Genomic DNA, 57,671 nt, shown 5'->3' on the forward strand with positions numbered 1-57,671 from the left:
AATGCGAACCTTCAAACACACTTCTATATATCTCACAGGCTGCCCCGTACCGACGCCCTTTTGTCCGTTCAACTTCCTTTCCTTTGGTCGTGCGGGGAAGGCCTGTCCTTTAATGCTACCTCCCCCCAACTCTCCGAAGGGGGAAATAGATTCCAGTCTGTTTTACAAGTCAATTAATAATGCTGCTCTCCTAAGCCTCCCCCACGGGGAGGTTTGGTGGGGCTCAAACAAACACCATTTATTCACCTTGCCTTACGGGGCATCAAAACGAAATCAAAAAAAAATGAGAACGATGAGAAGAACTAAAACAAAGAGCAAAAACCTCAACCATTTCAAGACGGCTATACTAATTATAGCCTTGACATTTGCAGGCAACATGTGCGTAGTGAATGCGCAAGCGACTATCGGCAGCGGCGAACGCCCCAACAAGGGGGCGCTGCTCGACCTGAAAGAGACAAATGCCGACGATTCATCGACCAAAGGGTTTATCCTGCCAAGGGTAAAGCTCACCGACCTGAACAACCTCTTTCCGATGTTCGAATCCGATGGCAATGAAGGATACATAGATGCCGTAAAAGCGGATGAAGACAAGCTGCATACCGGGCTGATAGTCTTCAATACGAACAGTGACTTCCCTTTCTTTGTGGACGTATACGTCTGGATGGGGGATAAATGGTATCGACTACCGCGGCTTATGCAAGTGCCTGCCGGAGAATGGTACCGGCCGATCAACGAATTATATTTTACTAACACTGCTTTTGCTGCACTTTCTGATGGACGAAAGAGCGGAAAAGCTTAAATAAAACCAAACCGACATGAAAAGAATCTTATTTACACACATGCTATTGCTGATGCTGCTGTCGGCAACGATGACAGGCCATGCGCAGGTAACTATCGGCAGCGGCGAGAAGCCCAACAAAGGCGCACTGCTCGACCTGAAACAGACGAATAACGAAATATCCTCTACCAAAGGGGTTATCCTGCCAAGGGTACAGCTGACAGACCTGAACAACCTGTTTCCGATGTTTGAGAGTGATGACAACGGAGGCTATAAAAATGCCGTGAAGGCTGACGAAGACAAGCTGCATACCGGCATGATCGTCTTTAACACGGCTTCGAGTGTATTGCTCCCCGAAGGCGTGTATATCTGGGATGGCAGCAAATGGACAAAAGGAGCAGAAGAAGCCCTCGCCAAGCTGCACCTCAGCGAGAGCCGCTTCGACCTGCCGAGTGGTAAGGATGCACGCACACTTACAGCACAGGAATTGGTTATCAACTGGATGGATGGAGCATCGCCGACCTATAACGCAGCGGCAGCCAGTGGCTTCACAGCTGTACCTTTTACGGGCAATCCGCTGACGCCTGCGACACTGACGACCTCCCCGACAACGATAAGCTTGTTGCCCGATGCGATGACCGATACGGATGTTACAGCAGCTAACCCGTGGAAGACGAAAGAAACAGAACTCTCGTTCCTCTACACCGATACAGATGAAGATGGCAACTCCAAGGAAAAGATAAAAACGGTGACCATCAACCAGACTAACTTTGCCCTGAAAGCAAAAGACAGGCTACGCAATGCTCAAATAACCTATACAGCTGCTACCAGTGGTAACTTCAATGTACAGGGGAATGCCTCTTGGAAGGCAGAGATTACGGGTATGGAGAGCGCTGCTACTTTTACCGTTGCAGCCGAAGGAGGCAAAACGCTGACAGACGGTACTACCAATACTACGAATGTGCCTTACACTACCAATGCAGGCAACCGCTACGACTATGCGAATGTCACTTTCAAAGATGCTGAAACACCGAAACGCTTTGAGGATGTAACGGTTTCGATGGTCAATTGTGTCACAGGAAACGACCCGAGTATCGAGGAATGGGCGAGGCGGGCAGGCTTCACCGACGACGAGATAGCAGCCGTGACGAATGCGGATGCGGGCTCGTCAGCTATCAAGCCCATCAACCTCATCCAGCTACACCGCGACCAGGACGATAACCTTTTTCTCTCGGGGGACTTTGGCAATGCCGGGCGGTGGATGTTGCATAATGTGAGAGCATTGAACTATTCGTCAAAGGCGCCGCATAGTCAGGGTAGGACGCTTACATATTCGTATGCAACTACATACAATGTAGCTCAGTGGGGATATCCAAATGCAAGCCAAACTCTTTTCGATAATAATCCGCGGGTGGGGCTGGTATATAACTGGGATGCGGCCACAGGTGGAAAGGGAGGTGCAAATGGACAAGCTACCATTAACGATGGAGAGAATATCACTACAACTCCTACGCCTGTACAAGGTATCTGCCCCGATGGATGGCATTTACCGAGTGAGTATGAATGGACGCAGTTAGATCAGGAGATTACTACTAACACCAATTTATATAGTGGCACGGCCGATATTGGCGGTACAATTACCATAGGCAGTAATACCCGTGGAACACATGCGAAAGGGATGAAAGCTCCATGTTCGGCACCAACCTCTGCAACTGTCCCTAATGGCTACAGTAATACCATCTCCATTTCGTCTCGTCCGGGTATGAATCTTTTGCTTACAGGTTATTATACAAATAATAGTACCTATGAGTATGGTAGCTGGACGATGTTTTGGACGCCTAATAGTGGCGGCGATACTACTACTTCGTACTATCGGCAATTCAAATATACTAACGAACATGTTGAACGTGTCTTATATTTTCGTCATTTGTTACTCCCTCTCCGCTGCAAGAAGAACGAATAGCAACGCGTAGCGTTGCAGTTACTTCGCCCTTCGGGCAGTTACAAGTTACGAGTTACAAGAAACTTTATCTATACAGGTAGCCTCCCCCAACTGGGGGAGGTTGGAGGGGGTGGGTGACAAAAAAATGATGGCATGGCAAAATATTGTTGGGAAGATTAATATTATAATTCCGAAAAAGTATGTATATTTGCACGCAATAAAATTTGAAAAGGAGTTACCCTATGTCATTTATTGCAGATAAAATCAGCATGGATGGATTAACCTTCGACGATGTATTGTTAATCCCCGCTTATTCGGAAGTTCTTCCACGTAACGTCGACCTCACGACAAGTTTCTCACGCAACATCAAACTGAATATCCCTTTTGTTTCGGCAGCTATGGACACTGTCACCGAAGCTAAATTGGCTATTGCTATTGCCCGCGAAGGTGGTATCGGTGTTATCCATAAGAATATGTCTATCGAAGAGCAGGCGCAACAGGTAAAATATGTGAAGCGTGCCCAGAACGGTATGATATCCAACCCTGTAAGCATCCTTCGGGACAAAACAGTAGGCGAAGCTTTGGCGATGATGGCCGAGTTCAAAATCGGCGGTATTCCCGTAGTAGATGCCGAAAACCGCTTGGTAGGTATCGTGACTAACCGCGACCTCCGCTTCCAGCGCGAGATGGACAAGTTGATTAACGATGTCATGACAAAAGACGGTCTCATCACGACACAACAGTCGACCGACCTCGAATCGGCAGCCGATATCCTGCAACAGCATAAGATTGAGAAACTTCCGGTGGTAGATGCCGATAACCGTCTGGTAGGATTGGTGACATACAAAGATATAACCAAGGCAAAAGACAAGCCGCTTGCCTGCAAGGACGAACAGGGACGCTTGCGTGTAGCCGCCGGAGTAGGCGTTACGCACGACACACTGAAGCGCGTGGAAGCATTGGTAAACGCCGGCGTAGATGCCATCGTTATCGATACGGCTCACGGACACTCGAAGGGTGTAGTAGGCGTATTGAAGGAAGTGAAGAAAGCCTATCCGCACCTCGATGTGGTGGTAGGAAACATTGCTACAGGCGATGCAGCCAAATATTTGGCAGATGCCGGAGCGGATGCCGTAAAAGTGGGAATCGGTCCGGGTTCTATTTGTACTACACGCGTTGTTGCCGGAGTGGGAGTTCCTCAACTTTCGGCGATATATGATGTATATAAAGCGCTCGAAGGTTCGGGTGTACCATTGATTGCCGACGGCGGACTGCGCTATTCGGGCGATATAGTGAAAGCCCTTGCTGCGGGAGGCGCATCTGTGATGATGGGTTCGTTGCTGGCAGGAGTAGAAGAGTCTCCGGGCGAAACAATCATCTTCAACGGACGTAAGTTCAAGTCGTATCGTGGAATGGGTTCGTTGGAAGCGATGGAGAAAGGCTCGAAAGACCGCTACTTCCAGGATATGGAAGCGGACATCAAAAAACTCGTTCCCGAAGGTATCGCTGCCCGCGTACCATACAAAGGTTCGCTCTACGAAGTTGTTTATCAGATGCTCGGCGGATTGCGTGCCGGAATGGGTTATTGCGGAGCGAAAGACATCAAAGCGTTGCACCATGCCAAGTTCACCCGCATCACCAATGCCGGTGTTGCCGAGAGCCATCCGCATGATGTGACTATCACCAGCGAAGCACCTAACTATAGCCGGGGAAACTAATCGCTAAAAAAGACTATATATGTTAAAGGCAGCTTTCTGAGAGAGCTGCCTTTTATCATTAGGATGTCGGACGATAGAATTACTTGCCCACCGTGAAGTTGACAGGGATATATATCGGCGACACGACTTGTTGAGATCCAATCATAAAAGATGGCTTTATCTGAATCGAAACATTTGACTTCTCTGTGCCGATTCCTGCAATATTCTTAATGATATTAACCATTGTATCTTTGGAATCGCCTTTCAGATACTGGGCAATATCCAGTTGCAGATTGATAGGCATAGTTTTGGTTTCGCCAGCAGAAACACTCAGGCGTTCATTGATAGAGCCCGACGTCAGTTGCAGATTGTCTATGGTAACGATATATTGCAAACCGTTTAGAAACGCTTCGGATGCATTGGGATTGTTCACATCCAAGTTGACCGTCATATCCACAGGGATAGACGTTGCCGTTCCGGTGAGGATTGAAGTTAGCTTCGGTATGCTCGACAAAGACAATCCATTGGAGAGGTTCATCCCCGAAACCGATACATTCGACAAAGAGTTGTACGAATATTTACAATTGACCATATTGTAAGCGCCCGAAAGGCTTTGAGCTGCATCGCAGCTGACTAATAATGTTGCAACAAACAGGAATGCTGCGATTCTTCTTAATACTTTCATATTGATTGTTTTATAGTTTTGTAATTCAATTATTTGATAGTTACCATCGTTGCCCCGTATCCGTATTCGCGGAAAGAAGCATCCTGATAATAGGCTGATTTGTATTTCTTCTTCAATTCGTCTATGACAGCGTTCTTTAATACACCGTCTCCTTTGCCGTGGATGAAGACGATTTTCTGCCCCTTGTTTTTGAGATTCTCGTCCATTACCTCCCTGAATTTGGAAAGCTGGTAATCGAGGATATCAGCATTGGACAATCCGGCTGTGGTATCTAACAGAGCATCGATATGTAAATCTATCTCGACGATAGCGCTCTTTTCTTTCTTGTGCAAAGGTTGTATACGCGGACGTCTGTCGGCTTGTTTCTTTTCCTGCATGGCAAGGGCAAGATCTTCGGCTGATACCTTCAATTCGCGTTCGGGCAAATCTCTGCGAACCAGCGTATAGAGCAACGCATCCTCGTCGAAGTAGTCGTTGTCTTTGAAACTGTGTAGCTTATAGAATTTGACCGTGTCGATGCGCAAATCTATCGAATAGGTATTCTTCAGGTCGAAGGCTTTATCCTGTTTGTAGGCAAAGAATTGCAAGCAAACACGCTCCAGATCGTTGAGCATATCATGGGCAAACTCTTCGACGAAGATTTTGGTATTGGGCTCTATCACACCTGTCTGGCGGCTTATCCAAGCCTGCCCGGTATGAGAGAGGTAGCTGTACGACAGGTAATAGTTGCTGTCGTTTATCAGATAGCACTCGAAATTCGTCGAACTGAGCGATTTGGCATCTATAGGGAGATAGGCTAAAGCAACCGTAAGTTGTTCGCCTTCCTTCGTTTCGACGGGGATGTACGCTTCCTCCTGTTTGGTGGGTTGCGATTGGTAGGTGTGGACAATTTGCTGTATCGCAGCTTCCTGCTGAGGCTGGTTGCGTACCTGATTGTCTTTTCCTTCCTCGATGATGACACATTCGCGGATAAGTACGGGAATGTCGAAGCCGTCTTCGTCTTCTACAAGGACAATATCCCGTCCCTGAAAGCCTTTGACAATGCCTCCGCCGGTTGTATTCAGGAATCGTACTTTATCGCCTATCTTCATCGCATTGGTTGTTTTGGTCAGAGGGGAAGAAGGCTCACTACCTTATCTACCGCCCCTGTGTGTTCTATGACATATTGTCTTGCATGATTACCTGCCGAACTCAATGATTCGGGGTATTCTATCAGTTCGTCCATCAGCCCGCGGAAAGTCTCGTAATCGTTGACCGAGTAGCCTCCGCCACTTTCGATGAGGCCGATTGCCTCAATGAACTTCTTGAAGTTCGGGCCGAAAAGGACAGGAATTCCATATACCGCAGCCTCGAGTACGTTATGGATGCCTACTCCGAATCCTCCTCCCACATAGGCTATCTGCCCATAGCGGTAGACGGATGAGAGCATCCCCATGGTATCGAGGATAATACAATCGACCTTTTCGACGTCCTCGGCTGTAGCCTTGGAATAGCGGACGAAAGGGCGTTGCAGGTTCTCTTCGATATATTTCAGGTGCGCCTCGTGTATCTCGTGCGGCGCGATGATCAGTTTGAGATGAGATGTGGCATTGAAGTATGTGACAAAGATGTCTTCATCTTTCGGCCACGAGCTTCCGGCAACCAATATCTTCTGTCCATCGGCTTGTGCCTTAGTGGCGAAGCGGGCTATCAGGTCTATATCCTTTGCCTGCTTGCTGATATCCAATACGCGGTCGAAGCGGGTATCGCCACAGACTTCGACATTGGTTACATCTATTGTTTTCAGCAGGTCTTTGGAAGCTTCGTCCTGTACGCACAGACAGTGGTACATGTGCAATAGCTTCTGCATAGACTTGCCATACCAGCGGAAGAATATCTGCTTAGGACGGAAGATAGCCGATACCATATACACAGGGATATCTCTCTTGTGCAACTGGCTGACAAAGTTGTACCAGAACTCGTACTTGATAAAGACGGCCATCTTCGGTTGTACCAATCCGAGGAACTTGCGCACATTGCGTTTCTTGTCGAATGGCAGATAGCAAACCACATCGGCTAATGGGTAATCCTTGCGCACCTCATATCCCGATGGGGAGAAGAACGTGAGGAGTATTTTATATTCCGGATGTTGCTTCTTTACCTGCTCGATAATCGGGCGTCCTTGCTCGAACTCGCCAAGCGAAGCGGCATGAAACCAGATATATTGAGCATTGGGATCTACTTTCTTACGAAGGATGGTATAAGTCTCTTTGTGCCCTACTATCATCTTCCGTGCCTTCCGGTGGAAAGGCGAAATGATGCGGACAACCAGTGCATAGAGGAATATACCTATGTTATAGAAAAGCATTCCCGTTTATTTAATGTTCTTAATAGCAGCTTCTAATCTGCGGATAGTTTCTTCTTTGCCGATGGCAGCTGTGATGTCGAACATGTGAGGCCCTTTGGATTCGCCGACGAGAGCCAGACGGAAGGCATTCATGATATTACCCAAGTGATAGCCTTTTGTTTCTATCCAGCCTTTCACGACTTCTTCCTGATGGTGAGCCGAGAAGTCACCAATGCCTTTCAATACGTCGATCAACTCGCCTAATTGTGCCGGAGTTTCTTCTTTCCAGCGCTTTTTGACGGTCTTTTCATCGTATGCCGCAGGAGCAACAAAGAAAAATGATGCCTGATCCCACAGTTCTTTCACGAAAGAGACACGCTCTTTGACTAAACCGACTACCTGCTCGATGTAGCCTTTGTCTGCTTCTATTCCATGCTCTTTCAGTATGGGAGCAAACAGGCCGGCTAATTCGCTGTCCGGCTTTTGCTGGATATATTGGTGGTTGAACCATTTACCTTTTTCGTAGTCGAACTTCGCACCGCTTTTGCTTACGCGTTCCAATGAGAACAGGCGGATAAGCTCGTCCATCGACAGCATTTCCTGATCATTGCCCGGATTCCAGCCTAACAAGGCGAGGAAGTTGACAACCGCTTCGGGCAGATAGCCGCTTTCGCGGTAGCCTGAAGAGATTTCGCCTGTCTTTGGATCTTTCCATTCCAACGGGAAGACAGGGAATCCCAAGCGATCGCCGTCGCGTTTACTCAATTTGCCTTTTCCGTCAGGTTTCAACAGGAGCGGCAGATGTGCGAATGACGGCATAGTATCTTCCCAGCCGAAAGCACGGTAAAGCAAGACGTGCAGCGGCGCAGACGGCAGCCACTCTTCGCCACGGATAACGTGTGTAATCTCCATCAAATGGTCGTCCACGATATTGGCCAGGTGGTATGTCGGCAGGTTGTCCTGCGATTTGTATAACACCTTGTCGTCGAGGACGGAAGAGTTTATCTTCACCTCACCGCGAATCATATCGTTCACGATAACGTCTTCGTTGGGTTCTATCCTGAAGCGCACAACGTATTGTGTGCCTCCATCTATCAGTTTTTGCACTTCGTCGGCGCTCATCGTAAGCGAGTTACGCATATCGCCACGGGTAGAGGCATCGTATTGGAAGTTAGGCGTCGATTCGCGCTTTGCATCCAATTCCTGCGGGGTGTCGAACGCTATATAGGCAGCGCCTTTCTCCAGCAATATATCTACGTATTGGCGGTAGATATCCTTACGATCGGACTGGCGATAGGGGCCGTATTGCCCGCCGATGTGCGTACCTTCGTCGAACTGAAGTCCAAGCCACGTAAGGGCTTCGATGATATACTCTTCGGCTCCGGGAACGAAACGCTGTGAATCGGTATCTTCGATGCGAAGAATAAAAGCTCCTTTATGCTGTTTGGCAAAGAGGTAGTTATATAATGCTGTACGCACTCCTCCGATGTGGAGAGGGCCTGTGGGGCTGGGCGCGAAACGTACTCTTACTGGCTGAGACATATTTGTAATGGTTAGAAAAACGGCTACAAAAATACATATTATTTTCGTAACTATACGCTATACAGCTAAAAACTTGCTTAACAGCCAGTAGCTTAGGATATAGAAATACGTTTCGCCTCCAACTTAAAAGAGTAATCAAACGTATCATTTTTTTGCCACGCTGTTTTTCGAGCATTACCTATTGGTTATCAGACCGATACTATAAGAAAAACTTAACAAAACAGCATGTGCTTTATAAAAATAACAGTTGTCAAGTTATGTCAAAAACCTACTTCGCTGATAATCAATCAAAATTTAGTTAAAACTTGACACTCTTGACATATTTGACGCGACACAGTGTTTTTTTCTTGTCATTTTTTTATTACTTAACCACAGAGGACACGAAGTTTTTACACAGAGGTCACAAAGCAAAGAACACAGGGAAACAGTCCTCGCGGACTACTTCCCTGTATAGATAATTTATTTGATAACCGCTAACTGATTATTAGTCTTTCTTGCACCTCACACTCTCAAAGGAGTAACGGGCATTTGTAATCCTGTTCATTTGCGCATTGGCAGAACTGATGTACCGATGCCACACATTAGTAGCACCGACGCCGCTGGCTGACCAAAAGTTCGCGAACCCCCCATAATTACCGACCACACCGCCACTAGCGTGACCCACAGACATAGCGCTAAAGCCCGGTCTCATGGTGGTGTCATTGATGATGTTTGATGCACCGTTGGAGGCTATTGATGAGGTAGGTGCCGGGCAAACATCTTTCATACCCTGGCCGTGAGTACTACCCCGGTTTGCTGCTTGCCCAACAGTGATAGTGCCGTTCGCATCGGGGATAGCGGCGTATTGGCTGGTATGGGTGTTTATTTCCTGCTCCAGTTGTGTCCATTCGTAATCGGACGGCAGATGCCAACCGTTCGGGCAAATACCTTGTCGACGAGCAGTCTGCGGGTCGGTAGCAGGAGCTATCTCACCATCGCTATATGGTTTTTGTCCGTTTGCATAGGCTGCGTCGTTTGCCCCGTTATCAAATGTACTTCCTTTGCTGTTAGTTGCAGCCGCCCAATTGTAAAGGCGTCCAAGTCGTGGATTGTTATTGTAGAGGGTGGCGGAGGTGCCGTTGCCACTTATGTTGGGGTATGTCCATAACGGGTTCTTGTAATTGTCGACCGAAGCAGACGGCGAAGCTGGTAAGTTAACCGAAACGTTGACGTCTACGCCGGTTCTCGCTCCCGTAGCAAAGCTGGTGGCAGCCAGATTGTTGAGCATCCAGCGGTTGCGTCCGTCGAGGCTACCGGCATCAGTGCCAAAGTCACCCGAAAGAAAAATATTGCCGCTCTGGTCTTTATGTGCCTGTACACCATTGGGCAGGGTGGTAGGGGTGGCATCACCTCCAAGAGTGCCGCCATTGGGCAGAGCTTGTATAGCTGTCAATTGTGCAGCACTGAAGCCGGCTCGTTCAGCCCATTGTAGCATGGTGAGGTCGTTGTCGGTAGTGGTGCCACAGTTGAGAACAGATACGGTTATATCCTCGAAGCGTTTGTTTGTTTCGGTATCCGAAAAGGTTATATTGGCTACATCATAACGATTGCCTGTTCCGACATTATATTGGACGTTTTGCGTACTGTTAGTACCGTTTTTCAGATCTGTTCCGCCTGTAGTCGGGCTGGTGTTTGCCAATCCCGGAGTACCTGTTATCGTTGTTGTCCATGCAGCATTACCTTGTACATTGAGGCTTCCGCTGGTAGGGGTGGTATAGATAATCTGACTGTTAGTGAAGAATTATTTACCTTCAACGCATAATTCGTCTGGTTGAGGGTAATCGTCTTCGTTTGCCCGCACTCGGTATAAGTGAAGATCAGGCCGGTTTGCTTGCTTGCCCACGGCGAAGCCGGGTTGATAGTCATTGCATCAGGCAGCAAAGTCATGTCGGTAGGAGAAGCCGTCAAAGTAGTTGGTGCTAACGGTGTCCCCGTAAAATCAATAGCAGTCAATCCACCCGAAGCCGCCGAAGCCCATGTCGGAACAAGCCCTCCATTCCATGTTATTTTAAGATTTTGTGCGGTGAGCGGGCGGGCATCGTGCCCGCTGGGCAAGTCAAAGTAGTCCTGATTGAAATTCAATCCGGCAGGAGTATTGTCACCTATCTTATTCCATTCGCTACCCGTCCACACATACAGACCTTTGCCGCTCATGGTACATTTATCACTGTGGTACACGATAAGCCCCGTATGATTGGCATCTTCAGTCGCTTTGTCGTAGTGGGTGCCGCTTTGGGTATAGTTAGAGCCACTGATACCGTCAAACATAGGAAATAGCTTATCCGTGTCAGTGAGTTTTACGCGAGGCATAGCCAATCCTTTGGAGGTAGTCGTCCCTTGCGTAAGGTCTAACAACGCACCATCAACCGGTGGCTGATTACTTCCAATAGTTACCTGCGCTTGCAGGGCGATTGTTGTTGTTAAGAAGGCTAATATCAAGATAGCCTGTGTCAAGATTTTCTATTTCATAATAAAAAATAATTAGTTAATATGATAATGAGATAATATAATAATGTGGTAATATGCTAATGTGATAATGCCGGATAGTACGATAGTGAAGATGTGCTTTTCTATTAGCTCATCAACACATTGACACATTAAGACATTAGTTTTGTAAGCCATTAGCTGATAGCTGTTAGTTTTATTGTCATGCTGAGCGAAAGCGAAGCATCTCGTCTCGTTACTGCGTAGGGGCAGACCTGTGTGTTTGCCCGATATATCGATTTGCAGGCGCACACATACATGTATATTCTTTTTAATTGCCTCCACTTTTAAGTGGAGGTCTCGAAAGGTTGGTTCAAAAATGGCTTTAGCCAAATATCTTTTGACTAAAGTCATCTCCTGAAAGATGCAATCATATCCACGCCTTAAAAGGCGTGGCAACATTAGACTATTAGCTTTGTAGGGGGCAATAAACATTGCCCCGTATATGTCGGATATTACGGGCGAATATTTATTGGCTCGACTACGCTTCGCCGAACGATGTTTCGCCCCTACATGGATTTTGTTGTTGACTGTTGACTGATAACTGTTGACTGAATAGTGCTGCTCACTGTTGACTGAAAAATCCCGCTTCTCCTCACGGAGAAGACGGGACAAAATGGGGGTTCTTCCCCTGACATTAACACAAGCAATTTGGCACCCCCTCCCTGCCTCCCCCATTAGGGGAGGAGATAGGAAAAGGGTATATATTTTTACTCCCCCTCTGTTGGAGGGGGACGGGGGGAGGTGAATATTTTTTGAAAAAACTACCCTGAAAATTTGGTGGCCTAAGAAATAATCGCTAAATTTTCGTGTGTGTGTGTGTGTGTGTGCACGTAGATAACAGAATATATCATATTAGAATACAATATATTAACTGAAAAAATGGTCTTATTATATCTGTTTTTTAGCACGATATTTGTGTTGTATGATACTGCAAAGAAAGTACTTTTTATTGACAAATACACCATTTGAAAGAAAGAAAATAGTCAATCGTCACAATCAAAAGCCGGAAATTTATTATCTCAACCGATAGCTTTTTCCCTCTTATTCAACACTTATACCTGACATACAACTATTCATAATCAAAAAAAGACTATATTTGTAGGCTTAATTTAATAATATCGGAACAAAATATACTGAATGGACAACGCTAAAATCATTGTAAACAACGTCGTGGCAGCTTGCCAGGAGAAAAAAGCCCGTAACATTGTAATCGTAGACATGACAGAGATGATAGGAACCATCTGTCAATATTTCGTAATATGCGAAGGACGCAGCCCTACACAAGTATCGGCAATAGGTGAGGAAGTTATCGATTCACTCAAAAAGAACATGAAAGAACGCCCTATCGCAAGCGATGGTGTAGTGGAAGGACGTTGGGCAGGAATAGATTATGGTACGGTTATTGTTCATATATTTTTACCCGAATTGCGCGAGTTTTATGACATCGAACATTTGTGGGCTGATGCGCAGTTGGAAACGATTCCCGATATCGACTGACAACTTTTCATCTGAAAGTTTGTTCATTTAGTAGAATTATTTTGTCGAATTTTAATTTTTCCAGTTAACATATGGATAACTACAACAAAGAAGAAGGTCAGAAAAAGCCACGAATACCAACCCCCCAGAAACCGAAAAGCTCCTTTAATCTCAACTGGTTATTCCTGTTAATCTTTGCCGGAATAATCGGAGTTTATTTCTTTTCGCAGAGTGCATTCTCGAAAGAAGTTGCCTGGTCGGATTTTCAGGGGTATGTCAAGAAAGACTATATCAACAAGATTGTTGTTGACGGAAAATCGCGTACCCTGCGCGCCTACGTGCGTAGCGAATCAATAAACGAGGTATTCAAAGACGAAGCTAAATCCGAAAACCTGCCAAAAAATCCTTTTATCTCCGTTAAGATTCCTTCGGCCGATAAATTTTCGGACTTCTACGACCAGATAAAGAAAGATCACAACTACAATATAGACGTCAGCTACGAAGAGAATGTCAGCATTTTCGACTTTCTCATCGGTGCACTGCCATTCCTGCTGCTTATCGGGCTGTGGGTATTTATGATGCGCCGTATGTCCGGCGGAGGAGCCGGTGGTGGCGGCGGAGTATTCAGCGTAGGAAAATCCAAAGCACAATTATACGACAAAGCGTCCGATCTGCGTGTGACATTCAAGGATGTTGCCGGATTGTCGGAAGCAAAAGAAGAAATAGAAGAGATAGTAGAATTTCTCAAAAACCCTTCGAGATATACCGAAATCGGGGGTAAAATACCGAAAGGCGCCTTGCTTGTAGGCCCTCCGGGAACAGGTAAAACGCTTTTGGCAAAAGCGGTTGCAGGCGAAGCCAATGTACCGTTTTTCTCGATGTCGGGTTCCGACTTTGTAGAGATGTTTGTCGGCGTTGGAGCTTCGCGTGTGCGCGACCTCTTCAAGCAGGCTAAGGAAAAATCGCCTTGTATCATCTTCATCGACGAGATAGACGCCATCGGCCGTGCCCGTGGCAAGAATCCGAACTTCGGCTCGAACGACGAACGCGAGAATACATTGAACCAGCTCCTGACCGAGATGGACGGCTTCGGTACCAATAGCGGTATCATCATCCTCGCGGCAACTAACCGTGCCGATATTCTGGACAAAGCACTCCTGCGTGCGGGACGCTTCGACCGCCAGATAAATGTCGATTTACCTGACCTCAATGACAGAAAAGCGATATTCAAAGTACACCTTCGTCCTGTGAAAATAGACGACAGCGTAGATGTCGATTTCCTTGCCCGCCAGACGCCGGGATTCTCGGGAGCTGACATTGCCAATGTGTGTAACGAAGCGGCTTTGATTGCTGCCCGTAAAGGAAAGAAAATAGTACAAAAAGAAGACTTCCTGAATGCTGTAGACCGCATCATCGGGGGGTTGGAAAAGAAAAATAAGGTTACAACACGCGACGAGCGCCGCACGATTGCTATTCACGAGGCGGGACACGCTACGTTGAGCTGGTTCCTCGAGCATGCCAATCCGTTGGTGAAAGTTACGATTGTTCCCCGCGGAAAAGCATTGGGAGCAGCATGGTATCTGCCGGAAGAAAGGCAAATCACCACCAAAGAGCAGATGCTGGACGAAATGTGTGCCTTGCTCGGAGGACGCGCCGCTGAAGAGGTCTTTATCGGACAAATATCTTCGGGTGCAGTCAACGACCTCGAACGTGTAACGAAGCAGGCTTACGCGATGATTTCCTATATGGGGATGAGCGACAAGCTGCCAAATATCAGCTACTACGATTCGGCCGATAATTACGGCTTCACAAAGCCATACAGCGACGATACGGCCCTGCTTATCGACCAGGAGGTGCAGGCGATGATTAGCGAACAGTACGAGCGTGCTAAGCAGTTGCTTCGCCAACATTCGGACGGACATCATGCCTTGGCTGACAAACTGATGACCGAGGAAGTTATCTTTGCCGACGACCTGAAAAAGATTTTCGGTTTACGTCCGTGGGTATCCCGTTCGGATGAGATTATGAAAGAAAACGAAGAAATCGTGAAAGAGGTTGAAGAAGAGAAAGCCAAAGGCGAAGATGCGCCGGGCATTCTCGCACAGCCGGGACAATCGGAAGAGATAGAATAATAATATAACAGTCATTATATTTTGAAGAAACTGCCAAATATTGTCGTCCGCATCCTTGCCGGAATCGTATTTGTAGGATTGTTGCTTGCCGGAATCCTGATTAATGAATTCACTTTTGCTGCTATATTCGCCCTGCTCACAGGGTTGGCTCTGTACGAATTTTATGGGTTGATAGAAAAGGCCGCCAATGTCAAAGTATCGAAATGGCTGAATATCATCGGGGGGCTTCTTTTATTTGGCGGAGTGTTTTGGTATAGCAATTCGGTAACTTGCTTCAGACCGGATTTGTTTTTCTACCTTACACCTTATGCCATTTTCTTATTAGTCCTCTTCGTAAGCGAGTTGTATCGGAAGCATGCCAATCCGTTGCAATCGCTCGCCTATTCCTTCTTAGGGCAACTTTATATTGCTCTACCTTTTGCGTTGACTAATAAGTTGGTGCTGACTGCCTCTTTCTACACCAGTTACAACTATATCTTCCTTTTAGCTATTTTAGTTATTATCTGGGTCAACGATTCGTTCGCTTACCTCACGGGTATGACTTTCGGTAAACATCGCCTGTTCGAGCGCATATCGCCAAAAAAATCGTGGGAAGGATTCTTTGGAGGGTTAGCTTTCGCCATAGGAGCATCCTTGGTGCTGGCATATTTTTATCCCGAGTTGTCTACTCCTAAATGGATAGGCTTTGCAATTGTAACGGTTGTATCCGGCACATTCGGCGACTTGGTAGAATCGCTTTTCAAACGCACATTGGGTGTCAAAGATTCGGGTAACATGATTCCGGGGCATGGCGGTATCCTCGACCGCTTCGACAGCACCATTCTTGCCATTCCGGCTATTGTAATATATCTGGAGGTGATAAAGATTTTTTAAATATCCGCTTTCTTCGTCCTCGCTCTTAAAAATGAGACTATTCCTTTTTCTCAGAAAATGCAAAACTTCTCTAACTCCTTATCTTATCGAACCCTTCGCCATAAACCCCACGCACGGTCGTTTGCGAGATAAAGGCTTTTTCATCGATTTTTTGTATCAGGCGGAACATCTGTATCGATTCGGAACGCTTAGCTAATACAACCACCACCTTTATCGGTTTACCCGTATAAGCTCCCGTACCGTCCAACAGGGTACAACCTCTATGCAGTTCAAAATTAATAGCTTTCGCTATTGTCTCATACTTATCAGAGAAGATAAAGAACTGAACCGATTGACGGAATCCATTGATAACCATATCAATGGTGTATGTCATCACACCCATTACGATAAGGGCGATAATAATCTTCTGATAATCATGGAAAACAAAATAGGAGCAACAAATAATAGTAAAGTCGCAAAGTAACATTCCGCGACCGAAAGAGATATTCTTATATTTATTGATGATGGCAACAACAATATCCGTACCGCCCGTACTCCCGTTTGCGCTAAATACAAGCGCTATGCCGGCTCCACACATCATCCCCCCTACTACACCCGAAAGTGTCGGTTCAGAAGCCATCAGAGGCTCTTTAAAGATTAATTGAGCAATCGTAATGAGGGCCGTAAGAACTACTACCCCGTATATTGTTTTGGCGAGGAATTTTATGCCTAATATCTTCAAGGCAACCAAAAGCAAGGCGCAGTTAGTGAAAAAATATACATATTGCAGTGGTAATCCGGTACTGTATTCAATCAAGAGGGCGATACCGGTCAGTCCCCCTGTTACGATTCCACCGGGCTTGATAAAGCCTATCAATCCAACTGCGTATAAGACAAGACCGACAGTTATTAACAGATAGTCTTTCCAATAAAAATCTTTTAAGTATCTGCGAGGCATATGGTTAGATATTATAATTTCGACGCAAAGATAAGTAGGATTTTCCATTTCATCTCTCAAAAAAGAGAGAAATAAGAACAACAATATTTATTTTTTATCCGAAATCAAACCATCCCTCATCAAGTCTTGTATCATCTTGTGCGTAAAGAGTTTGCTACCTCTGTTATTCATATGCATCGAGTTGTAGAAGTAGTCTTTATGATAACATATCGAATCATTGGAATAATCAAAAAACGGGATCGCATATTTGTCCGAAAATTTTTGATAGATAGCAATAACGGAGTCCTTATTTGATATAAATTTCTGTCCCTCGATATACTCGGGTGTATAAACAAAAATCAACGGAATATCTTCTTTTTTGGAATCGATAATAAAATCTTCAAATAACCTTACAGAAGTCGTATCGATATAGGCTTTGTACGACTTCATATTGCCTTGTGCTCTCTCTAATGCGCCATCCCATTCTTTTTCGTATCCTTTATATCCTTTCTCGCGGAAACGGGCATCAGGATTAACATAATAATTCAGTCCCGAACGGATAGCATCGAAACGCCCGATATAGCGGTATAAAGGGATAATGAAATCGGGACAAGTAAAACCTTCGTATGTCAATGTTGTCTCTGCTACATCTTTGTTCCATAGCATATAAGGCAGGAATTGCCCCAAATTATATAAATCAGGACGTTTCTCAAGCGTAAAGACATCCAAGGCATAAATAATTGCTTCCGGCTTCGGGTTATGTCGCAGATACTCACGATGTCTTAAACTTTGCAGATAGAAGTTATGAGCATTCAGACCAAAATTATAGGCCGGGTGCCCGGTTTCTTTTTCTATCATCATAGGGTCAATATGGATCCATGCACGCGAAGAACCATAGATAAGATAATCGGAATTGACCTGACCAGTATAAATATCTGTCCATGTTTCTATTTCACCATCTGAATAAACAGAATGAGCCAAGCCGTTTGAAATAAACCAATCGGCAGGATAAGCCAATACGATTATCGGGCAAACAAATATCAATAGTTTTTTTAGTAGCTTCTTCATTCCTGCTTAGAATTGGAAATAGATGAATTGTTGCTCGCCTCCGGCAAATAAAATAATAAATACGATAATCATATAATAGAATGCCCACCGGAAGAAGCGGCTACGCTTCGCTCCGAAGAATTCCAAACCATACTTATTTTCTCTACCTAACCATTCGACAATAAACATCAGCAAAAACATACCGATAGTTATCAAAGTTTTGGTATCATAATGAGGTGAGGTAAGTAATTCTTTAGGTATACTTGCAATGTATTCGAAAGCATGCGTCATGTTATCGGCACGGAAGAAAATCCAGGCAAAAGCAGCCAACGCAAATGTTATGCCCACATGCAGAATATCCTTGAACGAAGGTAATAACTTACCTTGCGCTACCACATCCAGATTCTTCCGGTTCTGCTTCATAATAATAGACGGCATAATAAACAAGGCATTCAGACCGCCCCAGGCGATAAATGTCCAGTTAGCGCCGTGCCAGAAGCCACTGACAAGGAATATTATAAACGTGTTGCGTATCGTCTTTAACATCGTACCTCTGCTCCCTCCGAGTGGGAAATAGAGATAGTCGCGAAACCACGAAGACAAGGATATATGCCAACGCCGCCAGAACTCGGCAATATCGCGCGAGAAATACGGAAATTTGAAGTTCTGTAATAATTCAAAGCCAAGCATCCGCGCGGTTCCCAGCGCTATATCCGAATAACCCGAGAAGTCGCCGTATATCTGTATCGTAAAGAAAATAGCCCCCAACACCAATGTACTCCCCGAGTGTTCGCCTCCATTAAAAGCCATATTGGCATATTCGGCACAGTTATCGGCTACAACAACTTTTTTGAACAAGCCCCAAAGGATTTGCTTCAAGCCATCTACCATCTTGGCGTAACGGAATGTACGTTCCTGTTCTATCTGAGGGAGTAGGTGTGTTGCCCGTTCGATAGGCCCAGCAACCAATAAGGGAAAGAAGCTGACGAACAAAGAATAGTCTACCCAGTTGCGGGTAGGCTTTATTCTATCGTTATAGATATCGAGCACATACGAGAGCCCGTGGAATGTATAGAACGATATACCAACCGGCAAAATAATACTTAGTGTGTGGATGCTCGATGATAAACCGAATAGCTGCAAAAATTCCTGAAACTCGTGTATAAAGAAATTGAAATACTTAAAGAAGCCCAGAAAACAAATATTCACAATGACTGCAATAAACATCCAAGTCTTTCGTCCGCTTTTTGTCGTTGCCGTACTGACCCTTAGCCCTCCGTAATAGCAGAGGATAGTGGAAATAGCCAGCAGAAAAAGAAAACGCCAATCCCAGCAGCCATAGAAGAAATAACTGGCAACAAGCAAGAAAACATTCTGTGCCTTTTTGTTATTCTTCAATACCAGCCAATAGATAAAAAAAACTATCGGAAAGAATATGGCAAAGTTGATTGAGTTAAAAAGCATATTTATCTAAAAGTTTTTATTTTCAAGCTCTAATAGCCGTATACTAAGATCCTCGGTAAACTTGCGACTACCTCTCACATTCAAATGCAATACATTGTAAAAATATTGTGTATCATACGATATCGAATCTTTAGTATAATCCCAAAAAGGGATATTATATTCTTTTGCAATATTATTATAATAATCAGTTATCTGTCTTATTGAAGTTACGACATATCCATCTTTGCAATATTCGGGAGTATAGACGAAAACTACTTTTATCTGCTCTTGTTCACAATCCTGGATAAAACGAATAAATATGTCTTTATATAGCAAATGAGATTCAAGATCAGGGATTATTTTATCTCGTTCTATTTCTATCGTTGGATCGTATGTTGTAGTACCTTCGGCACCAGGTATTGTATACCAGGGAAAGTCCTGAGCCAAATAACCTTTATAACGCATCTTATGACCAGGTGGATTGAAGTAATAGCTTGCTCCCCATTTTATAGCGCCCAAATTTCCGACATACCTGAGAAAAGGAATATAATAATCGACACTACTGAAATCAAGATATGGCCCCATATCTTCCTGCATGCTTTCATTGAATAACATGAATGGAATGAAATTAATAGAAGCCGTTCCCATTGAATTGTAAAGAGTAGGCTGATCAAGAGAACAAATTACAATTTTAGGTTTTGTATTATACTTCAAATATTCTTTGAATAATAAATCTTGTAAATTAAAACGTAAAGCATTGAACCCGACAACATAGGCAGACATATTCGTTTTTTCTTCGATTATGGCAGGATCGAAATGGACAAAAGACCTCGAAGAGCCTATTATAAGAATATCCGTATTTATATTGCCTGTATACAAATCGTTAGTAATTTCCATATCTCCACCTCCCACACCAGAGTTACGCAAGCCATAAGATAAAAGTCTATCTGCAGGATAAGCTAACAATATGATTGGCAGTAAGAAAAGAAAGACTTTTTTGAGTAATTGTTTCATGTTTATCTATCCTTGCGGGGGGGCACTACAATACGATGTTTATCATCTTTTTAGGAACAAAGATGAATTTCTTGTATTCTGTCTTTCCTTCCATCCATTTCTGCGACAACTCATGCGCCAATATAACCTTCTCTACCTCCTCTTTCGTTACGTCGGCAGGGAATTCTATATCGAAACGGACTTTCCCGTTGAAAGCAACGCCATATTTGAAGGCATCTTCTACCAAGTAGGCTTCATTATGTTTTACCCATTCAGCTTCGCATACCGAATTGGTATTGCCTAATGCATGCCATAATTCTTCCGCTATAAACGGAGCAAAAGGAGCCAAAGTAACAACCAAATCCTGCAATATCGCTTTTTTGCTGCATTTCAAGGCTGTCAATTCATTCACGCAAATCATCGAAGCCGATACAGAGGTATTGAATGAGAAATTCTCAATGTCTGACGAGACTTTCTTGATTAGTTTATGCAGTGCCTTCAATTCTTCTTTGGTCGGCTCGGCATCCACAACGATAAACTCGTCTCCCTTGTAGAACAAGCTCCACAATTTACGCAGGAAACGGTGTACACCGTCTATTCCGTTTGTGTCCCAAGGCTTGGATTGTTCCAATGGCCCTAAGAACATTTCGTATAAGCGCAAGGTATCTGCGCCATATTTTTCGACAATATCGTCGGGATTGACAACATTGTGATAAGATTTAGACATCTTTTCTACTGCCCATCCACAGATGTATTTACCATCTTCCAAGATAAATTCGGCTGTGGCAAATTCAGGCCGCCACGCTTTGAAAGCTTCAACGTCTAAAACATCATTGCTTACAATGTTGACATCCACATGAAGCGGTTGCACATCGTATTGGTCTTTCAGATTGTACGAAACGAATTTATTTGTACCGTTGATGCGATATACAAAATTGCTTCGTCCCTGTATCATTCCCTGATTAATCAGCTTTTTGAAAGGCTCGTCTTCGCATGACACGTTGATGTCAAACAAGAATTTATTCCAAAAGCGACTGTAAATCAAGTGACCCGTAGCATGCTCCGTACCTCCGATATACAAATCGACATTGCGCCAGTATTCGTCTTTCGCTTTCGATACCAACTCTTTGTTGTTATGCGGATCCATATAACGCAAATAGTATGCTGATGAACCTGCAAATCCCGGCATGGTATTCAATTCCAGCGGGAAGATGGTTTTATGATCGATTTTATCGTTTTCAACGACTTTATTATTGACTGTGTCCCATGCCCAAACGGTAGCGCGTCCCAATGGCGGTTCGCCCGTCTCGGTCGGCAGGAATTTGTCTACGTCCGGCAATGGCAATGGCAATGCTTCCAACGGCAGCATATACGGCATGCCATCTTTATAGTAAACAGGGAACGGTTCGCCCCAATAACGCTGACGCGAGAAAATGGCATCGCGCAGACGGTAGTTTGTCTTTACGCGGCCTAATTCGTTTTCCTGGATATATTCTTTCGTTTTCTCTATCGCTTCTTTCACTGTCAAGCCATTCAGGAAGCCAGAGTTTATCATAATTCCTTCTTTGGCATCGAAGCTTTCTTCCGAAACATCGGCACCCTCAATCAACGGGATAATCGGCAAATCGAAATGTTTGGCAAAGGCATAGTCGCGGCTATCGTGTGCCGGAACGGCCATAATAGCTCCCGTACCATATCCCGCCAATACATAATCGGCTACCCAGATAGGAATTTCTTTTCCGTTCAACGGGTTAATGGCATACGAGCCTGTAAATACACCCGATACTTTTTTGTCCATCTGACGGTCGCGTTCGGTACGGCGTTTCGTGGCTACCAGATACTCTTCCACCGCCATGCGTTGTTCGGGTGTAGTCACCTTAGATACATACTCACTTTCGGGAGCAAGCACCATGAAAGTCACCCCAAAAATTGTGTCAGCGCGGGTAGTAAAGATCACAAAAGAGACATCTGAATCTTTCACGGCAAACTGCATTTCCGCCCCTTCGCTTTTTCCTATCCAGTTGCGTTGAGTTTCCTTCAACGAATCTGTCCAGTCGATTTTATCCAAGCTTTCGAGCAAACGCTGTGCATAAGCCGAAACGCGTAAACTCCATTGGCGCATAACGCGTTGTTCCACCGGATGTCCTCCACGCTCGGACAAGCCGTTAATCACCTCATCATTTGCCAACACCGTGCCCAAAGCGGCACACCAGTTAACGGTGGTGTCGGCTAAGTAAGCAATGCGGTAATTCAGTAATATTTCTTGTTGTTCTTTTTCTGTTTTGCTATTCCATTCTTCGGCAGTAAATTCCAATTCTTCGCTGCAAGCAACATTCAGGTCTTTCGAACCGTTCGTACCGAACCACTCGATCAATTCTTCGATTGGGCGGGCCTGTTGCTCGTCGTTGCAGAAATAGGAGTTGAACATCTGTATAAATGCCCATTGCGTCCAATGGTAATATTCGGGTTCGCTGGTGCGGATTTCGCGGCTCCAGTCGAAAGAGAAGCCGATTTTATCCAGCTGCTCGCGATAACGGTTGATATTTTGTTCGGTCGTGATGGCCGGATGCTGCCCTGTCTGAATGGCATATTGCTCCGCCGGAAGACCGTAAGCATCGTATCCCATCGGATGCAATACATTGTATCCGCACGAGCGTTTGTAACGGGTATAGATATCGGATGCTATATATCCGAGCGGATGGCCCACGTGCAGCCCTGCCCCTGACGGGTAAGGGAACATATCGAGGACATAGTATTTAGGTTTGGTGTTGTCTTCTACTACTTTGTACGTTTTGTTGTCGACCCAATATTGAAACCAGCGTTTCTCTATTTCTTTAAAATTATATTCCATAAAATTGAAACTGAAAGTATGTTACAATTAATCAAGCCACAAAGATAGCTATTTGTTTGGAAGTAGGACGGATACAAAAAGGAAAAGTCAACCATCGCGGCTGACTTTATAGTATGATTACAAAATTTTATGCTCTTTAAACCTATTCTCTCGAATCGGCCCATACATCTATCGCGGCAGTGCCCACAATAAGAGATGTAATCAGGACAGCATTCAATGCCCTTCTGTCCGCTGCCTTCTCTACATAGAAAAGGTCTCCCCTATCCTTTAAGCTTTGCGGAACAGTTTTAGGTGATATTTCGTCCGATTTGAGGATATTAGACAAATAAAACTCATTCTGATAAGCTTTTACAGGTTGACCTTCGAAGTTGAGAGACAAGTAGCTTTTGAAAGTCAATGGAGTATTCTCTTCGGTGTAATCTACTCTCCCCACAGAGATAAGATGCCCGTCTGACGTACCCAGCTTAGCCTTGCGGTAAGTTTTGTCATGGATATCTTTGAAATTCACATTCAGGAATAAAGGTGTTTCCGTAATTTTTGCATTGGGCGGGATAAAAGATACTGTTTGGGGGATTTCAACGTTTCCTCTGATACTCCCCTGATATTCCCCATAGTTCTCGCCCCAATGCCTGTTATATTGATAAGAATTTGAATAAGAGGAACCTTGAACACCTCCGTCTATCTTCATCGTCTTACCACTATAACTGATAGCCGTATCGTCGATGATAAGCGCCGAACGTTGCCAATCCACATACAGAGGAAGAGAAGATTTATTGAAAATGGTAATCTGAATAGGCGCATTTTCGCCATTGAAAGAGTAAGTGATGCGCAAGCTATCATTCTCTATCAGGAAGTCACCTTTTTCCGATTGTCCTACCTCCGGATTTACTGTTCGTAGCGTCGATAGGTAATAAGTGGAAGAACAAGAGGAAAACAATGAAACGGAAAGCAAAAGGAACAGTAACTTTTTCATATCTATCCGATTTAGTTTAACGAAGTATTATAAGTCAAATATACATTATATAGCCTTCGGAAACAAATTCTGAATAGCCTTTAACTAACACTTTTCCCCTATATTTAATAATCGGGGTATAACAGGTATTTCTTGCGTATTTCTTTGTAGGCTGATAAGTCTGCCTGCCAACTGTCAACAATCTCTTTTTCAGGCTTTCCGGCAATAATCTGCTTACGCAGCTTGTCCGAACCGGCAAGTAAATCCATAAACTTCGGACTGGAAAAGAAAGCCGCGCCTTTACCCGATTTTTTGTACATTCGAAGCAGGAATTGCAAATCCAAATCTCCATCTGTCTCCCATTCGCGCAAATCTTCGCCGTAGCATGTCAATCCTTTATGCATAGGCGATTTTGCTCCTTCGGTCGGTTTCGGCGTAAAGGTGAATTTTCCGTACTTGCTTCCGGGCGCACCTATCACCTCGAACGGAAAATCCGTTCCCCGCCCGACGCTTATCTTGGTCGCCTCAAAGAAGCACAACGAAGGATATAAAGCGATTGCATGGTCGTTCGGCAAATTAGGCGAAGGTTTCACCGGCAACGAATAGGGCTGTCCATGTCGCCACCCCAACATCGGGAGGACATAGATTTCGCATTGTAGATTATCTTTCAGCCAGCTTTCGCCCTCTATCATCTTGGCCAGTTCGGCAACAGTCAACCCATGCAAAACGGGTATAGGATGTACCCCTACAAAGGATTTATATTTAGTATCCAGTACAGGCCCATTGATACAATCATTCGGATTGGGGCGGTCGAGTACAAGCATTTTCTTCCCGTTCTCGGCGCAAGCCTCCATTGCATAGTGCATCGTGCTGATGTAGGTATAGAAGCGTGTACCCACATCTTGTATATCGAAAATCAGGAAATCGATATCTTCCAGTTGCTCGGGGGTAGGCTTATAATTCTTGCCATACAAGGAGATTACGGGAAGGCTGGTTTGAGCATCTTTCCCGTCCTTGATGGTTTCACCGGCATCGGCATTTCCGCGGAATCCGTGTTCGGGAGCGAAAATTTTCACTACTTTTATATCGCTGCTCAACAATGTATCGAGCAGATGTGTTCCATTAGTCAGCACCGATGTCTGGTTCACAATCAGCCCGACACGCTGGTCGCGGACAATTGCCCGTATCTGGTCTACACGGTCGGCACCGAGTTGCACTTGCTGGGCAGACACGACAAGAGGCAGGAGATATAGTAGAATAAGTATATAGCGTTTCATACAACGTAAGATTTATACAAACTTAGTCAATTTTTGCGAATTATGATAGATACCACAGCACTGATAAAGAAGTATTACGCCGAAGGTTCAGATATTTACAATATGCTTGTAAAGCACAGCGCAGATGTAACGAGAAAAGCCCTTTCCATCGTGAAAGAGCATCCCGAACTACATGCCGATGCTATATTTGTGGAGGAGGCTGCTATGTTGCACGACATAGGCATCTATCTGACGCATGCGCCTGCTATCCATTGCTTTGGCGAATATCCCTATCTCTGTCATGGCTATTTAGGGGCTGAAATATTACAAAAGGAAGGCTTACCGCGTCACGCCCTCGTCTGCGAAAGGCACACGGGAACAGGCATCAGCCTCGAAGAAATCATCCGCGAGAAGCTGCCGCTGCCTCACCGCGATATGCGCCCGCAAAGCATGGAAGAACAGCTAATTTGTTTTGCCGATTGCTTCTTTTCCAAGACACGCCTCGGCGAAGAAAAGACACCCGAACAGGCACGAAAGAAACTGCTTCCTTTCGGCGAAGAGTCTGTAAGGCAATTCGATAAGTGGTGCGAAATGTTTTTGTAATATCCCTCAGTTCTTACTTTTTGAGCGGAGGATAACCGATAATCGTTATCGGTTCATATATCTTTATTATCTTTTCTAATTGTGGATAAATGCGCATATACTCATTTACCTCCTCCGTCATAGTCTCGGGATAGATAGTCAGATTATCAAACTTCCAGTCGGCAACTTCCACTTCCGACGAGATTTTCGGCTTTTTCCCCAACAATTTATTCTCATAATCGAAGAAAACCGTCAATTCCCATACAAAATCCATTGATTGCGCACGTGCTTTCCCCGGTACCCAATAAGGCATAGAAAGAAGCATATTTCGTACCGAATCTTCCATATCCTTATTTGGAGAGGGTCTGATTGCAATATTAACAGGTTTGCCTGTCTTATCGAGCTCGAAACAGGCAGTCACATAACCTTTCCGTCTTTGCTTCAATTGCTCTTTCGGATACACCGTATTGGCTGCAACATATTGTTTCAACGCATCTTCTCCGCCCGGAAAGGTGAAAATATTAGCCGGTTGCGGAAGATATTCGTCCTTAGATTCTGCATTTTCCTTAGCTTGTGCCATTCTGAAATCAAAGGTCGCCGCACAAAACAAACGATGTGGTCTTCCGTTCGCTCTTGCAGGAGCATAGCGTGGCAAACTTTTTATTGCTTTCAGAACAGTCTGGTCAATTGCCGAATCGACTCCCTGAACAATCCTCACCCCTGTTACTTCACCTGCATAATTGACCACCCAATTAGCAGACACACATCCTTCAATCCCTTCTGCTAAAGATGTATCAGGGTATTTCAGATTTCCATTGAAAAATCTTTTGTAGTATTCGTCTCCACCCGAAAATGCCGGACAGGTATAAACGGTTTTGAAAGGTACTTCTACCACCTGATTGTAAGACGATTTACAACCAATCAGAAACAAAACTATAAAGAAGAATAAGACAGTAACTTTCTTTCGCATTTTTAAGCATTTATAGTGCAAACCCCGATACACGGAAAAATATCGAAAGGGATTGCCTGTCGGGGCGGAGCGTCAATTCATCTTTCAACCGGACGCCGTCTATCTTGGCACGATAATACGGCTGGTACGGGTTGTAGTTGGTTAATCCTGCCCCAAGCGTAAACCGTAGAACTCCTGTTTGTTGCTTTTTCTCGTAAAAGAGCCCTACCTGCAAATGATAGGAAGGATTGAACTGGGTAAATACCATCTTCGTCTTGTCTCTCTCCCGGTAATCCCCGTGCAAAGAATAATATCTTTTTTCCATCACCACGGCATTGAACGGAATAGGGTCGAACAAAAAAGCGGCATCCGCTTCTACCCCGAAGCCTTTGACTGTGGGAGTAGAAAGTTTCACTCCGACACTTCCGGCAAGGTTGATAATATGGTCTTCGACATCGTAGGTTGCTTTCGATGTGGAAAAGTAGGTATCGAGGTAAGAATGGATAACCATTCCTCCGCCCGAAAGGGCTACATAATCATTCAACCAATAGTTATATTTCCCACCCAGATAAAACGAGATTTCGGTCTCCAAGCCTTTGGAGTATAACAATCCCCCTTCACCCTCGAACCCATGTTTTTTGGTTTGAGCGGACAGGAATTGGGGGCAAGCAAGAAACAGTAGTACGAGCGCCAGTATTGCGCGTTTAGTTTGTTTGTATTTCATCTTCGGTCACTATTTTTTCAGGACGTACTTTCATCTTGTAAAGTATCATATTCAGCGCCTTGGTACTATCCATAGCCATATAATTCACATTCAACGCTTTTCGGAATTCCGAAGCAGTGACACCACCTTCCTCGTGCGGTTTCTGAACAAGGATAAATTCCCCTTCGAAAACTTGTTTGTGATGAACCTTTTTGATGTTGAACGGCGCCAGATTGTCGTTCCAGCCTTCGGGAATCAATACATAGTAGTTGCTTTCGGGATAGAAAATACTTAGTCGCGAAAGAGCCGAACTCTCGAAATATTCGGACAAAAAGGTCTTGGAATAGGTAGGATTATCGTTGATAAACCGGTGCATATGGTTATATGCATGAACCTCCTGCTTGAGGTAACGATAGGTGGCATAATAGCGCAGGCTGCCATAGCCGGCAAGAAGCACCATTGTCAATATAGCCAGAATACGGAACCACCTCGTCTCCATCGAGCGGCGGATAATAATCGCCATGGACAGGAGGAAAAGCCCGAACGAACAAGTCATATAACGTGGTACGATTATCGGGCGGAAGGCATACGACAGAATAAATCCGCTGACAATGGGCAGCAAGAATATAACCAGCAACAAAACCGATGCCGTCGCCAATTTATCTTTGCGGACATATCCTTTTATATATACATCGGCCAACAAAATAAATATGAACACCATAATCAATACCGAGCCATACATCAGCCACATCTTGGTTTCATCGTCGAACGGAAGCCAGTCTTTCTTGATAGAGAAGAAATAGTAGATGTGGTATAGCAAATCTTCCAGTGAAACGGGCTTTATCCAGAACTGATGTCCTACGTGACGCATCTGATACAATAGTCTCACTATCCAAGGGAGATAGAATACGCCATACACCAACGAGGATATGATAAACTGCTTTTGCTGCCTCCTTTTCAGGAAAAAGAGAAGGAAGAAGAGGATAGTAAACATCCACATGACCGTCACCAATCCATAGTAATGCGTAAACGAAGCGCAAAGCGCCATAGCTACGAATTTAACCCAGTCGATAACACGTCCTTTGTCATAAGCATCATAGGAATAGATAGCCGATGCCAGCGTGAAGAACATTGTCCACGAATACATCCGTATCTCGGTTGCCAGATACTGCGACACAGGAAAGATAATAAGCAACACGATAAATATGGTCGCCACCTTATCCCCTAACCGCTTGCGGATAACCAATGCCGAAAACAGCATACTCGCCAGAATGCCGACAGTAGAAAACGCCCGTCCGGCAACAATAGAATCGCCGAATAGGTACGAATAGATTTTCAGCATCCAATAGTAAAGCGGCGGATGGGCATCGTTGGTGGTAGCAATGTTGTAGATATCGCCCAACGAATGTTTTGCCATCTGCAGGGTATATGCATCGTCGAAGTTGAGCAGAATATCTATATAGTCGAGGTAGAGGAACAACATCGTCCCCACCACAATGAGAAAGGTATAGAGAAAAGTTTTTGTATACAGAATGCTTCTCATAAGTATTTTTCAGGTTAAGTTCGAACCTTAGTCTCTCCACTCCAGCGATTCTATCATCGCAACGATATCTTCGCGGAGATAGGCGGTAACAGGGGCAACAGAGTCCGGATTGACAAGTGTATCGTAGTATAACGACCCACGGAAGAAATTGGACACACTATCGGTCACAAAGAATTGTATCGGCACAGCCACTCCGCCTTCTATTTCGTATACAATGCCCGACGTGTTATGCTCCCTGTTTTCGTAGGCTGTCTGCCGGATACCATCTGCCCGCGAGGCATGGCTGAATGCCAGTTTATAGCTGTCTTCCACGGCATCGTAGAACGTCTCCTTCGTGATAGGCAGATAAGAGCAATAAATAGTTGCTTTATACTGCGGATAGGTGATATCGAACCATATACCGGGCTTCTCGTTGTTGTCTATCGATTTCACAACGGCAGCGTCCGATACCCGGAGCAATAGTTTCTTATTCTGATACTCGACCGACCCGTTTCCTGCCCGTTCGATGAATGGATAAGCAACCGATTTCGGCTCTTGCTTATGCTCTTTCTCTTTGCACGAACAGAGGAGGACAAAGAACAGTAAAGGCAATATGAAGCCTTTCGCCCTCATCGGATCAGAACGGTAGATCGTCTTCTTCGTTCGTATTGCTGAATGGGGCTTGCGGTGGCTGTTGTGCCGTCTGCACCGGTTGTGCGGGCGAAGAATACGATTGAGGCTGTTCGCCCATTTCGGATGTATTCCTGCGTCCCAGAAGTTCCATATTGTCGGCATATATCTCCACTACATAGCGCTTCACACCATTTGCATCATCATAGGTACGCGAGCGGATACGTCCTTCGATATATATCTGGCTACCCTTGCGCACAAATTGCTCGGCTACTTTTGCCAGGCCTCGCCAGCAAACAATGTTATGCCATTCCGTACGATCGGGTATCTGCGTACCGTTGGTAGCGGTGTATCCACGTTCGGTAGTGGCTAAGGTGAAGTTGGCTACCACACTCCCGTTGTCGAAGTATTTTACATCGGGATCTTTCCCTACATTCCCTATTAGTATTACTTTGTTTATCGACATATCTGATTTATAATTAGTTATTATCAACAAATGTAGCGAAAGCCGGACACTATCGAGCTTGTTTGTAACTGCCTCGGCGCATTGCTATATTGTACAAATATAGGAATTTTTTCGAGAGTGCATCCTGTCTGTCTCTTTCTTTAATAGTCCCTATGGGATAAAACAAAAGGAAGAATACCATGTACCCTTCCTTTTTGTAATTCTTATATTCGGTTTATATTAGCCTCCTGTTGAAGACGAGTTAACATAGGCTAAATAGAATCCGTCGGCATAATCCCAGCTACCAAGATATGTTTCTACCTTAGTTTCGGGTGAAGCCTTTGTATCTAAACGAGTATAGCGGAACTTGAATGTCACCGGAGTGATGCCATAGAAGTCACTTACTTCCTGGTATCTCGTTGATGCTCTAAAGAGATTTCTGAAATCGCTCAGGTTACCGACAAAATTTGCGCTTGTCGCTCCGCTCGATACCGAAAATCCTGTCGGATCATTCACAAAGTAAACATCGATAATCGCTTGGTTCTTATCTGCTATCGGAGCAGGATAGTCGTTCCCGAGGTCATCTTTTTTTGTCTCGGTTTGTTTTGTTGGGTCATATACAAAGTAAACCTTAACATTCTGAACCAGATCTTCCTGTTTGGCACTAAATGAGAAGAGACCTCTATCCTTGAAATATTCTTCGCGCGGCTGGAATCCAGTGCCTATTGCAAGCGAAAAGCTGGTCGGATAGAATTGGCCGTCTATTGTAGAAGTTCCAGGATTATAAGCAGGAAGGGCAGTTTCATCCACATAAACATAATTATTAATAAAACTGCTCGAGAATTTCGTTACTACCTGTACATATTCAGGCTTGTTTACCTGTCCACCTTGTATCCAGTTTTTTTGTTTATACGAAAGTATGGCACAATCCTCACGCGTAAGTGTATTGGCTGCCTCTGTATTGTCAAGATCGATGTATATCATCTCTGCTGTTTGGGCAATCCATTGTTCGTTAATATAAGCAAAGCTTTTTTGAGGAGAGATACTACTATCACTGTCTCCTAAACATGAACTCATAGATAAAGCTGTTATAGCAACAGCACATATTAATGCAATACGTCTCATTTTCTTGTCTACTATTTTAGGTTATTAATCATTTAAAATTTCCACTTAAGTCCGAGATTCAAGTCTAATTGAAGATCTTTATCGGAATATATCGTGCGGTATTTATTCGATGCATCGAAATAATAAACTCCGCCAAAAGTGCCATAAAGATACAATCTGTTGTATAACGGATAAGTAAGACCTACGTTAAAATGTGTTGAAAATTGCGGTTTGCTTTGATGAATATTTCTCTTAGTTGTATTTATATGTTCAAAGAAGTATTCTCCTGTCTGGTCAGCAAACACTCTATCCAAGTTACCATTGTACGAACCGTGTATGTCTTTTTGTATCATTCCGCCGACAGCAACATAGCTTTCGAGGCGTTTATATCTTAAGAACGTATAATTCAGCGAAACAGGTATACCGAGGTAATGGAATTTTTGTTTTTCCCGCAATTTAAAGTTATTATCCGATTTTATAGACGAAGCCAAATAGGTATATACAAGCCCCGTTTCTATCGAAAGGTTGTTTGTAAGATCCTTGCTCACAGTCAATCCGAAAGATATCGGACGGTCATGCTCCATCTCGAAAATATTGTTTCCGTAGCATAATGCTTCGTCGAGTGGCTCCCCATCGGCAAAGGAAAGGATTCCTCCCTGCTGCGTATTCTTATCGGCATAAAGGTCGAGCGAAGATAAGAGTCCGATGGTCATGCCGCCTGATCTCTTATCCAGAACAAGTTTAGGAGCTTCTTCTTTTATCTCTTCCACCACAAGGAGGTCGGTCGGTTCCGGCTGTTCTACTACAAGCGGAGTTTCTTCTACAGGAGCCTCCTGCACCTTCGGTTCTTCTTTCAGGTCCTCTTTCTTCTCTACCGGGGTTACAGGTTTCACTTCTTCCCTGTTTGCATATCTTGGAGCTGTTCTCTGAGGCGAAACAGGAAGTTCTTTTTCCGGCGCTACAGGTTCTACAGGTTGTTCGATATAGGCAGAGTCGATAGGATTTTCCACGATTTGCACAGGCGGTGTCATAACAGGCGTGGCGTCTTCTTTGTTCCAGAAGATAATTATACCCACGGTGATAAGGGCAACTGCAGCAACCGCAGCAGCAACTTTCAGCCAAAGCATTTTCGATACTCTGCCCGGAGTAGCCGCTGGCTGCGACAAAGATTGATCTATTCCTGCCCAAAGCGACGCAGGAACCTCCGGTTCGAAGTTTTGCAACTTCGAAGAGAAGAGATCTTTTATTTTATCTTTGTTCTCCAGTGCCATGTTAACTATTTTCTTTTATATAGTTCTTCACCTTATCCTGTAATAGCTGCCGGGCTCTTACGTATTGGGAGCGGGATGTGCTCTCATTTATGCCCAGCATTTCAGCAATTTCTTTGTGCGAATAATCTTCGACAGCGTACAAATTGAATACAGCAGCATAGCCCTTTGGCAGCTCCTGAATCATTGCTAAAAGTTTAGTCTCCGGAATATTATGCATTTCCTCTTCTGTAGAGGAATCTATCGTGTCGGCATAGTTTTGTATATCATCCGTCGTCTGTATTAACTTTTTATCTTTTCTAATGTTTTCGAGCGCCTGATTTATAAAAATCCTTTTCATCCAACCTTCGAAAGAACCTTTGTCCTGAAATGATTGAATATTAGTAAACACTTTGATGAATCCATCCTGTAGCAAATCCTGTGCTGCGTCTGTGTCTGAGCAGTAGCGTAAGCATATCCCATACATCATACGAGAATACTTCTCGTACAGAGCTTTTTGGGCGCTACGCTCCTGGTTCTTACAGCCAGATATGATTTGCTGTTCATTCATACACTGTTTTCACTTATAAAGATGCATAAATATCAAAAGTGCTGCATCTTAATTCAATTATTTTCGATTAATGCGGTACAAAAAACCAAAAAAGAGGTTTTTTCGGAGATATACAACATTTTTTTGATAGATTTTTTTATGGTTTTTGGGTAAACAAAATCATTTTCACTTTGACTTTGTTGCCTATGTCTATTATGTCTACTACGTCTTGCAAGCTAAGATTACGATCGGCTTGTAGCAATACGTTCATTTCTTCGTTTTCGCCTTTTTGGGCAAGCATGGCTGCCAATGTCGGCTCAATTTCTTCCTTCGCTATTTCTCTGTCGTCTATGTAATAGCGCAAATCAGGTGTAATCACCAGATTCACATTTTTCTTTGTAACAACCTGTTCCGAGGTCGAAGCATTCGGCAGCATCACTCTTATGGCAGCAGGCGTCACCATGGTAGAGATGATAAGAAAAAACAGCAACAGAAAGAACATAATATCGTTCAACGAAGCAGTATATACTTCGGCAGCCCGACTTTTTTTACGTTGTACTTTCATAACAAATCGTTTTTAGGGAATGATTATGCTTGTTGCTTTTTATAGATACGCACAGCTTTGATTACTTCGTTGGCATCCTTTTCTATCGTTACCACCGCTTTGTCTATGCGTCCGTTGAGTACGTAATATCCGGTGTATGCAATGATACCGACCAAGAGACCGGCTCCCGAACAAATCATCTTTTGATACAGCCCCGTAGAAATGGTATCGATAGCCAAGTCGTTTGTTTTGGCAATGTCGTAGAATATTTTGATTACCCCGAATATCGTCCCGAGGAATCCGAGCATCGGCGCGATAGAAGCGGTAATACCCAGCCAGTTCATCTGGTTTTCCATCATGCTGAGCTGTACGCGCGATTCTATTTCCATCGCTTCTTCAATCTCATCCACACTCTGGTCTATCTCTTTCAATCCTGCCGCTATAACCTTAGCCTGTGCATATGGCTTTTCGAGGCAGAATTTGAGGGCTTTATCTATTTTTCCTTCGGCTACCAATTCTGTCACTCGCGACAACCATATCGAATCGCGCTTCGCCATCCGGTTCAGTTGCAACCATTTGTTGAGAATGACATAGATAGCAAGCAACGAGAGCAGGAAGATTGGCAATAATATCCATCCGCCTTTCAATACAAGGCTGAAATAACTTTCGTCGGCCACAGGCATTGCGTCGGGTTGTTCGCCCACGGTGTCGAGAACTGTTGTTGTAGCGGTCTGAAGAATCGTAATCAAGTTCATAATCTATGAATGAATTTCGGGTTATTAATAAATACACAAAATCCGACAATAATCTGTTTCTGGGAAAAGATACATTGCCGAACCCTGCTTATATGTTATATGTTGTCCTTTTTAGAATATTCCAAAGCTTATATTATCAATATATTTGTAGAAACAACTTATTATTCCTATCAAAAGAATCCCTGCCATGGAAAGGATAAGCGAAGCTTTCATATAACCATCACTTTTCACCTTCTCGATAGGGTTGTTGTTTTTGTTTATAAACATCGCTTTCACCACCAACAGGTAATAGTAAAGCGAGATAATCGTATTCAGGAATGCAAGTACTACCAATACAATGCTTGCGGTGCTACCATCCTCCATTGCCGCCATGAATACGAACATTTTGCTGAAGAAGCCGGCTGTAAACGGTATACCTCCCAATGAGAACATGGCTATCGTCATAGCCCATGTCAGTTTCGGATTGGTTTTGTAAAGGCCATTATAATCCGACATATTCAGTTTGCCTGTTCTGTCTTCGATAACGGAAACTATGCCGAAAGCTGCCAAATTGGAAAATATATATACAAATATATAGAAAATTGTTGCAGCCATCCCTAATTTCGTGCCGGAAAATAGTCCGAGCATAATAAATCCCGCCTGCGAAACGGATGAATAGGCAAGGAATCGTTTCATATTATTCTGCCGGAGGGCGAACAGGTTACCGATAGTAATGGTCACCAATATCAATATCCACAAGATAGCATGCCATGTGCCCGAAAGCGCAGGGAATACTTTGTAGAGAATCATCATCAGCGCAAATACGGCTGCACCTTTCGAGATGGTCGACAAATAAAGCGTCACATTCGTCGGTGCTCCCTGATAAGTATCGGGCGCCCACATATGGAACGGTACTAATGATATCTTAAAGAATAATCCTGTAGCCGTGAAAATCATAGCCATTATCATCAACGGGCCGGCATAGAGGTTTGCTGCGATATCGGTGAAATACAGCGTCCCGGCGGAACCGTAGAGGAAAGATAATCCAAAAATCATCACCGCCGAAGAAAATATGGCATTGAACATATATTTGGCTCCTGCCTCGGCCGATTCGCGTTTTGCCTTGTTGAAAGCAACCAGCGCGGCAATAGGAAGCGAAGCTGTTTCGAGCCCGATATAGAATAATAAGAAATGTCCTGCCGAAATCATCAGGTACATACCGAAGAGGGTAAGCACGGTGAGCATAAAGAACTCGCCACGTTTGACGATAGCATCCGGCTTCGACAGCCATTGGTTGGCTTGCAGGAAGATAAGGAATACACCTATATTCAAGATATTTTTGATTGTATAAAATGCCGGGCCTGTGACATACATGCCGTGGAAAGCTTCGGCATCGTCTCTGAAGAAGAAGCAGGCTACCGTATGTATGAGGAATACCACGCAGGCAAACGGGTAATAACCTTTCTTGGCTTTGTCCGAAGCAAACAAATCATAAATGATGAGAAGGAGAAATACCACAATAAGTGATAACTCGTGCTTCATAAACAAATAATAACTCAAATCCATCTCTTATATCTTTTTAATTTCAGCCCCTCCAACCTCCCTGAGGGGGAGGCTCTTGGGTTATTTTACTGGTTATTCTTTATTTCTATTTTATCTTTATCCATTTCTAAGGTCCCCCTTGGGGGATGTAGGGGGCTACGGCAGATAAGTCAGGCATTCACTTATCATATTCGAAATCCATCCCGGGAACATACCCATTCCGGCAACGCAGATAATCAGCCCCACAACGGCTATTTTTTCGTACCAAACGGCATCAGTCAGCTCCAGATGATGTTTATCCTGTACAGGGCCGTAAAGAATTTTACCCACCACTTTGAGGATATATACCGCCGTCACCACAATAGATGATATAGCCACTATCGTGAATACACGGTGGAACATATCGGTGTGCTCCCACGAACCGACGAAGATGGTCATTTCGGCAACGAAACCACTCAATCCCGGCAACCCGAGCGAAGCCATACCGGCAATCACATAGGCCACACAGAGGAATGGCATCACCTTCATCAACCCGCCCATTTCGCGGATATCACGCGTATGCGTCCGCCCGTAAATCATCCCGATAAGGGCGAAGAACAAGGCTGTCATCAGACCGTGCGACAACATCTGCATAACAGCACCTGTTGTTGCTGTCTGATTCAGCATCAATATAGCAAACAATACCAATCCACAGTGGCTCACCGAGGAATAGGCATTGATAAATTTCAAATCGGTTTGAGAAATAGCTCCCAATGCTCCGTAAAGTACGGAAATACCTGTCAGTATAAGGAAAATCCAACTTAACTCGTCGGCAGCTTCGGGCATCAAGCGGATAGCGATACGGAAACATCCATAACCTCCCAGTTTCATCAGTACACCGGCATGCAACATCGAAACGGCCGTAGGCGCGGCAGCGTGACCGTCAGGTGACCAGGTATGGAACGGGAACATTGCTCCAAGCACCCCGAATCCGACAAACGTAAGCGGGAATATCCACATCTGCGCCGAAGGTGTAATACCTCCGCCTTTCATTATTTCTACCAGGTTGAATGTATGCGCCATTGTTCCGTTTGCCATCTCAACCATCGGCGAGAAGTAGTGAATACCCAATATCCCTACGAAGAGGAATGCCGAACCACCCATCAACATGAGGGTAAGCTTCATGGCCGAGTATTCTTTCCGTCCCGAACCCCAGATACCTATCAGCAAGTACATCGGTATCAAGGCTATTTCGTAGAAGAAGAACATCGTGAACAAGTCGAGGGAAATAAAGAACCCGTACACCCCTATCGAGAGGAGCGTCAACCAAAGGAAGAAGTCGCGGCTCATATTCCACGAAGCGAATGTACCTGTCAAAACAATAACTGCCGTCAGCAACAACATGAGGACAGAAATACCATCCACCCCTATTGTATAGGCAATATTCAACGGCTCGTACCAAATAGTAGAATCGTAATACATCCATTCGCCCGTAGCAAGCGGAGTACCTAAATTCAAGTATTCGAACAATAATACAAGCGCAAGTGCCAATTGGGCAAATGCCCCTATCACTCCTACGGTGCGTATCTGTTTCGCGTTGCGGCAAGGAATAAAGGCCAACAACATCACGACCGGAATAAGAACAAATAATGAAAGAATATTCATATTTTATTATTTAGCTTTTAGCCGTTAGCCGTTAGCTATTGGCTTTTTTACTTTTTGTTTTTCTATAATTCTAACAGCTATCGGCTATTAGCTAATAGCTTATTATCAATTGCAAATAAAACTGACAATCGCAAATGCAAATCCCACAACCAGAATCAACGCCCCGAGCAGGTACATGGCAGCATATTGCTGTATGCGCCCCGACTGGAAGTTTTTGATCTTCTCAGAAGCAGCCTGCGTAACTGTTGCCAGCGAGTCCATGAATCCGTCGACAAACTTTTTATCGAACCAGGCAATAGGACGCGAAATGCAATTGAAAATAACTTTACGGGTGATGAACAACCACAATTCGTCGAAGTAGAATTTCTTGTGTGCCCATTTATAGAAGAACCCGAAGCCATTGGCAATTTTATCAGGCATTGAATTTTTCTTGAAGTATAGTGCTGTTGCAATACCGATACCCACCAGCGAGATAACCACACTGATAATAGCTACCTGCATATTCAGCTCGCCTTGATGCGGATGCCCGTCGGAAGTGACGAAGTCACCAAATGGAATAAATCCGGCTCCTGCGGCAAAAACAGCTAAGATAATCAACGGAATAGTCATTACCGGGCTTGCTTCGTGCGGCTCGTGATGGTAATGTTTCTTTTCGTAGAAGAATATGCGGAACCACAGGCGCGACATATAGAATGCCGTCAATCCTGCTGCAAAGCTCAATATGAGGTATACGGCAAAATTGCTTTCGTAAGCTGCGGCAAGTATCTCATCCTTACTGAAAAATCCGGAAAACGGAGGAATACCGGCAATCGCCAACCAGGCAATCGTAAATGTTCCGAACGTAATCGGCAGTTTTTTCCACAATCCGCCCATGTCGCCCATTTCGTTGCTGTGCACGGCATGGATAATAGCTCCTGCGCAAAGGAAAAGCAAAGCTTTGAAGAAAGCATGCGTAAACAAGTGGAACATACCTCCTATATAGCCTAATCCTTCGTGTCCGTATTTCGATACCCCTAAGGCTGTAAGCATAAAGGCAATCTGCGATATGGTGGAGAAAGCAAGTACCCGCTTGATATCTGTCTGCGTACAGGCAATAACGGCCGATACCAATGCCGTGATAGCTGCCATCCATGTAACAACATTCAGGGCTATACCATCCAAATTGGCATCTATCGAGAAAATAGGGAATAAACGTGCTACCAAGAATACCCCGGCTACCACCATCGTAGCGGCATGGATAAGCGCCGAAGCCGGTGTAGGACCTTCCATGGCATCGGGCAACCAGATGTGGAACGGCATCATGGCCGATTTACCCGCACCTCCCATAAAGATAAGGATAAGCGCCCACGAAAGTATTGACATTCCAAGGAATGATTGTCCTGCTGTTGTTGCAATAAACGCAGCATTCGGGTCGGTAAGTGTAGCAAAGTCGAACGTTCCGGAATAGAACGACAAGACTAAGATACCTACCAGGAAGAAGAAGTCGGCAAAGCGCGTTACGATAAACGCCTTTTTGGCAGCAGCCACAGCCGACGGTTTCATATAGTAGAAACTGATAAGCAGGAACGAAGATACACCCACCAATTCCCAGAAGATATACATCTGGAAGATATTGGTTGCAAGCACCAATCCCAGCATAGCAAATGTAAACAGCGAAAGGAAAGCGTAATAGCGCTGGAAGCCCTTTTCGCCTTTCATATAGCCTAAGCTATAGACGTGTACCATCAGCGAAACGGTCGTAATAACCACCAGCATCATCGCTGAAATAGGGTCGATATACATGCCGAGGCTGATGTTCAGGTCTTTGTAGAACGGAAGCCATCCTTCGATTAATGTGATGGGGAATGCCTCATAAACTCCGTTCACCTGCCCTACTTCGAAGAAGTAGATATAGGCGGTCGTGTAGCCTATGACAGCCATTGCCGTCAATGCCAACGTCCCGAGAATACCCGACACGATAGGCTTCATATACTTACCTCCCAACCCGAGAATGAGAAACATCACGGCCGGGATGATTAAAATCAGTGCTGTAAAATTAAATTGCTCCATATCCTGTAAATCTTACTATATATGGTTAGTTTTTCATTTCGGTTATATTCTCATCTATATATATGCACTTGAAGTGACGGTATATATTGATGATGATGGCTATGGCAACAGCCGTTTCGGCGGCAGCAATAGCGATGGCAAACAGGGTAAAGAAGAATCCTTCGAGCTGCCCCGGAAACAACAGGCGGTTGAACACCACGAAGTTGATATCGGCAGCATTAAGCATCAGCTCGATAGAAATCAATACCATTATCATATTCTTGCGCGAAAGGAATCCGTAAACGCCGGCGAAGAACATAATTGTACTTATTGCTAAATAACCTTCTAATGGAATACTGTTCATAGTGTATATTATTAGCTTTCTTTTTTTATTCGTTATTTTTTACGGGCAATCATAATGGCTCCGATGATACAGGCGAGCAACAACAGGCTGACAGCCTCGAACGGCAGCATAAACTGGTATTTGTCGGTTCCCATCAGGGTTTTGCCGATGTATTGCATATCCAGTTCTTTGTGGCTCACATAGTAATAGAACTTATTAACATTGCGATAGATAACATGCCCGCAGATAGCCAATCCCGCAAAGGAAATCAATCCCGCAAAGACCATGCGTTTCGGTTTCTCGAACTTCAATTCTTTGCCCGGATCGTGCGTCAGGAAGATGGAGAAGATAAACAAGACCATCACCCCGCCGGCATATACGGCAATCTGTACCGCCGCCAGAAAGTGATATTCGAGCAATAGGTATAGTCCGGCTGTACCCAACAATACGAAAAGCAGGAACACCGCCGAATGGATAATTTTTCGTGTAGTAACCGCCAGCACGGAAAAGCCCGTTATGAGAAGCGCAATTACCGAAAATACTATAAATTCTGTTGTCATATCTATGATAATATAGTCTCTATATCGTTATTTCTTATTCTTTATCTGTTTCAGTGCTTGCAGCGTTGTTTTCAGCAGCAGGAGCCTGTTCTTCTTTTTTCACTTCAGTCTCAGCCACAGGTGCCGGAGCTGGAGCCGGTTTCGGTGCAACTTTCTTTTCGCGCAGCTTAGAACCTTCATGGTTAAGCTTTTCGGTCAGTCTCGCTTTGTTGAAAACGGCACTTTCGAATTCGTTGGAAAATACGATTGCATCCGACGGACAGGTCAATACACACAAGTTACAGAATGTACATTGCCCGAGGCGGTAAGTATAGGTTGTCAACACTCTTTTCTTTTTACCCTCTTCGGTCGTCACCATTTCCGATTCTACCGTGATTGTCCCGTTCGGGCAGTTCATCTGGCAGATACCGCAAGCCGTACAGGCATGCTCGTTGTTTTCGTCGTGCGGCATGGTCAGCACTCCGCGCACACGCTCGGGTATAACCAGTGTTTTACGGTTCTCGGGATATTGTTGAGTAACCTTTTTGGTAAAAAGCTCTTTCATGGTAACACTCATTCCCACCAAAAGGGATTTGATGCCACCAAATAAGCCTGAGAAATATTGCGAAACAGTCATTTTAGTTATCTGTTTATTTTATTAATCAAAATAAGTCTTTCAATGTCAAACCAAACAATACGACACCTACCATCAATACAAGGTTCACCATATTGATAGGCAGCATGTATTTCCACTCCAATGTCAACAGCTGGTCGATACGCAAACGCGGGAATGTCCAGCGTACCCATAAGCTGAGGAATACGAGGAATGCCGTTTTGCCGAAGAACCAGATATAAGACGGGATAGCAGCCATGACGCTGTTGAATCCTTCGCCGAAGGCTTCGACCTGTATCGGTTGCCATCCGCCGAGGAATACGGTTGCGGCTATTCCGGCAATGATAAACATATTCAGATACTCAGCCAGATAGAAGAAACCGAATTGCAATCCCGAATACTCGGTGTGATAACCGGCAGTCAGCTCCGACTCCGCTTCGGGTAAGTCAAACGGACCGCGATTGGTTTCGGCATGCCCGGATATGAGGTATATGACAAATGCAATGAGAGCAGGTATGTGCCCGTTGAATAAGTTCCAATCGGCAAGATAGCGCTGTCCTTCTACGATTGTAGATAACTGCATCGAACCCGAAAGCACAACGACTGTCATCAAGGCAAATCCGGCTGAAAGTTCGTAGCTGATAAACTGGGCACCGCTTCGCATGGCACCAATCATCGAGAACTTATTGTTGCTCGACCATCCGGCAAGCAATACGCCGATAATACCCAACGAGGAAACAGCTATCAGATAGAATACCCCGATATTGAAATCTATGGCTTGCAAGCCCTGTCCGAAAGGCAACGCTCCGAATGTGAGCATAGATGCTCCGATAACGAAGAAGGGTGCGAGATAGAAGAGGAACTTATCGACATTATTGATATAGATAATCTCCTTGAGCAGGATTTTTATCATATCGGCAATACTTTGTATCAACCCCCATTTACCTACACGGTTCGGTCCGAGGCGGCACTGGAAGAAGGCTGTAATTTTACGTTCGGCATAAATCAACGCCAGAGCGATAACAGCATAAGCCGTGAGCAAGACCAATCCGACTAATACACATTCGATTGCAACAACAGCCATTGGATGCAAACTCTCCGAAAGTGCCTTATGTATCCAAGTCAATAAATTTGTCGCTTCAATCGGGCTATCTAATAATAACATATATCGTTTATCTTAATATATTAATCAATAGTATTCTCTTTGTTAGCGGTCTATATCCGGAATCACATAGTCCATAGACCCCCCGATGGCAATGAAGTCGGAGACTTTCTCGCCTTTCGATACCAGCGGCATCACCTCTACCATCTTCATAGACGGCGAGCGGAAGTGTATACGGTAAGGAACTTTGTCGCCACGGCTTTCGATATATACGCCGAATTCGCCACGGCCTGTTTCCACGCGCTGGAAGAATTCTCCTTCAGGCAGCTTGATGATAGCTTTTGTCTTAGCCTGAAAGTCGCCTTCGGGCAATGGAAGCAGTTGTTCTATAATTTTGAGTGATTCTTCTATTTCGTCCAAACGATTGAGGTAGCGTGCGTAAGAGTCGCACTCGTTGCGTACAATCACCTTGAAATCGACCTTGTCGTATATAGCATACGGATAGTCGCGGCGCAAGTCCACGTCGACACCCGAACCGCGTCCTACTACACCGGTCACACCATACGAGATGGCTTCTTCTCTCGGCAGGATACCTACACCTTCCATACGCCCCACGGCAATAGCATTGTGCGTAAAGAGGCGTTCGTATTCTCTCAAGCCTTTGCGCATAACGGGGATAAATGCCCGGACATCCTTTTCGAAATCAGGATATACGTCGAACATCACTCCGCCGATAACATTGTAGTTTGGCAGGAAGCGACCTCCCGAACATTTTTCGAAGATATCGAGAATCGGTTCGCGGTCGCGGAAACCGTAAATAAAGGCTGTGGTACTACCCATATCGTTACACATAGCCGCCCATGCCACCAAGTGCGATGCAATACGCTGCAACTCATCCATAATCACACGGATGTGCTGCGCACGCAACGGTATCTCTATTTCGGCCGCTTTTTCGACACACATACATAATGCGTGGCGGTTGATATGCGCCGAAAGATAGTCGAGACGGTCTGTAAAGTGCAGGATTTGAGGGTAGGTCAATTTTTCGCTCAACTTTTCTATTCCACGGTGAATGTAACCGCTGATTACATCCATGTTTTTGATAACCTCTCCGTCTAATGCGGTGCGGAAGTGCATTACCCCGTGTGTAGAAGGGTGTTGAGGACCTATATTGATGATATAATCGTCGTCTTCGAACAGATTATATTTTTCTTCTTTGATTTTTCCTTCCGGTGTAATCGTGATGCGGGTGGAAATGTCTTTGATTTCGCGGCTCTCGGTCGAAACAGGATTCAATGCGGGGCTATCGTTATAGTCCTTGCGCAGGGGATAACCGTCCCAATCCTGATTGAGGAAGAATTTGCGCATATCCGGATTGTTGATAAAACGAATCCCGAACATGGCATATACTTCGCGCTCGTTGAAGTTAGCTGTTTTCCAAAGGTCTGTCACCGAGAACAGCAATGGGTTTTCGCGATCTGCCGTAAAGGTTTTCAGCACCAACTCACGCTTCATATCTTCGATGGAAGAGAGGAGATATACTACTCCAAGCCTTTCGCCTTCATCTACACCGAACAGCTTAGCTAAGAAATCAAAGTTGGTTTCTTTGTTTTCTTTCAAGGCTTTTGCCAATCCGTGCAACTTGTCCGGCTCTACGGTAACAGTCAGTTTTTGCTTTTCTTCGATAACCGCTTCCGGTACAACGTCGAGTATTATTTTTTTGATATTTTCCATTGACCTATCTGAATATCAACGATTATTTCTTCTTTTTGGCTTTCGTTTTTTGCGTCTTGAAAAGGAAACGTTCGAGTTTCACTTTACGTTGCAATTGCATCAGTCCGTAGAACAGTGCTTCGGGGCGCGGAGGGCATCCGGGAACATATACGTCTACCGGAACGATTTCGTCCACTCCTTTTACCACGTGATACGAATCGACAAACGGACCGCCCGAGATAGCACAGCTACCCATGGCTACTACATATTTAGGTTCGGCCATCTGGTCGTAGACACGCTTCACAAGGGGAGCCATTTTGTGCACGATTGTTCCCGCCACAATCATCACGTCGGCCTGACGCGGACTGTTACGGGTAACTTCCATCCCGAAACGGGCAAGGTCGTGACGGGCTGCTGCTGCTGCCATAAATTCGATACCGCAGCAACTGGTAGCAAAGGCCAGCGGCCAAAGCGAATTGGAACGCCCCCAGTTGATGAGGTTGTCCAATGCCCCGATGACAATAGGGACACCGTTGGCACGAAGTTCTTCTACATAATTCTCGAGGTATTCGTTGTCTTTGAATTCTTCGCTCGGAATACCTTTTATATAGATGTTCTTTATTTTCTTGTCCAATTTCTTTATTTCCATTCCAATGCTCCTTTCTTCCATGCATATGCGAGTCCTAACCCGAGGAATAATAAGAATACTAATACACTGATAAGTCCGGCCGTCCCCAGATCACGCACAACGGTCGCCCAAGGAAACAGGAATACGGCTTCGACGTCGAACATCAGATACAGGATAGCATATAAGTAATATCCTACCTTGAATTGCATCCATGATGTTCCGTGTGTCGGAATACCACATTCGTATGCTTCTCCTTTTTGCGCATTAAATGATTTGGGTGATACGAGTAGTGCAATACCTAATCCGGCACACACTAAAAACATTCCGGTGAAGAGTACTGTTATAAAAAGTGGAGAACCCATAAATATCTCTTAATGAATTATTCTACTAATATATTTTTCGCGTACAGATTTCTGAATTATAGCAAATTGTAAGGGCTGAATGCAGTTTTCTGCAATTGGCCACCCTCGAATTGGCACAAAATTACAGTTTTATTTCATTCTACCAAAAGATTGTAATGTAAATAATTGTAAAAAATGACAAGTCGAGTTTACAAAATAGCCTGTTACGGTTTTTCCTCGGTCTCCTTTACAATGTATATAGGCCTGCGCTTGGTTTCGAGATATGTTTTGGACAGGTATTGCCCTAATATCCCCAGACAGAAAAGCTGTATCCCTCCTATAAAGAAGATGATACAAATGGTCGAAGGATAACCCTGCACATCGTCGCCCCAGATAAGCGTTTTGGCTATGATAATACTAATCATGACGAATGCGATAATGCAAAAGAGAATCCCGAAAAGCGAAGCAATATGCAGCGGTCGCGTCGAGAAAGCCAATATCCCTTCGAACGAATAGAGCAATAATCCCCAGAAAGACCATTTTGTTTCTCCGGCTACACGTTCCACATTTTCGTAAGCTATCCATTTGGTATTGAAGCCCACCCATCCGAATATCCCTTTCGAGAAGCGGTTGTATTCGCTCAATTCGAGAATGGCATCGACCATCTGGCGCTTCATGAAGCGGAAGTCGCGCGCTCCGTCTACCACCTCGGTATCGGATATTTTGTTCATCAGCTTATAGAAGCGTTTGGCAAAGAACGAGCGTATCGGCGGCTCGCCTTTACGGTCGACACGGCGGGTTGCAACGCAATCGTATTCGCTGTCGGTCGTCAGTATTTCATACATCTCGCTTATCAACGAAGGCGGGTCTTGCAGGTCGGCATCGATGAGGGCTACATAATCGCCAGTCGCCGTTTTCAGTCCGGCATAGATAGCCGCTTCTTTGCCGAAGTTGCGCGAAAAAGAAACATAGCGCACGCGCTCGTCCTGCTTGTGCAGCCCTTTGATGACGGATATAGTCTTGTCTTTCGAACCGTCATTGACAAATATAAACTCGAACGATTGTCCGGGCATACCGCTTGTGACTTTCTGTAGTTCCTCGTAGAGAAAAGGCAATGCCTGCTCTTCGTTATAACAGGGAATGATTATCGATATTTTGTCCATGTTGTTGCAACTCATTAGATAATTACAAATTTAAGTGCTTTTTATTGTATCGCAAACATTCGGGCAAAATAGTTTCGTTATTCACTAATCCTTCAACTGGATAATACCTATAATCACCCAGAAATTCCTCTCCGTCTGTGTACAGTTTTTTCGGGGAGATAAACCCGCAAACATAGTTATTAAGATACAAAGCATTTAACAATGTTAAAATAAGTAAAAATATATTCCTCGACGATTTTTTTTTAACCTACAACATTACTATTGTTAAGTTTTGTATTTAATTTTGTATTTGATTGCAATCATAAAAAAAGACTACAATTACACTAACTAAAAAACATTTGTATGAAAAAGAAAAACATTTTATTTTTCGCCCTTGCTATTATGACCATTTTTTCATTGTTTATTTATGCATGTTCTTCGGAAAATGACGGCACAAAAGATGATCCAACTAAACAAAAAGCTCTTAAGTATGAAGAAAAATATTTAGAAGTAGGAATGGCACATAATGATGCTATGGATGCCATAATAAAGGATGTCAAGATTCAAATGAATTTGCAAAAAACAACTACTACAAGAGAGTTGACAAGAGAAGATCTTATTAATATTTTCGATGAATCACATAGAAAAGTTTACTCTTCTTTAGAATCTGTCTCAAAAATTACGAACGCTAAATTGTCCAGCGAACAAATTCAAAAATTGACATTATTTACAGAGATCAATACTAAATCTGCAACTGAATATAAATGTTCCGAAGATTTTGAATCTTTAACTCAAGAACTATACAACATGTGTGAAGAATCTGAGAATCAAGGGATTTTACCTGAAGATTTTAATGCTAAGATTGGAAAATTAAATATTAAAGCTGTTCAAATTTTATCAGGAGAGGAAATTGATTTTTTCTTTATCTCAACAAGTGTAGCTAAAGCATCTTATGAGTATTGGTATTATAATTTTGATGAATGGGTTAAAACTATTGCTGGCAGTAACGCTCTTAATAATAACCAAAAATCATGGTTCAGTTGGAAGGGTGTTGTGAAAAATGATGCTGCAGGAGCAATTGGAGGTGCATTAGCTGGTGCAGTCGTTGCAGGTGCAGGTGCAGCACCGGGCGCTCTTGGTGGAGCTATTGCTGGTTCTGCAGGCTCTGCTGCTTTACAAGTCCTTGATCATTTCTTTCCCGGATAATGAATAATTTATGAAAAACAATAATATTCTCATATTAGCTACTATTTGCTTTGCTGTAACTATCTTCGTTAATTACAGTCTACTATATAAATTTTTATTCGAAGATCAGAATCTCTTGAAATTCTGTATAGCAATTGTATTAGAAGCTATAGTTTCGCTTTGTTCAGCATATTTGGTTTGTAAACTAATTGCTACTATAAAAAGTAAATGGCATAAAGGATAGTTCATATATCCATAACAAAAAAGAGCCAAAGATAGATTTGAAGTCTTTGGCTCTTTGCATTATATATCGGGGTAGGATTACATCATACCGCCCATTCCGCCGCCCCCCATCGGAGGCATTGGAGCAGGGTTTTCTTCTTTCTTATCGGCGATAGTACATTCTGTTGTAAGGAACATACCGGCGATAGATGCCGCATTTTCGAGGGCAACACGTGTCACCTTAGCCGGGTCGATAACGCCCGATGCGTTCAAATTTTCGTATTTATCCAAACGGGCATTGTATCCGTAGTCGCCTTTGCCTTCGCGTACTTTCTGTACCACTACTGCACCTTCTTTGCCGCAGTTGTTCACAATCTGACGGAGAGGCTCTTCGATAGCACGTTTGATGATTTCGATACCGGTTGTTTCGTCTTCGGTTTCACCTTTCAATCCTTCGAGCGCTTCGATAGCACGGATGTAGGCTACACCACCACCCGGTACTGTACCTTCTTCGATAGCAGCGCGGGTTGCCGAAAGAGCATCGTCGACACGGTCTTTCTTTTCTTTCATTTCCACTTCCGACGGAGCACCTACATAAAGCACTGCAACACCACCGGCCAATTTAGCCAGACGTTCCTGCAATTTCTCGCGGTCGTAGTCAGAAGTTGTTTTTTCGATTTGTGCACGGATTTGTCCTACGCGGCCTGCAATAGCAGCCTTGTCGCCGGCACCGTTGACGATAGTCGTTGTATCTTTGTCGATAGTGATTTTATCGGCAGTACCCAACATATCGAGCGTAGCAGCTTCCAATTGGATGCCTTTTTCTTCCGAAATCACTGTTCCGCCTGTAAGGATAGCGATGTCTTCCAACATTTCTTTGCGACGGTCGCCAAATCCCGGAGCTTTCACAGCTGCAATCTTCAATCCTGCACGCAGACGGTTTACGACCAATGTAGTCAATGCTTCAGAGTCGATATCTTCGGCGATAATCAACAATGCACGTCCCGATTTCAACGCAGATTCGAGGATAGGAAGGATATCTTTCAGGGCAGATATTTTTTTGTCGTAGATAAGGATATAAGGATTCTCCATGTCTACTTCCATTTTCTCTGTATCGGTTACAAAGTAAGGAGAGATATATCCGCGGTCGAATTGCATACCTTCCACAACGTCTACGTATGTTTCAGTTCCTTTAGCTTCTTCTACCGTGATAACACCTTCTTTTTTCACTTTGCCCATCGCTTCGGCAATCAACTTACCGATGTTTTCGTCGCCATTGGCAGAGATTTTAGCAACATGCTCGATTTTTTGTAAGTCGTCGCCTACTGCAGCCGATTGCGCTTTGATGCTTTCCACTACTTTGGCAACAGCTTTGTCGATACCACGTTTCAAATCCATCGGATTGGCTCCGGCTGTAACGTTTTTCAATCCTACACTGATGATAGATTGAGCCAGAACAGTAGCAGTTGTTGTACCGTCTCCGGCGTTGTCGTTGGTTTTGGAAGCAACTTCTTTCACCAACTGAGCACCCATATTCTGGAATGCATCTTCCAGTTCGATTTCTTTTGCCACCGAAACACCATCTTTGGTGATAGCAGGAGCACCGAATTTCTTTTCGATGATTACATTGCGGCCTTTAGGACCAAGCGTTACCTTAACGGCATTCGCCAATGCGTCGACACCCTTTTTCAACTCGTCGCGCGCATCTATATTAAATTTGATTTCTTTTGCCATGATTTTTTTAGTTACGAGTTACAAGTTACGAGTTACAAGTTTCATCTTGTGGAAATTGCAAATCGTTGACCGTAACTCTATGGTTAAATTTTATTGTTTATTCTTATTTCTGGTAACTTGTAACTTTCCTTAAATTACTGCCAAAATATCGGACTGACGCATAATGAGATATGCCTCCCCTTCCCATTCGACTTCGGTGCCGGCATACTTGCCATATAATACCTGATCCTTCGGTTTAACGACCATCTCTTCGTCTTTTGTTCCGTTACCTACAGCAACCACTTCACCTTTAAGCGGTTTTTCTTTAGCTGTGTCGGGAATGATGATACCCGCAGCAGTTTTTGCTTCGACAGCGGCAGGCTTCACCAATACTCTGTCTGCTAATGGTTTAATGTTCATTGTTCGTTGTTTTTAGTTTATTTATTATATTAGATTTTGTTATTGTCAATTTTGGTTCTTGCGAAATGTATGCCAAAGGTAATTGAATATGCCAGACTGACAAAAATTCAGTTTTATTATTCGGCAAACCAACTGTTAAAATGTCAAAATGGCGGATTCGGGAGAAAAAGCAGAAATAAACTTTCGTGTCACTTTTTTGTCACCTTGTTTTTGGATGTTTATTCGCTTATTATCAGATTTATAATACTCAAAAAACTTGACAAAACAGGATGCGCTTTATAAAAATGACAGTTGTCAAGTTACGTCAAAAACCTACTTCACTGATAATCAACCGAAATTTAGTTAAAACTTGACACTCTTGACAGATTTGACGCGATACAGCGTTTTTTTCTTGTCATTTTTTATTACTTAACCACAGAGGACACGAAGTTTTTACACAGAGGCCACAAAGTAAAAGAACGGTTCTGTCATGCTGAGCCTTTGGCGAAGCATCCCGACCCAACTATGAACAGCGCAAAGCGCAACGAGACCCCTCGCATCCGCTCGGGATGACAAAAAACGTAGGGAAACAGTCCCACCCCCTCCAACCTCCCCCACAAGGGGAGGCTTATAAGTATAGATAAAGATAGGCTGATATCTTTCCGGCAATAAACCAAAAAGTCCCTCTCCAAATGGAGAGGGATATAGGGAGAGGTGATTCCCCCTCTTGTGGAGGGGGTGGGGGGAGGTGAATTAGTCGTCTTTCTTGCAGCGGACACTAAGGAGGTATCCGGACTGATAGCCTCCAACGCACCCCTTATCCACAGTATTGGCAAAATACCGAACTACCATCCGGCTAGACGACCAAATTATAGCAGCACCACCGTAGTAGCCAAAAGCACCGGACTCGCCATTGCCCGCAAGAAACAGTTCGAACCCTCCCTGCGCCGCCGATTTGCTGGTACCATTGGAGGCGAGGCCATTGATGGTGGAGCCCGTGGCTTTCATAGCCCTACCATGGGAAGTACCACGCCAGACAGGGTAAATGTAACCGGAATAAGGCAATAGCGCTCCTCCTATATCGGGCGTTGAACTGAATTTACTGGTATTAATAATTATACCGTTCTCCAGATCCGTCCATTGCCGGTCACTGGGCAAGTGCCAGCCAGCAGGACAGATGCCCTGTATCCGATTAGCTTCATCCAAACCTACGTTCGCTAGACCACCCCCCGGAGGATCAGGTGTCTGACCGGGTCCTGTACCCATATTGATGGCGGCAGGCCAGTTGTATAGTACGCCCAGCGTTGCACGATTAGCCGCTTGATTGTTTGGATAGTAATAGCGAGGACTTGTCGTGCTACCAACAGCCTCGCCTCCATACGGATTTTGGGCAATAGCCGTTCCGTCGGGCATTTTGATAGCCCGCAGGTTTTCAGCCATCCATACCCCGTCTTCAAAAGTTAAGCTGCCAGCTACCGTTTCGGTGCTGGTAACGATTGCACTGCCATCCTGCGCGCAACTGATATCACGCGTAACATTAAAGGTATTATCATGTTCGGTATAACCCACATAGAAGCGGGTATAATGATAGGTTTGCGGGGCGTCGTTCGGGCGGTTATCGGTAAACTGCCCGATATATCCCAGCGGATAGCTTGCCGGATTCTTGCCCAAAGTAGCCCACATAGGGTGGGCGGTATTGCTCGGGTCGAGGTGTGTGAAACCTTTGAGCTGGGTAGATTGCAATATACGGGTTTCTCCCATTTCGGGATAGGCGCCTAATACCTGCCACTCCGTGCCGTCCCATACATGCAACCCCGGGCAGAAGCGTGTAGCGAGGGAAACCTCATCTTTGCCAATGTTGTATACAACCAGTCCCGCATGGTCGGCAGCATTGAGCGTGCCGCTTGGCAGCCCCATTGTTTCGGCGAGGTCTGTCTTGGTTTTGATGTCTTTCAGTTCTACGCGGGGTAGTCCCAGCCCTTTGGTCGACATCCCCTGATTGTCCATTTTCAGGTCGAGCAGTGCCCCGGCATTGGGTTTCTCGCCGCTGCCGATTGTTACCTGCCCATGCAAGTCGATTGTTGTTGTTAAGAAGGCTAATATCAAGATAGCCTGTGTCAAGATTGTTCTTTTCATGTTATAAAAGAATTAACCACCTCCCCCTGTCCCCCCTCCACAAGAGGGGGTAACAGAAAAAGATGAAGTGAATAAATAGTTGATTTATAGCTTTTAGCCGTTAGCCGATAGCTATTAGCTTTGTCATTGACTACACTTCGTTCCGCCGAACGATGTTTCGCCCCTACATGGGTTCTGTTGTTGATAGAAGAGGATGATATACTTCCCCCTTCGGGGGATTGAGGGGGCCTGCTGTTAACTGAAATATTGCCCCTCGCTCCCCCTCTTGTGGAGGGGGCTGGGGGGAGGTAGGTACGGCTGTCGCAGCCGGAAATACCCCTGACATTAACACAAGCATTCGGGCACCCCCTCCCTACCTCCCCCACAAGGGGAGGAGATAGGAAAAGAGTATATATTTTTACTCCCCCTCTGTTGGAGGGGGACGGGGGGAGGTGACTCTTTTTTCTAAAAAAACCTCTAAAACCTTGGATTAATCCGAAATATTGACTATATTTCGTGTGTGTGTGTGTGTGTGTGTGTGTAAGAATAGTGATATATCATATTAGAATATAATATATTAGCTGATAATATAGTTGTAAAATTCCTATCTTTTTGCACAGTATTTGTATTGTGTGACACTACAAAGGAAAGCATTATTAGCGAATAATCAAACTAAAATGTTCGTTTTTAGCCGAGTAAATTGAGACATTCCTCTATAGTCACCTTCTGCTGTTCACCCGAATCCATATTTTTAAGGGTGATCTTTCCTTCGCTCATTTCATCTTCGCCGACGATAGCGACATACGGAATCTTGTTGGAATCGGCATAAGACATTTGCTTCTTCATCTTAGCGTTTTCGGGATATATCTCGGTAGCAATTCCTGCTTGGCGCAAACGGGCTATCTGGGGCAAAATATAGGCTGTTTCCTTCTCGCCGAAGTTGACAAAAAGGATTTGCGTGCCTGCCATAGAATCTTTCGGATACAGATCGAGCTGGTTCAAGACGTCGAAGATACGATCCGCACCAAACGAGATGCCCACGCCCGACACGTTCGGCAAGCCGAATATACCTGTCAAGTTATCATAGCGCCCGCCGCCGGTGATGCTCCCTATCTGAACGTCCAGCGCCTTCACCTCGATGATAGCCCCCGTATAGTAACTCAATCCGCGGGCAAGGGTAAGGTCTATTTCGAGCTCCGACTTCAAAGGCGTCAACGCCAATGTGTTAACAATAAATTCGAGCTCTTCGACACCTTTCAGGCCTGTTTCGGAGTCTTTCAAAACCGATTTCAAGGTATCGAGTTTTTCTCTGTTCGTCCCCTGCAAAAGGATAATCGGCTGCAATTTGGCAATCGCATCCTGCGGAATACCTTTCGATGCCAATTCTTCATTGACTTTTTCTAATCCTATCTTGTCGAGCTTGTCGATGGCAACGGTTATATCCACTATCTTGTCGGGCTGCCCGATAATCTCGGCCATACCTGTCAATATTTTGCGGTTGTTGAGTTTGATAGAGACACGGATTCCGAAGCGCGTAAAAACGGTATCGGCAATCTGCAGCAATTCTACTTCGTTTATCAGCGAATCGGAACCTACAATATCAGCATCGCACTGGAAGAACTCGCGATAGCGTCCTTTTTGCGGACGGTCGGCACGCCAGACAGGTTGTATCTGAAACCGTTTGAACGGAAACGATATTTCGTTGCGGTGCATGACCACATAACGCGCGAACGGCACCGTCAGGTCATAGCGAAGACCTTTTTCGCAGGCTTTGGATGCAAATTTCAGGGAATTTTTCTCCAATAGTTCTTCTGCAGAAAAATCAGCTAAAACATCTCCCGAATTAAGAATTTTGAACAGCAATTTGTCACCTTCTTCGCCATATTTTCCCATCAGAGTGGACAAGTTTTCCATCGACGGGGTTTCTATCTGGCGGAAGCCATATAGTTTATATACTTCGCGTATGGTGTCGAAAATATAATTGCGCTTCGCCATTTCTTCGGGCGAAAAATCACGTGTTCCTTTCGGGATAGACGGTTTTTGCATAATCGTTCTTTTGTTGAGAATTACTGATGTGCAAAGATAGTCGTTTATCGCGTACCGAAAAAAGAACAGGCCGGATTTTAGTATCCAGCCTGCCGGTTTTATGTCTATTCAAGAAGCGTAATCTTATTGTTTTGTCATTTTATATCCGCCTGCCCCATCGCTTTCTATCAGGTAATTGACATACGGAAAAAAATGTTTTTTGTGGTCGTCAAAAATCTTATTCTCTGCCGCCGATGCAGAATCGACATAGATCAATATATCTTCATCGCTGACCAGATGCGCCCCACAGCCCAAGACAATGACGTTGTCGTCGGCATTGTCGATAGCGGTACGCGCCAGTTGCAGTTTTTCGAAATCGAAGTAATTGGTAATCGACTTTGCTGCCGATATATCCGGACTTTCCGGCGAAACAAAGAGTTCGCGGGTATTGATAAATAAAATCGGATCGAGCTTTTCAAATTCTTTTGTCAGCTCGTCACAATCGGCTCCCATCGCGCATTCCACAGCAATAACGGTTTTGCAGAGAGTCTTCTTTCGCAGGTAAGCGATGATATTGTCCCACCCTTCTACCGGAGCGATAGCTTTATTGGTTGTTGTCTTCATATTGTATGTTTTTAGCTTTCTTACAATACAACAAGCCCGGGCAGGAAAATGTTAGAAATATTATCTTAAAATAAGGTAAATATAGAAATGTCAGGTAGCTGCCGCCAATGTATAAATACTAATCCGGCAACTGGGGCATTGCAGTATCACCCGGGCGCACGACTCGAGCGTAGAGCCGGTTGTCAGCACGTCGTCGATTAAGAGAATATGCTTCCCTTCGAACTTGCTTTTGTCGGTGAGGACGAAAATATTCTCTACATTCTTCCAGCGGGCTTCGCGCGAACTGCTTTTTGCCTGCGAAGGGTTATTCTTTGCTCTCTTAACTATCTCGTAATCTACGGGAATACCTGTTTTCAAGGAAATGCCTTTTGCCAGCGCTTCGGACTGGTTATAACCACGCTTCCGTTGCCGCTTGGGATGAAGGGGAACAGGCACAATATAATCTATATCTCTCACGAAATCAGACTCTTTCAGGTCGTTTCCGCAAAGCTCACCCATAAAATGTCCCAGCGAGGGGTTATTCTTGTATTTCAGGTCGTGAATGATAGCCTGCATCATACCACCTTTCACAAAATGTGCGTACGCGGCTACCCGCACAAAAGGGACACGCCCGGCAAAGAATGCTTCGAGTTTGTTTTCGCGCTGCCCGTGATAGTCCGTTTTGGGCAATTCGGACAGGCAATCGAGGCAGAGGTGCGCTTCGTGCTCGTGCAGCCGTCTCTCGCAAGCGACGCAAAGCGCAGGGAAAAAGAAGTCGAGCAGGTTAGTAAAAATCTTCATCGTCGTGGCTGCCAAGTAGTTTGTTTACCGCTTTTATCGCGGCATCCATCGAAAAGCCACGCCCCAAAGCGAAGCGAATCAGTTTGTTGCGTTTGTCATAGTTGTCTTTGGCTTTTACCGATTTCAGCTTTGTGCGCAGGATGCTTTCCAGTTGTTCGTTGAAAGTATCATCTTCTACCTCATCCAGCAATGGGCGATAGACGGATTCGAGAATTTGCCGTTTCCTTAGTTCGAAGACGATTTTCTGTTTTCCCCATTTGTTGAAGCGCAACTTATCATTGATAAAGCTACGCGCAAAACGGGCATTGTTGACATACTTCTCGTCGCGCAACCGCTTCATAATGCGGGCGATTTCCTCATCTGTCAACTCCCATGCTTTGAGCTTTTTAAGCACATCATATTCGCACCGCTCGGCTCTGGAGCAATACGAGGCAATACGGTTCAATGCGCGAGGCTCGGAAGCCCCTCCTTTCCTCCCCGAAGGGGAGGTATTCTTTTGCCTATTTTTGTCCTTATCCATGAGCAATGCTTATTATAGCCCCTCCTTCGGAGGGGTTGGGGAGGCTACTACCATCCTATCACGTTTGCTGATATCCTGAATCAAAGTTACATCCTTAAAACCTTTTTCTTCCAGCATCGTGATAGTCTCCTGCCCTTTTGCCTGATTGATTTCGAAATAGAGTTTTCCGTCCGGCACTAACAACCCGAGAGCCATATCGGCTATGCGCTCGTAAAACAATAAAGGTTTTTCGTCCGGCACAAACAAGGCTGAATGCGGCTCATAGGAGAGGACATTCTGCTCCATATCCTGCTTTTCCTTTTCGAGGATATAAGGCGGATTGCTGACAATAATATCATATTTTTTATCAGTAGGATATTCTTTAAGGACATCTACCATCTTAAAATCAACCTCTACATTGTTCCGTTTCGAGTTCAATACCGCGACGTCCAATGCCAAGTGTGAAACATCCCATGCCGACACGTTTGCACCCTTCATATACTTTGCCAGAGCGATGACAATGCAACCGCTCCCTGTGCCGATGTCCAGGATATTCAGTCCCTGTTGCGGATTCTCACCGATTATCAGCTCGACCAGTTCTTCTGTCTCAGGGCGGGGAATCAATACATTTTTATTCACATAGAAAGGCAGTCCGAAAAACTCCGCTTCTTCCAGAATATACTGGATAGGCTCGTATTTTTTCAGGCGGTCGAGTACTGAATCCAAGTGCTTTTGCTGTTCTTCGTTCAGGGTTAAATCCCTCTCCGCCATGATGGAAGCATAAGGCTTTCCGGTTATATGGCTTAGCAGTAAACGGGCAAAAGCCAGTATCTCCCCTTCGGGATAATACTGGCTCAGCACTTGTTTTATGGATTTAATTATCTCTTGCATAAAGGTTATTCCTCCGCTTCGTCGTATTTCTGGAACAGGAAATCGTTGTACGGATAGCGGGCAATATGTATCTCCTTCACTTTGTTATAAACCTTTTCTTTCAGCTCGTCGATATTCAACTTTTCTTTAGCCGAAATAAAGATACAATCGTCTGCCATCTTGTGCATCCATGTCTGTTTCAGTTCTTCGAGCGAGATATTTTCGCGCTTTATCGGCGTCAGGTCATCCTCATCTTTAGGAACATAAGTAAAGGCATCTACTTTGTTGAATACCAATATCGTCGGTTTTTCTTCCTTGTCGATGTCGCGCAAGGTATTGTTCACGACTTCTATCTGTTCCTCAAAATTCGGATGCGAAATATCTACCACATGCACCAACAAATCGGCTTCGCGCACTTCGTCCAGTGTCGACTTAAACGACTCGACCAAGTGTGTCGGCAGCTTGCGGATAAACCCTACCGTATCGGACAGGAGGAATGGCAAATTGTCAATAATCACCTTGCGAACGGTAGTATCGAGCGTTGCGAAAAGCTTATTCTCAGCAAAAACGTCCGATTTACTTAGCAAATTCATCAAAGTGGATTTTCCCACATTGGTATAGCCTACTAAGGCCACACGCACCATCTTGCCCCGGTTTTTGCGTTGAGAGGCCATTTGCCTGTCAATCGTTTTCAACTGGTCTTTGAGGAAGGCGATCTTGTCGAGAATGATACGGCGGTCGCTTTCGAGCTGGGTTTCCCCCACCCCACGCATCATCACGCCACCACCACGCTGGCGGTCGAGGTGCGTCCACATACGTGTCAATCGTGGCAACAGGTATTGATATTGTGCCAGTTCGACCTGTGTTTTGGCATAAGCCGTCTGGGCACGCATGGCAAATATGTCGAGAATCAGGCTAGTACGGTCTAATATACGCACCTGCAATTCTTTCTCGATATTGCGCAATTGCTTCGGCGACAGTTCGTCATCGAAAATGGCGATACCTATTTCGTTCTCCTCGAGATATTTCTTTATCTCATTCAGCTTACCTGTTCCCACAAAGGTTACGGGGTTGGCATGCTCCAATTTCTGGGTGAATTTTTTGTCAGGTACAATTCCTGCCGTATCGGCAAGGAATGCCAGTTCGTCGAGATATTCTC

The 57,671-nt window shown here is 44.6% G+C and carries 52 protein-coding genes (1 of these 52 running past the window's edge); 8 read left to right on the forward strand and 44 right to left on the reverse strand.

The annotated features are described in order from the left end of the window. Window positions 1–292 precede the first annotated feature (292 nt). The 3 genes from D0T66_RS14655 to guaB all read left to right on the forward strand — a co-directional run bounded on the left by D0T66_RS14655 (window position 293) and on the right by guaB (window position 4,438). Window positions 293–799, forward strand: coding sequence for a hypothetical protein (locus D0T66_RS14655; RefSeq protein WP_163356566.1), 507 nt, complete (start codon window positions 293–295; stop codon window positions 797–799). 16 nt (window positions 800–815) lie between these two features. Beyond that, window positions 816–2,741: an FISUMP domain-containing protein gene (locus tag D0T66_RS14660; RefSeq protein WP_163356660.1), complete on the forward strand. Its 1,926-nt coding sequence runs from the start codon at window positions 816–818 to the stop codon at window positions 2,739–2,741. Window positions 2,742–2,962: 221 nt separating this feature from the next. After that, window positions 2,963–4,438, forward strand: coding sequence for an IMP dehydrogenase (gene guaB, locus D0T66_RS14665; protein WP_163356659.1), 1,476 nt, complete (start codon window positions 2,963–2,965; stop codon window positions 4,436–4,438). Window positions 4,439–4,517: 79 nt separating this feature from the next. Here guaB and D0T66_RS14670 read toward each other — a convergent pair whose 3' ends face one another. The 7 genes from D0T66_RS14670 to D0T66_RS14700 all read right to left on the reverse strand — a co-directional run bounded on the left by D0T66_RS14670 (window position 4,518) and on the right by D0T66_RS14700 (window position 12,108). Beyond that, window positions 4,518–5,102 carry an LEA type 2 family protein gene (locus D0T66_RS14670; protein ID WP_255489764.1) on the reverse strand — a complete coding sequence of 195 codons (585 nt, stop codon included), beginning with the start codon at window positions 5,100–5,102 and terminating at the stop codon, window positions 4,518–4,520. Window positions 5,103–5,131: 29 nt separating this feature from the next. Then, the gene (locus D0T66_RS14675; RefSeq protein WP_163356658.1) at window positions 5,132–6,193 is read right to left on the reverse strand and encodes a DUF2027 domain-containing protein; all 1,062 of its coding nucleotides are present in this window, start codon (window positions 6,191–6,193) and stop codon (window positions 5,132–5,134) included. 17 nt (window positions 6,194–6,210) lie between these two features. Beyond that, on the reverse strand, window positions 6,211–7,449 hold the full coding sequence (locus tag D0T66_RS14680) for a 3-deoxy-D-manno-octulosonic acid transferase (RefSeq protein ID WP_163356657.1): 1,239 nt from the start codon (window positions 7,447–7,449) through the stop codon (window positions 6,211–6,213). Window positions 7,450–7,455: 6 nt separating this feature from the next. Further along, on the reverse strand, window positions 7,456–8,970 hold the full coding sequence (gene gltX / locus D0T66_RS14685; protein WP_163356656.1) for a glutamate--tRNA ligase: 1,515 nt from the start codon (window positions 8,968–8,970) through the stop codon (window positions 7,456–7,458). 484 nt (window positions 8,971–9,454) lie between these two features. Continuing rightward, complete coding sequence (locus tag D0T66_RS14690; RefSeq protein ID WP_163356655.1) at window positions 9,455–10,648, reverse strand: FISUMP domain-containing protein; 1,194 nt, start codon at window positions 10,646–10,648, stop codon at window positions 9,455–9,457. A gap of 14 nt (window positions 10,649–10,662) precedes the next feature. After that, a complete protein-coding gene (locus tag D0T66_RS14695) occupies window positions 10,663–11,463 on the reverse strand; it encodes a hypothetical protein (RefSeq protein WP_163356654.1) in 801 nt (266 codons plus the stop codon). Between the two features lie 27 nt (window positions 11,464–11,490). Further along, window positions 11,491–12,108 carry a hypothetical protein gene (locus D0T66_RS14700; protein ID WP_163358063.1) on the reverse strand — a complete coding sequence of 206 codons (618 nt, stop codon included), beginning with the start codon at window positions 12,106–12,108 and terminating at the stop codon, window positions 11,491–11,493. A 525-nt stretch (window positions 12,109–12,633) separates the two neighbouring features. On the opposite strand from D0T66_RS14700, the gene rsfS reads away from it, so the two are divergent. From rsfS to D0T66_RS14715, 3 genes are all read left to right on the forward strand, one after another. Then, a complete protein-coding gene (gene rsfS / locus D0T66_RS14705; RefSeq protein ID WP_163357643.1) occupies window positions 12,634–12,993 on the forward strand; it encodes a ribosome silencing factor in 360 nt (119 codons plus the stop codon). A 71-nt stretch (window positions 12,994–13,064) separates the two neighbouring features. Beyond that, a complete protein-coding gene (gene ftsH / locus D0T66_RS14710; RefSeq protein ID WP_163357644.1) occupies window positions 13,065–15,104 on the forward strand; it encodes an ATP-dependent zinc metalloprotease FtsH in 2,040 nt (679 codons plus the stop codon). 21 nt (window positions 15,105–15,125) lie between these two features. Then, window positions 15,126–15,977 (forward strand): phosphatidate cytidylyltransferase, encoded by an 852-nt coding sequence (locus tag D0T66_RS14715; protein ID WP_163357645.1) that lies wholly within the window; start codon window positions 15,126–15,128, stop codon window positions 15,975–15,977. Window positions 15,978–16,047: 70 nt separating this feature from the next. Here D0T66_RS14715 and D0T66_RS14720 read toward each other — a convergent pair whose 3' ends face one another. From D0T66_RS14720 to D0T66_RS14750, 7 genes are all read right to left on the reverse strand, one after another. After that, the gene (locus D0T66_RS14720; RefSeq protein WP_163357646.1) at window positions 16,048–16,914 is read right to left on the reverse strand and encodes a YitT family protein; all 867 of its coding nucleotides are present in this window, start codon (window positions 16,912–16,914) and stop codon (window positions 16,048–16,050) included. Between the two features lie 87 nt (window positions 16,915–17,001). Continuing rightward, entirely contained in the window at window positions 17,002–17,961 is a 960-nt protein-coding gene (locus D0T66_RS14725; RefSeq protein ID WP_163357647.1) for a hypothetical protein, read from the reverse strand. Window positions 17,962–17,967: 6 nt separating this feature from the next. Next, the gene (locus D0T66_RS14730; RefSeq protein ID WP_163357648.1) at window positions 17,968–19,404 is read right to left on the reverse strand and encodes an MBOAT family protein; all 1,437 of its coding nucleotides are present in this window, start codon (window positions 19,402–19,404) and stop codon (window positions 17,968–17,970) included. 6 nt (window positions 19,405–19,410) lie between these two features. Then, window positions 19,411–20,397, reverse strand: coding sequence for a hypothetical protein (locus tag D0T66_RS14735; RefSeq protein ID WP_163358064.1), 987 nt, complete (start codon window positions 20,395–20,397; stop codon window positions 19,411–19,413). A gap of 25 nt (window positions 20,398–20,422) precedes the next feature. Continuing rightward, window positions 20,423–23,227: a leucine--tRNA ligase gene (gene leuS, locus D0T66_RS14740; RefSeq protein WP_163358065.1), complete on the reverse strand. Its 2,805-nt coding sequence runs from the start codon at window positions 23,225–23,227 to the stop codon at window positions 20,423–20,425. Window positions 23,228–23,369: 142 nt separating this feature from the next. Further along, the gene (locus D0T66_RS14745; RefSeq protein ID WP_163358066.1) at window positions 23,370–24,200 is read right to left on the reverse strand and encodes a hypothetical protein; all 831 of its coding nucleotides are present in this window, start codon (window positions 24,198–24,200) and stop codon (window positions 23,370–23,372) included. Window positions 24,201–24,304: 104 nt separating this feature from the next. Next, window positions 24,305–25,456 (reverse strand): exo-beta-N-acetylmuramidase NamZ domain-containing protein, encoded by a 1,152-nt coding sequence (locus tag D0T66_RS14750; protein ID WP_163358067.1) that lies wholly within the window; start codon window positions 25,454–25,456, stop codon window positions 24,305–24,307. Window positions 25,457–25,501: 45 nt separating this feature from the next. On the opposite strand from D0T66_RS14750, the gene D0T66_RS14755 reads away from it, so the two are divergent. Continuing rightward, window positions 25,502–26,038 (forward strand): HDIG domain-containing metalloprotein, encoded by a 537-nt coding sequence (locus D0T66_RS14755; protein WP_163358109.1) that lies wholly within the window; start codon window positions 25,502–25,504, stop codon window positions 26,036–26,038. A 13-nt stretch (window positions 26,039–26,051) separates the two neighbouring features. Here D0T66_RS14755 and D0T66_RS14760 read toward each other — a convergent pair whose 3' ends face one another. From D0T66_RS14760 to D0T66_RS14860, 21 genes are all read right to left on the reverse strand, one after another. Beyond that, window positions 26,052–26,987 (reverse strand): TonB family protein, encoded by a 936-nt coding sequence (locus tag D0T66_RS14760; RefSeq protein WP_163358068.1) that lies wholly within the window; start codon window positions 26,985–26,987, stop codon window positions 26,052–26,054. Window positions 26,988–26,997: 10 nt separating this feature from the next. Beyond that, the gene (locus tag D0T66_RS14765) at window positions 26,998–27,690 is read right to left on the reverse strand and encodes a porin family protein (protein WP_163358069.1); all 693 of its coding nucleotides are present in this window, start codon (window positions 27,688–27,690) and stop codon (window positions 26,998–27,000) included. Next, window positions 27,671–29,212, reverse strand: coding sequence for a glycosyltransferase family 39 protein (locus D0T66_RS14770; protein WP_163358070.1), 1,542 nt, complete (start codon window positions 29,210–29,212; stop codon window positions 27,671–27,673). Before D0T66_RS14770 ends, D0T66_RS14765 begins: the two co-directional genes overlap by 20 nt. A gap of 27 nt (window positions 29,213–29,239) precedes the next feature. After that, window positions 29,240–29,824, reverse strand: a complete 585-nt coding sequence (locus D0T66_RS14775) for a hypothetical protein (RefSeq protein ID WP_163358071.1) — start codon at window positions 29,822–29,824, stop codon at window positions 29,240–29,242. 4 nt (window positions 29,825–29,828) lie between these two features. After that, on the reverse strand, window positions 29,829–30,287 hold the full coding sequence (locus D0T66_RS14780) for a single-stranded DNA-binding protein (RefSeq protein ID WP_163358072.1): 459 nt from the start codon (window positions 30,285–30,287) through the stop codon (window positions 29,829–29,831). A gap of 219 nt (window positions 30,288–30,506) precedes the next feature. Next, window positions 30,507–31,343, reverse strand: coding sequence for a hypothetical protein (locus tag D0T66_RS14785; RefSeq protein WP_163358073.1), 837 nt, complete (start codon window positions 31,341–31,343; stop codon window positions 30,507–30,509). A gap of 80 nt (window positions 31,344–31,423) precedes the next feature. Next, window positions 31,424–32,641, reverse strand: a complete 1,218-nt coding sequence (locus tag D0T66_RS14790; RefSeq protein ID WP_163358074.1) for a hypothetical protein — start codon at window positions 32,639–32,641, stop codon at window positions 31,424–31,426. 1 nt (window position 32,642) lies between these two features. Continuing rightward, complete coding sequence (locus D0T66_RS14795; protein ID WP_163358075.1) at window positions 32,643–33,188, reverse strand: RNA polymerase sigma factor; 546 nt, start codon at window positions 33,186–33,188, stop codon at window positions 32,643–32,645. A gap of 136 nt (window positions 33,189–33,324) precedes the next feature. Beyond that, entirely contained in the window at window positions 33,325–33,732 is a 408-nt protein-coding gene (locus tag D0T66_RS14800; RefSeq protein WP_163358076.1) for a biopolymer transporter ExbD, read from the reverse strand. Between the two features lie 23 nt (window positions 33,733–33,755). Then, window positions 33,756–34,466 (reverse strand): MotA/TolQ/ExbB proton channel family protein, encoded by a 711-nt coding sequence (locus tag D0T66_RS14805; protein ID WP_163358077.1) that lies wholly within the window; start codon window positions 34,464–34,466, stop codon window positions 33,756–33,758. 111 nt (window positions 34,467–34,577) lie between these two features. Further along, a complete protein-coding gene (locus D0T66_RS14810) occupies window positions 34,578–36,011 on the reverse strand; it encodes an NADH-quinone oxidoreductase subunit N (RefSeq protein ID WP_163358078.1) in 1,434 nt (477 codons plus the stop codon). Window positions 36,012–36,143: 132 nt separating this feature from the next. Then, window positions 36,144–37,631: a NuoM family protein gene (locus D0T66_RS14815; RefSeq protein ID WP_163358079.1), complete on the reverse strand. Its 1,488-nt coding sequence runs from the start codon at window positions 37,629–37,631 to the stop codon at window positions 36,144–36,146. A gap of 105 nt (window positions 37,632–37,736) precedes the next feature. Continuing rightward, window positions 37,737–39,680 (reverse strand): NADH-quinone oxidoreductase subunit L, encoded by a 1,944-nt coding sequence (nuoL, locus tag D0T66_RS14820; RefSeq protein WP_163358080.1) that lies wholly within the window; start codon window positions 39,678–39,680, stop codon window positions 37,737–37,739. Between the two features lie 25 nt (window positions 39,681–39,705). Then, complete coding sequence (gene nuoK / locus D0T66_RS14825; RefSeq protein ID WP_163358081.1) at window positions 39,706–40,023, reverse strand: NADH-quinone oxidoreductase subunit NuoK; 318 nt, start codon at window positions 40,021–40,023, stop codon at window positions 39,706–39,708. Window positions 40,024–40,055: 32 nt separating this feature from the next. Beyond that, complete coding sequence (locus D0T66_RS14830) at window positions 40,056–40,562, reverse strand: NADH-quinone oxidoreductase subunit J (RefSeq protein WP_163358082.1); 507 nt, start codon at window positions 40,560–40,562, stop codon at window positions 40,056–40,058. A 34-nt stretch (window positions 40,563–40,596) separates the two neighbouring features. Beyond that, window positions 40,597–41,178, reverse strand: coding sequence for a 4Fe-4S dicluster domain-containing protein (locus tag D0T66_RS14835; protein ID WP_163358083.1), 582 nt, complete (start codon window positions 41,176–41,178; stop codon window positions 40,597–40,599). A gap of 25 nt (window positions 41,179–41,203) precedes the next feature. Next, a complete protein-coding gene (gene nuoH / locus D0T66_RS14840) occupies window positions 41,204–42,319 on the reverse strand; it encodes an NADH-quinone oxidoreductase subunit NuoH (RefSeq protein ID WP_163358084.1) in 1,116 nt (371 codons plus the stop codon). Window positions 42,320–42,361: 42 nt separating this feature from the next. Further along, window positions 42,362–43,990, reverse strand: coding sequence for an NADH-quinone oxidoreductase subunit C (locus tag D0T66_RS14845; protein ID WP_163358085.1), 1,629 nt, complete (start codon window positions 43,988–43,990; stop codon window positions 42,362–42,364). A gap of 22 nt (window positions 43,991–44,012) precedes the next feature. Continuing rightward, a complete protein-coding gene (locus D0T66_RS14850) occupies window positions 44,013–44,618 on the reverse strand; it encodes an NADH-quinone oxidoreductase subunit B (protein ID WP_255489842.1) in 606 nt (201 codons plus the stop codon). Continuing rightward, window positions 44,609–44,959, reverse strand: coding sequence for an NADH-quinone oxidoreductase subunit A (locus D0T66_RS14855; RefSeq protein WP_163358087.1), 351 nt, complete (start codon window positions 44,957–44,959; stop codon window positions 44,609–44,611). Before D0T66_RS14855 ends, D0T66_RS14850 begins: the two co-directional genes overlap by 10 nt. A 203-nt stretch (window positions 44,960–45,162) precedes the next feature. Continuing rightward, window positions 45,163–46,101, reverse strand: a complete 939-nt coding sequence (locus tag D0T66_RS14860; RefSeq protein WP_163358110.1) for a glycosyltransferase family 2 protein — start codon at window positions 46,099–46,101, stop codon at window positions 45,163–45,165. A 342-nt stretch (window positions 46,102–46,443) separates the two neighbouring features. Here D0T66_RS14860 and D0T66_RS14865 point away from each other — a divergent pair, with 342 nt between their 5' ends. After that, window positions 46,444–47,286, forward strand: coding sequence for a hypothetical protein (locus tag D0T66_RS14865; protein WP_163358088.1), 843 nt, complete (start codon window positions 46,444–46,446; stop codon window positions 47,284–47,286). A gap of 300 nt (window positions 47,287–47,586) precedes the next feature. Here the strand turns inward: D0T66_RS14865 and groL are convergent, their stop codons facing one another. The 9 genes from groL to hflX all read right to left on the reverse strand — a co-directional run. After that, a complete protein-coding gene (gene groL, locus D0T66_RS14870) occupies window positions 47,587–49,221 on the reverse strand; it encodes a chaperonin GroEL (protein WP_163358089.1) in 1,635 nt (544 codons plus the stop codon). 129 nt (window positions 49,222–49,350) lie between these two features. Then, a complete protein-coding gene (locus D0T66_RS14875) occupies window positions 49,351–49,620 on the reverse strand; it encodes a co-chaperone GroES (RefSeq protein ID WP_163358090.1) in 270 nt (89 codons plus the stop codon). A gap of 732 nt (window positions 49,621–50,352) precedes the next feature. Further along, window positions 50,353–51,735, reverse strand: coding sequence for an FISUMP domain-containing protein (locus tag D0T66_RS14880; RefSeq protein WP_163358091.1), 1,383 nt, complete (start codon window positions 51,733–51,735; stop codon window positions 50,353–50,355). A 666-nt stretch (window positions 51,736–52,401) separates the two neighbouring features. Next, a complete protein-coding gene (gene hisS, locus D0T66_RS14885; protein ID WP_185154851.1) occupies window positions 52,402–53,763 on the reverse strand; it encodes a histidine--tRNA ligase in 1,362 nt (453 codons plus the stop codon). A 120-nt stretch (window positions 53,764–53,883) separates the two neighbouring features. Next, entirely contained in the window at window positions 53,884–54,363 is a 480-nt protein-coding gene (locus D0T66_RS14890) for a hypothetical protein (RefSeq protein ID WP_163358093.1), read from the reverse strand. A gap of 90 nt (window positions 54,364–54,453) precedes the next feature. Beyond that, window positions 54,454–55,143 carry a ComF family protein gene (locus D0T66_RS14895; RefSeq protein WP_163358094.1) on the reverse strand — a complete coding sequence of 230 codons (690 nt, stop codon included), beginning with the start codon at window positions 55,141–55,143 and terminating at the stop codon, window positions 54,454–54,456. Then, window positions 55,127–55,663, reverse strand: a complete 537-nt coding sequence (locus tag D0T66_RS14900) for a regulatory protein RecX (protein WP_163358095.1) — start codon at window positions 55,661–55,663, stop codon at window positions 55,127–55,129. The genes D0T66_RS14895 and D0T66_RS14900 overlap by 17 nt, the downstream gene beginning before the upstream one ends. 12 nt (window positions 55,664–55,675) lie before the next feature. Next, complete coding sequence (gene prmC / locus D0T66_RS14905) at window positions 55,676–56,533, reverse strand: peptide chain release factor N(5)-glutamine methyltransferase (protein WP_163358096.1); 858 nt, start codon at window positions 56,531–56,533, stop codon at window positions 55,676–55,678. Window positions 56,534–56,538: 5 nt separating this feature from the next. After that, window positions 56,539–57,671, reverse strand: partial view of a GTPase HflX gene (gene hflX / locus D0T66_RS14910; RefSeq protein WP_163358097.1) — the 3' portion only. Its footprint extends 88 nt past the window's final position; only the last 1,133 of its 1,221 coding nucleotides appear in the window; its start codon lies off the right edge, out of view; it ends in the stop codon at window positions 56,539–56,541.

This window comes from Dysgonomonas sp. 25, assembly GCF_010501075.1.
GTDB lineage: Bacteria > Bacteroidota > Bacteroidia > Bacteroidales > Dysgonomonadaceae > Dysgonomonas.

What these genes read in the sequence shown, in the direction of transcription:
- D0T66_RS14655 (WP_163356566.1), top strand. Translation starts at nt 293, where the DNA reads ATGAGAAGAACTAAAACAAAGAGCAAAAACCTCAACCATTTCAAGACG.
- D0T66_RS14660 (WP_163356660.1), top strand. Translation starts at nt 816, where the DNA reads ATGAAAAGAATCTTATTTACACACATGCTATTGCTGATGCTGCTGTCG.
- guaB (WP_163356659.1), top strand. Translation starts at nt 2,963, where the DNA reads ATGTCATTTATTGCAGATAAAATCAGCATGGATGGATTAACCTTCGAC.
- D0T66_RS14670 (WP_255489764.1), bottom strand. Translation starts at nt 5,102, where the DNA reads ATGAAAGTATTAAGAAGAATCGCAGCATTCCTGTTTGTTGCAACATTA.
- D0T66_RS14675 (WP_163356658.1), bottom strand. Translation starts at nt 6,193, where the DNA reads ATGAAGATAGGCGATAAAGTACGATTCCTGAATACAACCGGCGGAGGC.
- D0T66_RS14680 (WP_163356657.1), bottom strand. Translation starts at nt 7,449, where the DNA reads ATGCTTTTCTATAACATAGGTATATTCCTCTATGCACTGGTTGTCCGC.
- gltX (WP_163356656.1), bottom strand. Translation starts at nt 8,970, where the DNA reads ATGTCTCAGCCAGTAAGAGTACGTTTCGCGCCCAGCCCCACAGGCCCT.
- rsfS (WP_163357643.1), top strand. Translation starts at nt 12,634, where the DNA reads ATGGACAACGCTAAAATCATTGTAAACAACGTCGTGGCAGCTTGCCAG.
- ftsH (WP_163357644.1), top strand. Translation starts at nt 13,065, where the DNA reads ATGGATAACTACAACAAAGAAGAAGGTCAGAAAAAGCCACGAATACCA.
- D0T66_RS14720 (WP_163357646.1), bottom strand. Translation starts at nt 16,914, where the DNA reads ATGCCTCGCAGATACTTAAAAGATTTTTATTGGAAAGACTATCTGTTA.
- D0T66_RS14725 (WP_163357647.1), bottom strand. Translation starts at nt 17,961, where the DNA reads ATGAAGAAGCTACTAAAAAAACTATTGATATTTGTTTGCCCGATAATC.
- D0T66_RS14730 (WP_163357648.1), bottom strand. Translation starts at nt 19,404, where the DNA reads ATGCTTTTTAACTCAATCAACTTTGCCATATTCTTTCCGATAGTTTTT.
- D0T66_RS14735 (WP_163358064.1), bottom strand. Translation starts at nt 20,397, where the DNA reads ATGAAACAATTACTCAAAAAAGTCTTTCTTTTCTTACTGCCAATCATA.
- leuS (WP_163358065.1), bottom strand. Translation starts at nt 23,227, where the DNA reads ATGGAATATAATTTTAAAGAAATAGAGAAACGCTGGTTTCAATATTGG.
- D0T66_RS14745 (WP_163358066.1), bottom strand. Translation starts at nt 24,200, where the DNA reads ATGAAAAAGTTACTGTTCCTTTTGCTTTCCGTTTCATTGTTTTCCTCT.
- D0T66_RS14750 (WP_163358067.1), bottom strand. Translation starts at nt 25,456, where the DNA reads ATGAAACGCTATATACTTATTCTACTATATCTCCTGCCTCTTGTCGTG.
- D0T66_RS14760 (WP_163358068.1), bottom strand. Translation starts at nt 26,987, where the DNA reads ATGCGAAAGAAAGTTACTGTCTTATTCTTCTTTATAGTTTTGTTTCTG.
- D0T66_RS14765 (WP_163358069.1), bottom strand. Translation starts at nt 27,690, where the DNA reads ATGAAATACAAACAAACTAAACGCGCAATACTGGCGCTCGTACTACTG.
- D0T66_RS14770 (WP_163358070.1), bottom strand. Translation starts at nt 29,212, where the DNA reads ATGAGAAGCATTCTGTATACAAAAACTTTTCTCTATACCTTTCTCATT.
- D0T66_RS14775 (WP_163358071.1), bottom strand. Translation starts at nt 29,824, where the DNA reads ATGAGGGCGAAAGGCTTCATATTGCCTTTACTGTTCTTTGTCCTCCTC.
- D0T66_RS14780 (WP_163358072.1), bottom strand. Translation starts at nt 30,287, where the DNA reads ATGTCGATAAACAAAGTAATACTAATAGGGAATGTAGGGAAAGATCCC.
- D0T66_RS14785 (WP_163358073.1), bottom strand. Translation starts at nt 31,343, where the DNA reads ATGAGTTCATGTTTAGGAGACAGTGATAGTAGTATCTCTCCTCAAAAA.
- D0T66_RS14790 (WP_163358074.1), bottom strand. Translation starts at nt 32,641, where the DNA reads ATGGCACTGGAGAACAAAGATAAAATAAAAGATCTCTTCTCTTCGAAG.
- D0T66_RS14795 (WP_163358075.1), bottom strand. Translation starts at nt 33,188, where the DNA reads ATGAATGAACAGCAAATCATATCTGGCTGTAAGAACCAGGAGCGTAGC.
- D0T66_RS14800 (WP_163358076.1), bottom strand. Translation starts at nt 33,732, where the DNA reads ATGAAAGTACAACGTAAAAAAAGTCGGGCTGCCGAAGTATATACTGCT.
- D0T66_RS14805 (WP_163358077.1), bottom strand. Translation starts at nt 34,466, where the DNA reads ATGAACTTGATTACGATTCTTCAGACCGCTACAACAACAGTTCTCGAC.
- D0T66_RS14810 (WP_163358078.1), bottom strand. Translation starts at nt 36,011, where the DNA reads ATGGATTTGAGTTATTATTTGTTTATGAAGCACGAGTTATCACTTATT.
- D0T66_RS14815 (WP_163358079.1), bottom strand. Translation starts at nt 37,631, where the DNA reads ATGAATATTCTTTCATTATTTGTTCTTATTCCGGTCGTGATGTTGTTG.
- nuoL (WP_163358080.1), bottom strand. Translation starts at nt 39,680, where the DNA reads ATGGAGCAATTTAATTTTACAGCACTGATTTTAATCATCCCGGCCGTG.
- nuoK (WP_163358081.1), bottom strand. Translation starts at nt 40,023, where the DNA reads ATGAACAGTATTCCATTAGAAGGTTATTTAGCAATAAGTACAATTATG.
- D0T66_RS14830 (WP_163358082.1), bottom strand. Translation starts at nt 40,562, where the DNA reads ATGACAACAGAATTTATAGTATTTTCGGTAATTGCGCTTCTCATAACG.
- D0T66_RS14835 (WP_163358083.1), bottom strand. Translation starts at nt 41,178, where the DNA reads ATGACTGTTTCGCAATATTTCTCAGGCTTATTTGGTGGCATCAAATCC.
- nuoH (WP_163358084.1), bottom strand. Translation starts at nt 42,319, where the DNA reads ATGTTATTATTAGATAGCCCGATTGAAGCGACAAATTTATTGACTTGG.
- D0T66_RS14845 (WP_163358085.1), bottom strand. Translation starts at nt 43,990, where the DNA reads ATGGAAAATATCAAAAAAATAATACTCGACGTTGTACCGGAAGCGGTT.
- D0T66_RS14850 (WP_255489842.1), bottom strand. Translation starts at nt 44,618, where the DNA reads ATGGAAATAAAGAAATTGGACAAGAAAATAAAGAACATCTATATAAAA.
- D0T66_RS14855 (WP_163358087.1), bottom strand. Translation starts at nt 44,959, where the DNA reads ATGGGTTCTCCACTTTTTATAACAGTACTCTTCACCGGAATGTTTTTA.
- D0T66_RS14860 (WP_163358110.1), bottom strand. Translation starts at nt 46,101, where the DNA reads ATGGACAAAATATCGATAATCATTCCCTGTTATAACGAAGAGCAGGCA.
- D0T66_RS14865 (WP_163358088.1), top strand. Translation starts at nt 46,444, where the DNA reads ATGAAAAAGAAAAACATTTTATTTTTCGCCCTTGCTATTATGACCATT.
- groL (WP_163358089.1), bottom strand. Translation starts at nt 49,221, where the DNA reads ATGGCAAAAGAAATCAAATTTAATATAGATGCGCGCGACGAGTTGAAA.
- D0T66_RS14875 (WP_163358090.1), bottom strand. Translation starts at nt 49,620, where the DNA reads ATGAACATTAAACCATTAGCAGACAGAGTATTGGTGAAGCCTGCCGCT.
- D0T66_RS14880 (WP_163358091.1), bottom strand. Translation starts at nt 51,735, where the DNA reads ATGAAAAGAACAATCTTGACACAGGCTATCTTGATATTAGCCTTCTTA.
- D0T66_RS14890 (WP_163358093.1), bottom strand. Translation starts at nt 54,363, where the DNA reads ATGAAGACAACAACCAATAAAGCTATCGCTCCGGTAGAAGGGTGGGAC.
- D0T66_RS14895 (WP_163358094.1), bottom strand. Translation starts at nt 55,143, where the DNA reads ATGAAGATTTTTACTAACCTGCTCGACTTCTTTTTCCCTGCGCTTTGC.
- D0T66_RS14900 (WP_163358095.1), bottom strand. Translation starts at nt 55,663, where the DNA reads ATGGATAAGGACAAAAATAGGCAAAAGAATACCTCCCCTTCGGGGAGG.
- prmC (WP_163358096.1), bottom strand. Translation starts at nt 56,533, where the DNA reads ATGCAAGAGATAATTAAATCCATAAAACAAGTGCTGAGCCAGTATTAT.